This window comes from Tepidanaerobacter syntrophicus, from assembly GCF_001485475.2.
GTDB lineage: Bacteria > Bacillota > Thermosediminibacteria > Thermosediminibacterales > Tepidanaerobacteraceae > Tepidanaerobacter > Tepidanaerobacter syntrophicus.
Map to the genome: position 1 here is coordinate 1 of NZ_DF976995.1, position 57,671 is coordinate 57,671.

The 57,671-nt window shown below is 38.9% G+C and carries 59 protein-coding genes (1 of these 59 running past the window's edge); 57 read left to right on the plus strand and 2 right to left on the minus strand.

Annotated elements, in window-relative coordinates; all coding sequences use genetic code 11:
- Nucleotides 1-211: B12-binding domain-containing protein (locus TSYNT_RS00005; protein ID WP_174221059.1), on the minus strand; the 211-nt coding region annotated here is incomplete at its 3' end.
- A gap of 292 nt (nt 212-503) precedes the next feature.
- Nucleotides 504-1,295: an IclR family transcriptional regulator gene (locus TSYNT_RS00010; RefSeq protein WP_059031019.1), complete on the minus strand. Its 792-nt coding sequence runs from the start codon at nt 1,293-1,295 to the stop codon at nt 504-506.
- Nucleotides 1,296-1,589: 294 nt separating this feature from the next.
- On the opposite strand from TSYNT_RS00010, the gene kduD reads away from it, so the two are divergent.
- The 57 genes from kduD to flgF form a co-directional block, all read left to right on the plus strand.
- The gene (gene kduD / locus TSYNT_RS00015; protein WP_059031021.1) at nt 1,590-2,348 is read left to right on the plus strand and encodes a 2-dehydro-3-deoxy-D-gluconate 5-dehydrogenase KduD; all 759 of its coding nucleotides are present in this window, start codon (nt 1,590-1,592) and stop codon (nt 2,346-2,348) included.
- Between the two features lie 26 nt (nt 2,349-2,374).
- Nucleotides 2,375-3,208: a 5-dehydro-4-deoxy-D-glucuronate isomerase gene (gene kduI, locus TSYNT_RS00020; protein WP_059031024.1), complete on the plus strand. Its 834-nt coding sequence runs from the start codon at nt 2,375-2,377 to the stop codon at nt 3,206-3,208.
- 234 nt (nt 3,209-3,442) lie between these two features.
- Nucleotides 3,443-4,597: a glycerate kinase gene (locus TSYNT_RS00025; RefSeq protein ID WP_059031025.1), complete on the plus strand. Its 1,155-nt coding sequence runs from the start codon at nt 3,443-3,445 to the stop codon at nt 4,595-4,597.
- Nucleotides 4,598-4,727: 130 nt separating this feature from the next.
- Complete coding sequence (locus TSYNT_RS00030; protein WP_059031027.1) at nt 4,728-5,684, plus strand: D-2-hydroxyacid dehydrogenase; 957 nt, start codon at nt 4,728-4,730, stop codon at nt 5,682-5,684.
- Nucleotides 5,685-5,787: 103 nt separating this feature from the next.
- Nucleotides 5,788-6,975 (plus strand): CdaR family transcriptional regulator, encoded by a 1,188-nt coding sequence (locus TSYNT_RS00035; RefSeq protein WP_059031029.1) that lies wholly within the window; start codon nt 5,788-5,790, stop codon nt 6,973-6,975.
- A gap of 302 nt (nt 6,976-7,277) precedes the next feature.
- A complete protein-coding gene (locus TSYNT_RS00040) occupies nt 7,278-8,333 on the plus strand; it encodes a BMP family protein (protein WP_059031031.1) in 1,056 nt (351 codons plus the stop codon).
- A gap of 135 nt (nt 8,334-8,468) precedes the next feature.
- The gene (locus TSYNT_RS00045) at nt 8,469-9,977 is read left to right on the plus strand and encodes an ABC transporter ATP-binding protein (protein ID WP_059031034.1); all 1,509 of its coding nucleotides are present in this window, start codon (nt 8,469-8,471) and stop codon (nt 9,975-9,977) included.
- Nucleotides 9,970-11,070 (plus strand): ABC transporter permease, encoded by a 1,101-nt coding sequence (locus tag TSYNT_RS00050; protein ID WP_059031035.1) that lies wholly within the window; start codon nt 9,970-9,972, stop codon nt 11,068-11,070. The genes TSYNT_RS00045 and TSYNT_RS00050 overlap by 8 nt, the downstream gene beginning before the upstream one ends.
- 1 nt (nt 11,071) lies before the next feature.
- A complete protein-coding gene (locus tag TSYNT_RS00055; RefSeq protein ID WP_059031038.1) occupies nt 11,072-11,974 on the plus strand; it encodes an ABC transporter permease in 903 nt (300 codons plus the stop codon).
- A gap of 98 nt (nt 11,975-12,072) precedes the next feature.
- A complete protein-coding gene (locus TSYNT_RS00060) occupies nt 12,073-12,591 on the plus strand; it encodes an ECF transporter S component (RefSeq protein WP_059031040.1) in 519 nt (172 codons plus the stop codon).
- 4 nt (nt 12,592-12,595) lie between these two features.
- Nucleotides 12,596-13,372 (plus strand): type III pantothenate kinase, encoded by a 777-nt coding sequence (locus TSYNT_RS00065; RefSeq protein WP_059031042.1) that lies wholly within the window; start codon nt 12,596-12,598, stop codon nt 13,370-13,372.
- Nucleotides 13,373-13,503: 131 nt separating this feature from the next.
- Nucleotides 13,504-14,478, plus strand: a complete 975-nt coding sequence (dusB, locus tag TSYNT_RS00070; protein ID WP_059031044.1) for a tRNA dihydrouridine synthase DusB — start codon at nt 13,504-13,506, stop codon at nt 14,476-14,478.
- A gap of 110 nt (nt 14,479-14,588) precedes the next feature.
- The gene (locus tag TSYNT_RS00075) at nt 14,589-15,119 is read left to right on the plus strand and encodes a hypothetical protein (RefSeq protein ID WP_059031046.1); all 531 of its coding nucleotides are present in this window, start codon (nt 14,589-14,591) and stop codon (nt 15,117-15,119) included.
- Between the two features lies 1 nt (nt 15,120).
- On the plus strand, nt 15,121-16,029 hold the full coding sequence (locus TSYNT_RS00080) for a hypothetical protein (RefSeq protein ID WP_059031048.1): 909 nt from the start codon (nt 15,121-15,123) through the stop codon (nt 16,027-16,029).
- 23 nt (nt 16,030-16,052) lie between these two features.
- Nucleotides 16,053-17,135 (plus strand): saccharopine dehydrogenase NADP-binding domain-containing protein, encoded by a 1,083-nt coding sequence (locus tag TSYNT_RS00085; RefSeq protein ID WP_059031050.1) that lies wholly within the window; start codon nt 16,053-16,055, stop codon nt 17,133-17,135.
- A 127-nt stretch (nt 17,136-17,262) separates the two neighbouring features.
- Nucleotides 17,263-18,414, plus strand: coding sequence for an MFS transporter (locus tag TSYNT_RS00090; protein ID WP_059031052.1), 1,152 nt, complete (start codon nt 17,263-17,265; stop codon nt 18,412-18,414).
- A gap of 35 nt (nt 18,415-18,449) precedes the next feature.
- On the plus strand, nt 18,450-19,823 hold the full coding sequence (gene amrA, locus TSYNT_RS00095) for an AmmeMemoRadiSam system protein A (protein WP_059031054.1): 1,374 nt from the start codon (nt 18,450-18,452) through the stop codon (nt 19,821-19,823).
- 88 nt (nt 19,824-19,911) lie between these two features.
- Complete coding sequence (gene proB / locus TSYNT_RS00100; RefSeq protein ID WP_213997548.1) at nt 19,912-20,718, plus strand: glutamate 5-kinase; 807 nt, start codon at nt 19,912-19,914, stop codon at nt 20,716-20,718.
- Nucleotides 20,719-20,736: 18 nt separating this feature from the next.
- On the plus strand, nt 20,737-21,981 hold the full coding sequence (locus TSYNT_RS00105; RefSeq protein ID WP_059031059.1) for a glutamate-5-semialdehyde dehydrogenase: 1,245 nt from the start codon (nt 20,737-20,739) through the stop codon (nt 21,979-21,981).
- A gap of 190 nt (nt 21,982-22,171) precedes the next feature.
- Nucleotides 22,172-23,158, plus strand: coding sequence for an AmmeMemoRadiSam system radical SAM enzyme (amrS, locus tag TSYNT_RS00110; protein WP_059031273.1), 987 nt, complete (start codon nt 22,172-22,174; stop codon nt 23,156-23,158).
- A 126-nt stretch (nt 23,159-23,284) separates the two neighbouring features.
- Nucleotides 23,285-24,496: an MFS transporter gene (locus TSYNT_RS00115; protein ID WP_059031061.1), complete on the plus strand. Its 1,212-nt coding sequence runs from the start codon at nt 23,285-23,287 to the stop codon at nt 24,494-24,496.
- Nucleotides 24,497-24,599: 103 nt separating this feature from the next.
- A complete protein-coding gene (rpmE, locus tag TSYNT_RS00120; RefSeq protein WP_059031063.1) occupies nt 24,600-24,818 on the plus strand; it encodes a 50S ribosomal protein L31 in 219 nt (72 codons plus the stop codon).
- Nucleotides 24,819-24,888: 70 nt separating this feature from the next.
- Complete coding sequence (locus TSYNT_RS00125; protein WP_059031065.1) at nt 24,889-25,749, plus strand: DUF1385 domain-containing protein; 861 nt, start codon at nt 24,889-24,891, stop codon at nt 25,747-25,749.
- A 29-nt stretch (nt 25,750-25,778) separates the two neighbouring features.
- A complete protein-coding gene (gene prfA / locus TSYNT_RS00130; protein ID WP_059031067.1) occupies nt 25,779-26,846 on the plus strand; it encodes a peptide chain release factor 1 in 1,068 nt (355 codons plus the stop codon).
- A gap of 15 nt (nt 26,847-26,861) precedes the next feature.
- Nucleotides 26,862-27,716 carry a peptide chain release factor N(5)-glutamine methyltransferase gene (gene prmC / locus TSYNT_RS00135; protein ID WP_059031069.1) on the plus strand — a complete coding sequence of 285 codons (855 nt, stop codon included), beginning with the start codon at nt 26,862-26,864 and terminating at the stop codon, nt 27,714-27,716.
- Nucleotides 27,717-27,734: 18 nt separating this feature from the next.
- Nucleotides 27,735-28,775 carry an L-threonylcarbamoyladenylate synthase gene (locus TSYNT_RS00140; RefSeq protein WP_059031071.1) on the plus strand — a complete coding sequence of 347 codons (1,041 nt, stop codon included), beginning with the start codon at nt 27,735-27,737 and terminating at the stop codon, nt 28,773-28,775.
- A gap of 11 nt (nt 28,776-28,786) precedes the next feature.
- Nucleotides 28,787-29,230: a low molecular weight protein arginine phosphatase gene (locus tag TSYNT_RS00145; protein ID WP_059031073.1), complete on the plus strand. Its 444-nt coding sequence runs from the start codon at nt 28,787-28,789 to the stop codon at nt 29,228-29,230.
- A gap of 72 nt (nt 29,231-29,302) precedes the next feature.
- Nucleotides 29,303-29,746 (plus strand): ribose 5-phosphate isomerase B, encoded by a 444-nt coding sequence (gene rpiB, locus TSYNT_RS00150; protein ID WP_059031075.1) that lies wholly within the window; start codon nt 29,303-29,305, stop codon nt 29,744-29,746.
- A gap of 54 nt (nt 29,747-29,800) precedes the next feature.
- Nucleotides 29,801-31,039 carry a serine hydroxymethyltransferase gene (locus tag TSYNT_RS00155; RefSeq protein WP_059031078.1) on the plus strand — a complete coding sequence of 413 codons (1,239 nt, stop codon included), beginning with the start codon at nt 29,801-29,803 and terminating at the stop codon, nt 31,037-31,039.
- A gap of 19 nt (nt 31,040-31,058) precedes the next feature.
- Nucleotides 31,059-31,688 carry a uracil phosphoribosyltransferase gene (upp, locus tag TSYNT_RS00160; RefSeq protein WP_059031079.1) on the plus strand — a complete coding sequence of 210 codons (630 nt, stop codon included), beginning with the start codon at nt 31,059-31,061 and terminating at the stop codon, nt 31,686-31,688.
- A 180-nt stretch (nt 31,689-31,868) separates the two neighbouring features.
- A complete protein-coding gene (locus TSYNT_RS00165; protein ID WP_059031081.1) occupies nt 31,869-32,786 on the plus strand; it encodes a dihydrodipicolinate synthase family protein in 918 nt (305 codons plus the stop codon).
- A complete protein-coding gene (locus TSYNT_RS00170; protein ID WP_059031083.1) occupies nt 32,783-33,418 on the plus strand; it encodes an SGNH/GDSL hydrolase family protein in 636 nt (211 codons plus the stop codon). The genes TSYNT_RS00165 and TSYNT_RS00170 overlap by 4 nt, the downstream gene beginning before the upstream one ends.
- Before the next feature lie 162 nt (nt 33,419-33,580).
- Complete coding sequence (locus TSYNT_RS00175) at nt 33,581-34,987, plus strand: ABC transporter substrate-binding protein (protein WP_059031084.1); 1,407 nt, start codon at nt 33,581-33,583, stop codon at nt 34,985-34,987.
- 76 nt (nt 34,988-35,063) lie between these two features.
- A complete protein-coding gene (locus tag TSYNT_RS00180) occupies nt 35,064-35,945 on the plus strand; it encodes a carbohydrate ABC transporter permease (protein WP_059031086.1) in 882 nt (293 codons plus the stop codon).
- Entirely contained in the window at nt 35,942-36,775 is an 834-nt protein-coding gene (locus TSYNT_RS00185) for a carbohydrate ABC transporter permease (RefSeq protein ID WP_059031088.1), read from the plus strand. Before TSYNT_RS00180 ends, TSYNT_RS00185 begins: the two co-directional genes overlap by 4 nt.
- A gap of 33 nt (nt 36,776-36,808) precedes the next feature.
- Complete coding sequence (locus tag TSYNT_RS00190) at nt 36,809-37,531, plus strand: N-acetylmannosamine-6-phosphate 2-epimerase (RefSeq protein WP_059031090.1); 723 nt, start codon at nt 36,809-36,811, stop codon at nt 37,529-37,531.
- Nucleotides 37,532-37,557: 26 nt separating this feature from the next.
- Complete coding sequence (locus TSYNT_RS00195; protein WP_059031092.1) at nt 37,558-38,463, plus strand: ROK family protein; 906 nt, start codon at nt 37,558-37,560, stop codon at nt 38,461-38,463.
- Nucleotides 38,457-39,314, plus strand: a complete 858-nt coding sequence (locus tag TSYNT_RS00200; protein ID WP_059031093.1) for an SIS domain-containing protein — start codon at nt 38,457-38,459, stop codon at nt 39,312-39,314. Before TSYNT_RS00195 ends, TSYNT_RS00200 begins: the two co-directional genes overlap by 7 nt.
- Nucleotides 39,315-39,758: 444 nt before the next feature.
- Complete coding sequence (locus TSYNT_RS00205) at nt 39,759-41,171, plus strand: methyl-accepting chemotaxis protein (protein ID WP_059031096.1); 1,413 nt, start codon at nt 39,759-39,761, stop codon at nt 41,169-41,171.
- Between the two features lie 28 nt (nt 41,172-41,199).
- Entirely contained in the window at nt 41,200-41,625 is a 426-nt protein-coding gene (locus TSYNT_RS00210) for a deoxycytidylate deaminase (protein ID WP_059031098.1), read from the plus strand.
- An 88-nt stretch (nt 41,626-41,713) separates the two neighbouring features.
- The gene (locus TSYNT_RS00215) at nt 41,714-42,751 is read left to right on the plus strand and encodes a glycosyltransferase family 4 protein (protein WP_059031100.1); all 1,038 of its coding nucleotides are present in this window, start codon (nt 41,714-41,716) and stop codon (nt 42,749-42,751) included.
- Nucleotides 42,752-42,765: 14 nt separating this feature from the next.
- Nucleotides 42,766-43,920 (plus strand): non-hydrolyzing UDP-N-acetylglucosamine 2-epimerase, encoded by a 1,155-nt coding sequence (wecB, locus tag TSYNT_RS00220; protein ID WP_059031102.1) that lies wholly within the window; start codon nt 42,766-42,768, stop codon nt 43,918-43,920.
- A gap of 251 nt (nt 43,921-44,171) precedes the next feature.
- Nucleotides 44,172-44,405, plus strand: coding sequence for an AtpZ/AtpI family protein (locus TSYNT_RS00225; RefSeq protein ID WP_162780974.1), 234 nt, complete (start codon nt 44,172-44,174; stop codon nt 44,403-44,405).
- 203 nt (nt 44,406-44,608) lie between these two features.
- On the plus strand, nt 44,609-44,932 hold the full coding sequence (locus TSYNT_RS00230; RefSeq protein ID WP_059031107.1) for a hypothetical protein: 324 nt from the start codon (nt 44,609-44,611) through the stop codon (nt 44,930-44,932).
- Nucleotides 44,919-46,856, plus strand: coding sequence for a V-type ATP synthase subunit I (locus tag TSYNT_RS00235; protein ID WP_059031109.1), 1,938 nt, complete (start codon nt 44,919-44,921; stop codon nt 46,854-46,856). Before TSYNT_RS00230 ends, TSYNT_RS00235 begins: the two co-directional genes overlap by 14 nt.
- A gap of 63 nt (nt 46,857-46,919) precedes the next feature.
- On the plus strand, nt 46,920-47,399 hold the full coding sequence (locus TSYNT_RS00240) for a V-type ATP synthase subunit K (protein WP_059031111.1): 480 nt from the start codon (nt 46,920-46,922) through the stop codon (nt 47,397-47,399).
- Nucleotides 47,400-47,413: 14 nt separating this feature from the next.
- Complete coding sequence (locus TSYNT_RS00245) at nt 47,414-48,016, plus strand: V-type ATP synthase subunit E (protein ID WP_059031113.1); 603 nt, start codon at nt 47,414-47,416, stop codon at nt 48,014-48,016.
- A gap of 4 nt (nt 48,017-48,020) precedes the next feature.
- Nucleotides 48,021-49,025 (plus strand): V-type ATP synthase subunit C, encoded by a 1,005-nt coding sequence (locus TSYNT_RS00250; protein ID WP_059031115.1) that lies wholly within the window; start codon nt 48,021-48,023, stop codon nt 49,023-49,025.
- On the plus strand, nt 49,012-49,347 hold the full coding sequence (locus tag TSYNT_RS00255; protein WP_059031118.1) for a V-type ATP synthase subunit F: 336 nt from the start codon (nt 49,012-49,014) through the stop codon (nt 49,345-49,347). The genes TSYNT_RS00250 and TSYNT_RS00255 overlap by 14 nt, the downstream gene beginning before the upstream one ends.
- A complete protein-coding gene (locus tag TSYNT_RS00260; protein ID WP_059031119.1) occupies nt 49,344-51,113 on the plus strand; it encodes an ATP synthase subunit A in 1,770 nt (589 codons plus the stop codon). The genes TSYNT_RS00255 and TSYNT_RS00260 overlap by 4 nt, the downstream gene beginning before the upstream one ends.
- Nucleotides 51,110-52,498: a V-type ATP synthase subunit B gene (locus TSYNT_RS00265; protein WP_059031121.1), complete on the plus strand. Its 1,389-nt coding sequence runs from the start codon at nt 51,110-51,112 to the stop codon at nt 52,496-52,498. Before TSYNT_RS00260 ends, TSYNT_RS00265 begins: the two co-directional genes overlap by 4 nt.
- Nucleotides 52,495-53,115 carry a V-type ATP synthase subunit D gene (locus TSYNT_RS00270; RefSeq protein ID WP_059031123.1) on the plus strand — a complete coding sequence of 207 codons (621 nt, stop codon included), beginning with the start codon at nt 52,495-52,497 and terminating at the stop codon, nt 53,113-53,115. The genes TSYNT_RS00265 and TSYNT_RS00270 overlap by 4 nt, the downstream gene beginning before the upstream one ends.
- A 146-nt stretch (nt 53,116-53,261) precedes the next feature.
- Nucleotides 53,262-53,918 carry a glycosyltransferase family 2 protein gene (locus TSYNT_RS00275; RefSeq protein WP_059031126.1) on the plus strand — a complete coding sequence of 219 codons (657 nt, stop codon included), beginning with the start codon at nt 53,262-53,264 and terminating at the stop codon, nt 53,916-53,918.
- Between the two features lie 102 nt (nt 53,919-54,020).
- On the plus strand, nt 54,021-55,274 hold the full coding sequence (murA, locus tag TSYNT_RS00280; protein ID WP_059031128.1) for a UDP-N-acetylglucosamine 1-carboxyvinyltransferase: 1,254 nt from the start codon (nt 54,021-54,023) through the stop codon (nt 55,272-55,274).
- 21 nt (nt 55,275-55,295) lie between these two features.
- Entirely contained in the window at nt 55,296-56,234 is a 939-nt protein-coding gene (locus TSYNT_RS00285; RefSeq protein ID WP_059031274.1) for a S66 peptidase family protein, read from the plus strand.
- 84 nt (nt 56,235-56,318) lie between these two features.
- Nucleotides 56,319-57,323 (plus strand): rod shape-determining protein MreB, encoded by a 1,005-nt coding sequence (mreB, locus tag TSYNT_RS00290; RefSeq protein WP_059031129.1) that lies wholly within the window; start codon nt 56,319-56,321, stop codon nt 57,321-57,323.
- Between the two features lie 39 nt (nt 57,324-57,362).
- Nucleotides 57,363-57,671, plus strand: partial view of a flagellar basal-body rod protein FlgF gene (gene flgF, locus TSYNT_RS00295; protein WP_059031132.1) — the 5' end (the start) only. It continues 459 nt past the right edge of the window; only the first 309 of its 768 coding nucleotides appear in the window; its start codon is at nt 57,363-57,365; the stop codon falls past the right edge of the window.

Sequence of the window (57,671 nt, forward strand, 5' to 3'; positions counted from 1 at the left end):
CCATTATGCCTTTAAATATTTCTCCTCCCAAGAGAAGCTCTGAAAGAAAATACTCGCCTTTTTCAAACTTATCTCCTACAACAGCCATAGCATCTCTGCATACATCTAGAAGTTTTTGAGCATCTCCACCTTTTTCAAGATACTCTTTAGCAAGACTTACTGCACCTTCTTCATCCATATCTACTATTTTGTTGAAAAGTTCATCAAGCACTTTACCTTCCCCCTTTACAGTTTTTTTGGAACACCCCACAGTAATGAGAAAATTATTGATATTTTCTTCACACCATCCTTTCCTATGCCGATTTAAACCAGTTATAAAACTTTATACTTTCTGACACTAGTATATACGAGTATATCGAAATTGTCAACTGATTGTGAATTGAATTTCTTTACTTACTCTTTATAAATATTAGTTTTTTGGATATGATTCTATATCTAAAAAAATCTCCCTGTCAAAGATTTACAACCGGGAGATTTTTTTACTGTATTAATTTGTAAAGATGTTATTTTCTAATATATTTGCGAGGATCTAAACAACCTAATTCTCTAGAAATATCAGCTGCTGCTTTTAATATTAATTGTGAGTAATCTCGGTTTATTTTTTCTAAGTTTATCCGTGTAATCGGCCCTGATATACTCAAACTTGCCACTACATTGCCCGTATAATCAAATATTGGAGATGCCACACACATAACATCATCCTCTGACTCTCTATTGTCAATGGCATAACCAAGGGCTTTAACTTTATCTAATTGTTTTTTCAAAACATCTATGTCAGTTATAGTATTTTTTGTCTGCTTTGGCAGCCCCCATTTTTGGATAATATAATCAAACTCTTCCTCGGGCAGAAAGGCTGCTTGCGCTTTTCCTGATGCAGTACAATGGACAAAGTTTTTGTCACCAACCTTGTGGAATGTCTGAAGATTTTCCGTAAAGTTAACTTTGTCAATATATATTATCTGTCCCGCATCGATCATTGTAAGGTAGACTGTTTCACCGGTTTTCCTTGCAAGGTCCTCCATAAAAGGCCTGGCAACTGTCCTTATATCCATATTTGAGATAAGATTAAATCCTAAATTAAGTATTTTGAAACTAAGTTTGTACTTTCCGGTTTCAGGATTTTGGGTGACATACCCTTTGTGTTCCAATGTATCAAGAAAGCGATAAACCGTACTTTTATGAAGATTAGTATATTTGCCGATTTCAGTTACGCCAAGCTCTTTGCCGCAAGACAGCGCCTCGAGTATCTCTAAAGTGCGAAGACAAGACCTTAGCAGGTTTTTTTCTTTATCCACAATATCACATCCATAAAGTCTAATTTATTATTTATATGTTACTTGTTCATATAAATCGTGTCAACTTTTTGTCTAATTCAGTTCAATACACAAAAAAGCGCAAGATGTTCAATCGAATATTTATATTACAGGCAGGATTCCTGATGTTTGTGTAGAATAGTATAAGTAAAAGCAAAACATCGTTTTATTCAATAAAACAACATGAGAACATTTTTACTTACTGAAATATTCTATTTAAATAATAGAATAAAAATACAGTAAAGTCAAATGTTCCGCAAAGCAGGAGGCATTCAAATGATACTGGAAAAATTTGCTTTATCGGGAAAGACGGCCATAGTAACCGGCGCCAGGACGGGGTTAGGCAAAGGAATGGCTGTAGGACTTGCGGAAGCCGGAGCAGACCTGGTGATTGTAAACCGATCGCCGATGCTGGAGACCGAGGAAGAGATTAGAAAATTAGGCAGAAGATGCCTGCCTATTGAAGCTGATCTTTCGAATACAAATGTAATACCGGAAATAGTCAAAAGAACGTTGGATGAATTCGGCAAGATAGACATATTAGTGAATAATGCCGGCATAATACGTCGAGCTCCTTCTATTGAATTTACAGAAAAAGACTGGGACGATGTAATAAATGTGAATCTTAAGGCGGTTTTTTTCTTCAGTCAAGCCGTTGCAAGAGAAATGATAAAAAATAATGGAGGTAAGATAATCAACATTGCTTCAATGCTCTCATTTCAAGGGGGCATACTGGTGCCGTCTTATGCTGCCAGCAAAGGGGGAGTTGCTTCTTTGACAAAAACATTGGCAAATGAGTGGGCTAAATATAACATAAATGTAAATGCCATTGCACCGGGTTATATGGCCACCAACAATACTGAACCTCTTAGAAAAGATGATGAGAGAAATAAGTCTATTCTTGACAGAATACCGGAAGGAAGATGGGGACTTCCCGAAGATTTAAAAGGAGCTGTGGTTTACCTTGCCTCGGAAGCGTCAGACTACGTAACCGGACACATATTGTGTGTAGACGGAGGATGGCTGGCAAGATAATAAAATTATATTGGAGGTCTTATTAAATGTTTGATGTTAGATACGCTTCAAGTAACAAAGATGCAAGAAGTTATGATACTGCAAGGCTTAGAGAGGAGTATCATATTAGCGGGCTTTTTAAGAAAGATGAAATTAGATTAGTATATTCTCATTTTGACAGGATAATTGCAGGTTCAGTTTGTCCTGCCGAAAGAGAGTTAAAGCTAGAAGCAGGAAAAGAAATAGGAGCAGAATACTTTCTTGAAAGAAGAGAGCTTGGAGTCATTAATATTGGAGAAAAAGGTGTTGTTTCTCTTGATGGAAAAGATTATGAGATGGAACCGAGAGATGGACTTTATGTAGGCAAGGGAACAAAAGATATAGTTTTTAAGTCAATAGATAAAAATAAACCTGCAAAGTTCTATATAAATTCTGCGCCGGCACATAAAACATACCCAACAGTTAAAATAAATATTAGCAAGGCAAATCCAGTTACGCTAGGTTCGAAAGAGGAGCTAAACGAACGAACCATATATCAGTACATACATCCGAATGTGTGTAATTCCTGCCAGCTGTCTATGGGCATGACAATGCTTAAAGAGGGTAGCGTGTGGAATACAATGCCTTGCCATACACATGATCGCAGAATGGAAGTATACCTTTATTTTGATATGACCGATGATGCATTGGTATTTCATATGATGGGAGAACCTCATGAAACCAGACACATTATAATGAGAAATGAAGAAGCCGTAATTTCACCACCTTGGTCTATTCATTCAGGCGTCGGAACCCAAAAGTATACTTTCATATGGGGGATGGTAGGCGAAAATCAAGCTTTTGATGATATGGACCACATAGATAATAAAGATTTAATATAATATTCTGAGCTAAAATAAATGCATAAGAAATAGAAATTGGCACCCGTTTACAGGTTAAGCGGGTGCTTTTTTCGTAAAAGCATTTTCCTGTATTTATAGTAACTAATCATTTTGCTTAAAATAACGATAAGCTAATTATTAAACATGAGCATTTTGTCCATATGCAGTTGTTAGAAACTTTGATATTGTATTATTATACTTATACATAAAATACTAAAGAATGCAGGTGCTTTTATGAAAGTAATTATAGCTCCCGATTCATTCAAAGGAAGTCTAAGTTCCATACAAGCAGCTGAAGCAATAGAACGCGGAATAAAAAAGGCGGCTTTAGCCTACAGCGAGAATGTAGAAGTTGCAAAAGTGCCAATGGCAGATGGAGGAGAAGGCACGGTAGAAGCTATTATAAGTGCGGTAGGAGGTAAAATAATTCCTACAAAAGCCTTAGACCCTCTTGGAAGACCCATAGATTCTTTTTTTGGCGTATTACCTGATAATACAGCGGTTATTGAAATGGCAGCGGCATCAGGACTTAACTTTTTAAAAGAGGAAGAACGCAATCCTTTAAAAACTACAAGCTACGGCACCGGCCAATTGATAAAAGCGGCACTGGATATGGGCTGCGAAAATATAATAATTGGTATTGGAGGCAGCGCCACAAATGACGGCGGAGTAGGGATGGCTCAGGCCATTGGAGTAGAGTTCTTGGATAAAGAAGGCAAACAAATAGGTTTTGGAGGCGGAGAGCTATCTAAAATCTATAAAATTGATATTTCTAATCTGGATGGCAGGGTAAAGAATGCAAAATTCACTATTGCCTCAGATGTAAAAAACCCGTTATGCGGTCCTGAAGGAGCTTCTGCTATCTATGGCCCGCAAAAAGGCGCAACACCTGAAATGATAGAAATCCTTGACAAAAACCTCGATCATCTTGCAAAAATAATAAAAAGAGATCTTGGCAAGGATATAAAAGACTTGCCGGGAGCAGGAGCTGCAGGGGGCTTGGGAGCAGCTTTGATGGCGTTTTTAGATGCACAACTAAGACCCGGGATAGAAATTGTAATGGAGCTTTCAAATTTTAAGGAAAAAGTAAAAGATGCAAATATTATTTTTACAGGCGAAGGTTCTACCGACTATCAAACAAAATTTGGCAAAGTTCCCTTTGGAGTAGCGCAAGTGGCAAAAGAATATAATAAGCCGGTAATATGTGTTTCCGGCTCTCTCCTTGAAGGTTATGAGCAATTATATGAATATGGGATTTCAGCGATGTTCAGTATAGTGAACAAACCAATGGACCTTAAGGAAGCAATGGAAAGGGGGGAGGAATTACTGTATAAGACATCAGAGAATTTGTTCAGATTGTTATTTGTTGGGCTTGGGTTAGGACGATAGATACGAGATTAACTGTTTACAGAATTAGTTTATATCTATTTTATATAACTTCTCAAGATTTTGCATAGTCTGGTCTATATTAAATTTTCATTTAAGTTTACAGAACGATATATTATACGAGGAGGATAAGATGAAAATAGTAGTTTTAGATGGATATACGTTAAACCCTGGTGATTTATCATGGGAAGATCTTAAAAAGTTAGGTGACTTAACAGTATATGATCGGACACCCAACGATAAAATCATAGAAAGAATAGGTAATGCAGAAATAGTATTTACAAATAAAGTGCCGATAACAAGAGAAGTTTTAGAAAAAACAAATATTAAATATATTGGAGTTCTTGCTACAGGTTATGATGTAGTTGATATTAATGCCGCAAAAGAAAAAGGTATACCAGTTACTAATATACCAACATACGGGACAGCATCAGTAGCTCAGATGGTATTTGCACATATATTGGAGATATGTCACCATGTGGCCGCGCATAGCGAAGCTGTTAAAGCCGGAGAGTGGACCAATAATCCGGATTGGTGTTTTTGGAAATATCCCCTCATTGAACTAGCGGATAAAAACATGGGTGTAATTGGGTATGGAAGAATAGGGCAAGCGGTAGGAAAAATAGCTCAAGCATTTGGTATGAAAGTACTTGCGTATGATAAATATCAAAATAAAGATCTTGAGTCCGAAACCATGAAGTATGTTGACTTAGATGAACTTCTTAAAAATTCAGATGTAATAAGTTTACACTGTCCACTAACAGAAGAAAACAAAGGTATAATAAATAAGAGTACAATAGCCAAGATGAAAGACAGCGTGATTATAATAAACACAGCGAGAGGTCAGCTTATAGTTGAAGAAGATTTAGCAGAAGCATTAAATCAAGGCAAGGTATATGCTGCAGGGTTAGATGTTGTATCAAAAGAGCCTATCGAAGAAGATAATCCCCTGCTTAAAGCAAAGAATATATTTATCACGCCGCATATTGCTTGGGCGCCAAAAGAATCACGCCAGAGATTAATGGATATTGCAGTAGAGAACTTAAGAGCTTTCTTGGAAGGTCGGCCTGTTAATGTAGTAAATAAATAAGATGATTAAACGAAATAGGAAAACTTGAAATAAATAAAGAGGATAATTAAATGTAGGTAGAGAATAATATTAATAGAATAGTTGAGGCTGGGAGGGTATTATTTTGGAAATAACCCATGAATATGCCCAGAGCATAGTTGAAAAAACTAAAGATCTACTTGGTAAAAATATAAATATTATGAACAGTTTGGGCATAATTGTGGGAAGTGGAGATAAATCCCGAATAGATACCTACCATGAAGGCGCGGCAGAAGTTATAAAAACAGGGAAAAGTATGGAAATAACGTCTGAGCAAGCTGAAAAACTGGAAGGTGTAAAACCGGGCGTTAACCTTCCGGTTTACCTTAATGATAGAATCGTAGGAGTTGTTGGAATTACCGGGGAACCTGATGAAGTAAGGCCGTTTGGACAACTGCTAAAAATTTCAGTTGAAACAATGCTAAATCAAATATTTTTATCAGAACAGCTTCGTATGGAACAAAACGCAAAGGAACTTTACGTAAACGACATCATAAACGGCAACATTCAAGACATAAATGCGTTTTTGACTAAAGGACAAGTTTTCGGTTTTGACATGACTATTTATCGGATCGCACTTGCAGTAAAGATAAAAGAAAGCATTAATACAGGACACAAAAAGTTGGCATCTCAAGAAATACAAGAAAAAATACTTGCTTGCATAAAAAACGTTTTTAACAATCCCCAGCATATGGTAAGCCACAATGGCAGCAATAATTATATCGTCCTTTATGCGACTGATGAAACAGACCCTGAATTTATAAAGGAAGAGCTTAGTAAAACCGCAGAAATTTTAAAACGCAACCTTAGCAAATATTCGGCCACGTTTTCTATTGGAGTGGGCTCGTACTATCCGGGCCTTTCCGGAATACGTAAATCATATAAAGAGGCGGTGAAAGCACTTCAATTACAAGAAAAAATTTTAAAAGGTTCTCAAACGCTCCCGGAACTCATTTTTGCATCAGATATTGCCCTTGAAATGATGCTTTCAGCTGTGCCCGAAGAAATTATAGATACATATATTGACCAGGTAGTTTCTAAAGGCGAGGCTAAGACTTTTTTAAAAGATACGAAGTTGACTACGACTTTAAAAACCTATTTTTCATCTAATTTAAATATCTCTAAAACAGCTAAAACCCTCAATGTTACACGAAATACGGTAAGCTCAAGACTTGAAAAAATAAAAGAGCTTACCGGTCTTGACCCGTCTGATTTCAATGACGCTTTAAAGCTGGATGTCTTGCTTAGAGCGGTTTATATAAAAGAAATATAGCTTGAAGCAATTCTAAATCTTTTGTCCAAAATAACAAACCAGCTCCACTCAATATCTTTTGAGGCAGGGGCTGGTTTTTATTTTTTTAGCAAGAAGGATTTTTCGTTTTGAGGTTGAATTATTCAAGTGCAGGATACATTTTGTTGAGTCACAATTTATTACGGTGCCAAGTAAAATTATGCTGCCTAAAGTCAATTTCTACATTAAATGCAAAAACTAAGGAATTGTAGCAGTTGACAAGAAGAACTAATCAGATAAAGTTATAGTTATGAAGTGAATGAAAGTAAAAAAGGAGGGTCATTATGAAAAAAATTCTTGCTTTGTTGTTAACGATTGTTATGATGGTTGGTTTGCTGACCGGATGCGGCGGTGGAGGCGGCGGCACATCTGAAAGCAAAACACCTGCGGAGGACGAACAGGCTCCAAAGAAAAAGATAGCTCTTTTATGTGATGTGGCAGGTACTCAGGTTTTTGTTTTAAGCATGATAAATGGATTAAAGGATAGTGCTCAAGAATACGGATTTGAGCCTATTGTTACCGAATGCGCCGATGCTGCGGCATTTGAAGACAATGCACGCGCCTTAATTGAAGAAGGCGTGGATCTAATTATCGGCGGCGGCTGGCAGGCCGGGGATGCTATCAATAAGGTGGCTACGGAATTTCCGGATGCTGCAGACTATGCATTAATAGATGCTGAAGTAGAAGCAGAGAACGTCAAATGCATCTCTTATAGAGAGCAAGAAGGCGCATATCTTGTAGGCATGATTGCAGCTTATGTTACAGATGAGAATGACAAATTGTTCGGCTCGATACATGTTAACCAGGGAGCAGGTTCATGGAAGTGGCGCTATGGTTATATGGAAGGCGTAAAGGCCATTAAGCCCGATGCAAAATTTATCTTTAATTACACGGGAAACTTTAACGATCCGGCAAAAGCAAAGGAATTTGCTATTCAGCAGTATGAACAAGGCTGTAAGTTTATCAACGGAGCCTCGGCAGGCGGAGACAAGGGGATTTTTGAAGCGGCAAAAGAAAAGGGATTTTATACCTCGGGTCAAGATGTTGATTTAACAACCCCTGACAATCCCTATATCGTAACATCTCAGATAAAAGACACATATGCTACCGTAAAATATCTTGTGCAAAAATATATGACAGAAGAGTGGACAACAGACAATGAAACCTGGGGTGTAAAAGAAGGCACAATTGGAGCTGTCCATGTAACTCACGAAGGTAAGGGTCCTATACCTGAAAGCTTAACAGCTGAAGAGCTTAACAAAGTAAAACAGGCTGCTGAGGATATAAAAACAGGCAAGCTGGATTTGGCAAATATGCCTGCTGAAGAGGATTATAAGTAGATATGGTTTTATAGTATTAATTAATAGGGGCGGCTTGCCGCCTCTATTAAGAACTTTGGGCCGTTTTTGAAATAAACCTAGGATTGTTTTCAAAGACCTCCTTGGAAGTTTTATAGATTATAGGGGTGCATTGAGTTGCTTCTAAGAATGGAAAATATCACTAAGTTATATGGCTCTCTTTTAGCAAATGATAATGTGAGCTTAACGTTAGATAAAGGTGAAATTCTCGCAATTGTTGGCGAAAATGGAGCAGGTAAATCTACATTAATGAAGATTCTTTATGGACTTGAAATGCCAACCAGTGGAGAAATATACATAAATGATAAGCTTTGCGATTTCAAAAGCCCGATGGATGCTATACGACAAGGAATAGGGATGGTGCAGCAAAATTTTATGCTTTTTAATCCTTTTACTGTGGCTGAAAACATCGTGTACGGTAAAGAGCCGCGAAGCCACAGAATTTTTTTTGATAGGAGAAAAGCGGCTGAAATTGTAAGGGAATTGTGCAGAAAGTACGGCCTTGAAATAGACCCTGAACTTAAGGTGGAGGATTGCCCCGTAGGTCTTCAACAAAGAGTGGAGATTTTAAAGGTTTTATACAAAGATGCTGAAATCATTATTCTCGATGAGCCTTCAGCGGTATTAACCCCGCAAGAAGTAGACGAACTTTTAAAGACTATAAAAGGACTTGCAGCATTGGGCAAGAGCATAATACTAATAACACATAAACTTCAAGAGGTTATGGACGTTGCAGATAGAATTATGGTCATGAGAGAGGGCAAGCGCATCGCTGAGGTTAAAAAGACAGAAACGAGTATTGAAGAACTTTCGTATCTGATGGTGGGAAGAAGACTTGCTGCGAGAAAAGTTGAAAAACAAAAATCGGGTAAAAATGTTTTAAAAATAGAAAATCTTACATATGTAACTCCTGAGAAGAAAAATGTTTTAAAAGGGGTTAATATTCATGTAGACGAAGGCGAAATAGTGGGAATAGCCGGAGTATCCGGCAACGGGCAATCAGAGTTAATTCAGTGTATAACAGGTATGATCGCTCCTACCGGCGGTAAAATTTTGCTCGATGGCAAAGATATTACAGGCAGGCCTGTCTGGGAAGTAAGGTATTCGGGGCTATCGCATATACCTGAAGACAGGTATTACATGGGATGCGCTAAAGATGCCAATTTAGTAGAAGTTGCTATAATGGGCCATCATATCAAGCCTGCATACTCACAAAAAGGAATTTTGAAAACTACAGAGATTAGAAAATTTACACGGAATCTGCTTACAAAATATGATGTAAGGCACAGCAGCTTAACCCAAAAGGCAAAAGAATTATCAGGCGGGAATATTCAAAAGCTTATAGTTGCAAGAGAAATAGAGCATGGGAATAAATTTTTGGTTGCGGCAGAACCTACTCGCGGTGTGGATATAGGTGCTATGGAGTTTATACATGACAAAATACTGGAAGTAAGATCAAAAGGCGGCGCGGTGCTGCTTATTTCTTCAGAGCTTACAGAGATTTTATCACTTTCCGACAGAATATATGTTATGTACGGCGGCAATACAAACGGCGAATTTACTAGAGAAGAAGCAACTTCTGAAAAACTGGGGCTGTTAATGATGGGAGGCAAATTAAATGAATAACGATACTCAAAAGAGCTTTATAAAAATTTGCCTAAAAGCATGGAATGCCTTAAAACAGCCTATAATAGCAACGGTTTTTGGGCTACTAATCGGAGCAGTATTAATTTTGACAACAGGTGAAAACCCCATTAATATATATAATCAAATGTTTAGAAAATCATTTCTTGAGCCCTATTATTTAATGCAAACCTTGACACGAGCAACACCTGTAATAATTTGCGCTATAGCCACAGCAGCGGCATGGAGAGCGGGAAATATAAATATAGGGGTAGAAGGACAGATGATCATAGGTTCTTTTACAGCCACCGCATGCGCACTTTATTTATCAGGTCCTCCTATATTTGTGCTGACAGTTTCAATATTATTGGGAATGATAGCAGGGGCGCTTTATTCCACAATTGCAGCCGCCCTGAATTTAAGATTTGGCACATCGATTGTTATATGCACTCTTATGATGAATTATATCGCAAATTATATTGCCAGTTATTTTGTAAATTTTCCCCTAAAAGATCCCCATGGAGATCCTATTGCGGCTCAGACGGCGGTCATAGATAAAAGCCTTCATTTTCTTAAGCTTTCCAGCAGGAGCACTCTTAATATAGGATTTCTTATTGCTGTCGGAATTACGCTCTTATTTATTTTTATTTCCCAAAGGGCTGTATTCGGTTATGAATCGAAAATGACAGGATTAAACCCTATTTTTGCTCACTACGGAGGCGTAAACCAGAGACAAGTCACGCTCAAGACAATGGCGTTAAGCGGTGCTATTGCGGCAGTGGCTGGTATATGCGAGATTTTTGGAGTAAAGTATCGCTACATTGATTCTATGTTTGTAAGCGGAGGTTATGCATGGACAGGTCTTATGGCCGCGCTGATAGCAAATCTTGATCCTGTAGGCATGTTTTTTGCTTCTACATTTCTTGCAGGATTACAAGTGGGCGGTCAATCCATTCAGCGCACCTCTAATATCCCTTATCAAATGGCTACGGTTATCCAATCATGCATAACACTTTTTGTGTCAGTTAAGCTTACCTTTGATTTTATAAAATGGAAAAGGCACGCCAAAACAGGCGCCGACAAGGAGGCGGATTAGGGTGGACTCTAATTACATAGCAAGCCTTATAAATTCTACGCTCAGATCCACTACGCCTGTTTTACTTGTAGCACTGGGATCTGCAATATGTAGCCAGGTAGGTGTATTTAATATTGCTCTTGAAGGCCAGATGCTTATAGCTTCATTTACTTCAATAGTTGTAAATTATTTAACCGGTAGTGTCTTGCTTGCCATTATTGCAGGGATAATATCTGGTACAATTATCGGTGCTATCGTAGCTGTTGTTCAAGTTAAATACCAAGCTGCCGATATGGTAGTGGGTAACTCGCTTAATCTTTTAGTCGCAGGCCTTACAAGTATATTGCTTTTTGTGATTTTAGGAGTAAGAGGAAGCTTCAGTAGTCCGGATTTGATACCTCTAGGCAAGATGAATATATCTTTTATAAGAGCATTGCCTTTTATCGGCAGAGTTTTGGCAGATTTGACTGTTGTTGATTATATTTCTTATGTAATAGCGATATTGATGTATATTTTTCTTTTCAAAACAGTTGCCGGTTTTAGGGTTCATTCTATTGGAATCAATAAAGAAGCGGCAGAGAGCCTTGGAGTAAATACACTTAAAATCAGGATGGCGGCAGTTGCATTTTCCGGAGCATTATCAGGGCTTGGGGGCAGTGTGCTTAGCATGGGGCAAGTAACTCTCTTTACAGAAAACATGACAGCCGGCCGGGGCTTTATAGCAATGGCTGCTGCCGGAATGGGGCAAAACCATCCTTTGTATGTGATAGGCTCAAGCCTATTGTTTGGTGCTGCTCAAACCTTGAGTGTTTCCCTGCAAAATATAATTCCCAGCCAGCTGACGATGACAATTCCTTATATTATTACGATAATAGCCCTTTCTGTTTTTGGCTACAGGACAAGAAAGCAAAAATCCATGAAATAAATGTTGCTTTTTGCCTATAGGATTGATAAAATTAGGGTGCATTAAGTCAACTCAAAAACGTCCGGCATCCTAAAAGGAGCTGGAACGGAGGTGAAAACATGAAAACTGATTTTACAGTGAATCGCCGATACACGCGAACATTGACGGTATCAGGCTTGCTTGGAGCTTTATCGGTAGTGTTGGGCTTGACGCCCTTAGGCTTTATACCGGTTCCTACAGCGGCAGGCCATGCCACGATAATGCATGTACCGGCAATTTTAGGCGCTGTTTTGGAGGGACCAACAACGGGAGCCTTAACAGGCTTAATTTTTGGCCTTTACAGTCTTTTAAGGGCAAGCAGTCCGCTTTTTGCAGACCCTTTGATAGCCTTAGTGCCTAGAATCCTAATCGGCGTAGTGACATATCAGGTATATCGCCTTACCCATAGCGATGGATTGGCTGCAGCCTTCGGGAGCATGACCAACACCTTAGGCGTTATGGGCTTAGCTGTGCTAAGAGGCTATGTGCCTGCACCGGCAGCATGGATAGTGGTGCTGACTCATGGTATACCTGAGATGATCGTTGCCGTAGTTATTACTGTAATAATTTGTAAAGCTATGCGAAAAAGCAGAAGGTGAACTTATGATCCTTGCAATTGACGTAGGAAATACAAACCTGGTTTTTGGAATTTATCACAGCGGCAGTCTTTTGGTATCATACAGGATGGCTACACATCATGATTATACAGAAGATGAATACAGTCTTGTTTTTACTTCACTGCTGCATTTAAAAGATTTGGATCGCAACAGCATTGAGGGAGGAATCATTTCATCTGTTGTTCCGTCACTGACTGTTGTCTTGGAAAAAATGTGCAAAAAGTATTTTGAATTTGCACCCATAATAGTTGGCCCGGGAATTAGAAGCGGTATAAATATAAAATATGAAAACCCGAAAGAAGTAGGAGCCGACCGCATTGTCAATGCAGTAGCCGCTCTTTATAAATATGGCGGACCGGCTATAATTATAGATTTTGGCACTGCAACTACTTTTGATGCCTTGACAGCGGAAGGGGATTATCTTGGGGGCGCTATAGCTCCCGGAATAGGTATATCTTCTGAGGCGCTTTTTAAAAGCGCTGCGAAATTGTATAGGGTAGAAATAGCAAAACCCGAAAGAGTAATCGGAAAAAACACGGCATCCAGCATACAATCAGGAATATACAACGGATATGTGGGCCTAGTTGAAAATATTGTAGACAGGATGAAAGAAGAAATGGGCGGTGGTTCGATATGCACTATTGCCACAGGCGGCCTAGCCCCCTTGATATGCAGCAATGCAAGAAATATTGACAGAGTTGACATGATGCTTACCCTTGATGGATTAAACTTACTTTATGAAAAAAATACTGTTAAAAGTTAAGGGAAAACCCAGGTTTTCCCTTAACTTTTTGTAATTATAGGCTTTAGCACATCAAGCAAGCAAAACAATAAGCCATCCGTATAACGGGTGGTTATGATTAAAGGCAAGGTTAGATTTGGAGGTTTGAGATATTGCAGAAAGGTTATTTTGATGTACCGCTTTATTTAGCGCCTATGGCAGGCGTTACTGATTTGCCCTTTAGACTTATATGCAAAAAATTAGGTGCGGATGTTCTGATAACCGAGATGATTAGCACTCGGGGGATTGTTTATAATGATTTAAAAACAAAAAAACTATTTATAATAGACGAAGAAGAAAAGCCAATAGGGGTTCAGCTTTTTGGAAACAATCCGGAAGATTTTAAAATAGCAGTTAAAAAAATTGATCATATGTCTTTTGACTTTATAAATATAAATATGGGGTGTCCGACTCCAAAAATAGTTAAAAACGGTGATGGATGCGCCTTGATGAGAGATATTAAACTTGCGTCAAGCATAATAAAATCAACTGCCGAAGCCTCCACAAAACCTGTATCCGTTAAGATTAGAAAAGGATGGGACGAGGAGAGCGTAAATGCAGTTGAGTTTTCACAAATGGCGCAAGAAAGTGGTGCATCGATGATTATAGTTCATGGCAGAACAAGGGAAATGTTTTACTCAGGTAAGGCAGATTGGGATATAATAAAAAAAGTAAAGGACAAAGTGAGTATACCTGTCATAGGAAACGGAGATATATTTACTGCTGAAGATGCACTTTCCATGCTCTCTAAAACCGGTTGTGACGGAATAATGGTAGGGCGCGGCGCTTTAGGGAATCCATGGATTTTTAGAGATATCAAGCACTTTCTTGCAACAGGAGAAAAGCTTTCCCCTCCCACCTTAGACGAAAGGCTTCAGATAATGATGCTGCATTTAGACAAAGCCATATCATATCATGGCCTGAGACTTGGCATACTTGAAATGCGCAAACATCTGGCTTGGTATATAAAGGGTTTGCCTCATTCCGCTCCCATTAAAAATACTCTGCAAAAATGCAAAGATGTTACATCTATTAAAGAAATACTAAATAACTATTTTGCAAAATTAGCTCAACAAGGCTATCAATAAAGGTATTTGCTGGTAAATCAAGAGAAAGCCAAAATTATTTTCTCTTGATTTTTTTTGTGAGTTGATATAAAATGATGTGAGCACAAAAGTGTGCACAAGGAGGTGCCGCTGTGGATTTTATAAGGATTGGCGGTAAGCTTATTAGCATATCCCGAATAGAAAATACCATTCAAGAAATGCTGATTTTGCGACAGCAAGGAGTTTCTCAAGCGGATGTAGCTAAAAAGTTTAACACTGACAGGACCTTCTTATCTCGCTTGGAGAGCTTAGGAGAAATAAGAAAGGGGAAAACCATAGCAATAGTTGGATTTCCAATAAAAAACACAGAAGAACTTAAACAAATGGCAGCTCAGGAAGGCGTAGACTTTACATTGATTATGAATGATAAAGAACGCTGGGATTTTGTGTATGAAAAAAGCGGAATAGAGCTGCTAAATGAAGTTATGGGAATCATCTACCAGGTAAGACAATATGATGTAGTTATTTTATTCGGCTCAGATCAAAGGCTTCGACTTTTTAAAGCACTTTTAGACAAAGAAGTCATACCTGTAAATATCGGTAAATCACCTATAACAGAAGATGTTTATGTAGATCCTGAAAACCTAAAGGAAATTATAAAAACCATAAAGAAGGAAGATTAAAATGAAGCATGTTATGAGCGTGAGCATAGGTTCTTCCAAAAGAGATCATAAAGTGGAGACAGAAATTTTAGGAGAAAAATTCATAATAGAGCGTGTGGGAACTGACGGAAGCATAGAAAAAGCCATTGAAATCATAAAAGAAAACGATGGCAAAGTAAGCGCCTTCGGCATGGGTGGAATAGACCTTTATGTTTGCATCGGCAATAAGCGATTTACAATAAGAGACGCAGTGCCGATTGCTCAAGCGGCTAAAATATCTCCTATCGTGGACGGCTCGGGTTTAAAAAATACTCTTGAGCGCCGAGTAGTGAACTACCTTGCCGAAAACAAAATCGTGGATTTTGAAGGTAAGAAAGTACTCTTAGTCTGCGGCCTAGATAGGTTTGGCATGGCAGAGGCTTTAGATAAAACCGGGTGCAAACTGACATTTGGAGACCTTATTTTTACAGTAGGAGTGCCTATTCCGGTAAGATCCCTTAAAAGCTTGAATATTTTAGCGAGCATCTTAGCCCCTATTATATGCAAGCTTCCATTTAACATGCTGTATCCTACAGGAGAAAAACAAGAGAAAAAGGCCGGTTCCTCAAAATATGAGCGTTTTTATAATGAGGCAGATATTATTGCCGGTGACTTTCATTTTATAAAGCGCTATATGCCTGATAGGCTTGATGGCAAAATTATATTAACAAATACCGTAACATCGGACGATGTAAAGATGCTGACTCAAAGCGGTGTAAAAATGCTGATTACAACAACACCTGAACTAAATGGCAGATCTTTTGGGACAAATGTCATGGAAGCTGTTCTTGTGTCTCTTTCTGACAAACCTTATAAATCCTTAACTCCAGCAGACTATGAAGAACTTTTAGACAAAATCGGGCTTACCCCAAGAGTAGAGGTTTTAAACTAGAAAATAATTAAAGAGGTGCGATCATGGAAAAATTTGCCTTTATAATACATCCTATCGAAGTATCTGATGTATTTAGAAAATTGAAGTTCATGGAAAAACTGCCGCCAAACATGGTGGAGGCTATAATGAAATACGTGCCGCCTTTTACAATTTCTCACATTACGGGAGTAAAAAGCCCATACAATGAAGCCGAGGGCTGGTTTGTTACATGTCCACTGACAACACGACAAATGATTGAACTTCCGGAAGACTTTGTAATTAAAAAAATTATAAAGGCAGGGAAACTGGCGGAGAAACTAGGAGCTAAAATAGTCGGCCTTGGCGCCTTTACATCAGTAGTGGGAGATGCCGGAATTACTATTGCCAAAAACTTAAACATACCTGTTACCACGGGCAATAGCTATACCGTTGCTACTGCCATAGAAGGCACAAAAAAAGCTGCTGAAATTATGGGTAAAGACATAAAAGAAGCTCAGGTGTTGGTTATTGGAGCTGCCGGGTCTATCGGAAAGGTATGTGCTCAAATTCTTGCAAGAGACTGCAAACATCTGACGCTTGTTGGAAGGCATACAGAAAAACTTCAGGATGTAGCTGATAAAATACTAAAAGATACAGGGAATTCTGTGAAAATAACATCAGATACAAGAAGCGCCGTAAGAAATGCAGATGTTATTGTGACGGTTACCAGCAGTCTTGATACGATAATTGAAGCAGAGGATTTAAAGCCCGGTGCGGTAGTATGCGATGTATCCCGGCCAAGGGATGTTTCAAAGGAAGTTGCCGAAAAACGCGATGATGTCCTTATAATAGAGGGTGGCGTAGTAGAAGTTCCCGGCGACGTAAATTTCAATTTTAATTTTGGTTTTCCACCAAAAACTTCTTACGCCTGTATGGCTGAAACTATGATGCTGGCGTTAGAGGGCCGCTATGAGAGCTTTTCCTTGGGTAGAGATCTGACGGTAGAACAGGTAGAAGAGATAACAAGGATAGCCAACAAGCATGGATTTAAATTAGCCGGCTTTAGGAGTTTCGAACGGGAAGTAACGCAGGAGCAGATTGAAAACATTAAAAGGAACGCGAAGAAAAAACAAGAGCAGGCAAGCTGAAACCATAACCTCACCTGAAGTAACCGGGTGAGGTTATAATTTTAGTATATATCGGAACTTAATTTATTTTTGCTCTGTACTATGTTAAAATAACAATACAAGAGAATAAATTTTAGGGGGATAATGAATGGCAGAAAATAATAAGAGCAAAGATTTTATCATGGTTTTACTGGCGACAGTTGCCTTTGTTTCCACATATTACATAATGATGCCCGTTATCCCCGTATATATGCTAGAACTTGGCTTTGACAACTTGACGATAGGCACCACGATGGGTCTTTTTTCTATAAGTTCCATGCTTGCAAGACCCATTGGCGGCATTTGGATAAATACATACACAAGCAAAAAAGTTATGCTAATTTCTATAGCTTTATTTTTTCTTACACCACTGCTTTTAAAAACATTTCCTGCTTTAGCAGGTCTTTCGTTGACGCTTTTAATTTACGGATTTACAGTAGGCGCATTTTCTGTGGCATCAGCAAATTTTACGGCTGATATATCATCCTCTGAAAATCTCGTAAGATTTATGGGTTTTAATTCAGTAGCCGTAATGATTGCAAAAGGCTTGGCTCCTGCCGCCGGAGTAAAACTTATTAATAACTATAATTTTAATGTTGCAGTTTACTCGACAGTTGCTGCTGCGGTATTTGCCCTGATTTTATTGCTTTTCGTTTCCGATATAAAAGCAGATACAAAAAAAGAAGAAGATTCTAACTTCATAAGGGTGCTGCTTAACAAAAGCGTTTATCTGCCGACTATAGTGCTCTTTTGCGGTATGACCACATTTGGCGCAATTTCAGCAATGCTTCCTCTCTTTGCTGCTGCAAAAAATATTACGGGAACGGAATACTTTTTCGTAATAAATACTGCAGTAGTAGTTGCGACAAGGCTGCTGGTAGGAAGGTGGAGCAATAAGTATCTTGAACAGATTATAGCATTTGCTCTGCTTGACCTTACAGTATCACTTATTTTGATGAGTTTTGTAAATAGTTTTCAAGGATTAATCGTTGTTGCTATAATATACGGATTAGGTTTTGCACTGCTTTTCCCTTTTATGACATCGCTTTTAGTTCTTACAATTCGCGGTATATCAAGAAGCACGGCATTAGGCGCATTTACAGCGGCTTTTGATTTAGGAGTGGCCGCAGGTGTTACATTAGGCGGCTTTAGTGAATATATGGCATTTGAAAGATTGTATCTCTTTCTTGCGGCGATACCATTTATAGGCTATCTGATTTATCAATATATTTACAGACCTTATATAAGGCAGTTGGAATAATGATACTTATTTAAAATTTAAAGGAGGGTCTTGAAATGAGCGTTTTGTCAGGCTATTTAATGCCGCATCCCCCGATTATGGTAGAGGAAGTCGGTGGAAAAGAGGCCCAAAAAGTAATTTCTTCTATAAACGCTGCCAATACAGTAGGTAGGGAAATAGCAAAACTCTCTCCTGATACTATAGTTATAATATCCCCTCATGGTCCTATTTTTGCAGATGCCTTATGTATCTATGATTTTAATTTAAAAGGCAGTCTTGCATCCTTTGGCGCTCCTGAGGTAAAGATGAGTTTTGAACGCGACGCAGAGCTTGCAGATGAAGTGCGCGAAAGGGCGAACAGGCATGGCATTTCAACTGTTACAACCAGTGAAGTTGGGGTTTGGAAATACGGCTTCAAAGAGGAGCTGGATCATGGTGTAATTGTGCCTATGTATTTTATTGCCAAATATTCTTCGAATTTTAAATTAATGCCTTTATCTTTCGGTATGCTTCCATATGAGGACCTTTACGAATTTGGAAAACTGATACAAGAATCTGCAAAAGCGCTAAATAAAAAAATAGTAGTAATAGCAAGCGGAGATCTTTCTCACAGGCTTACAAAAGATGCACCTGCAGGTTATGACCCATACGGAAAAGTGTTTGAAGACCAATTGGTAGATGCATTGAGAAAATTTGATTTAAAAGCTCTTCGATCTATTGACCCGGTGGTTATCGAAAGAGCCGGAGAATGCGGCTTAAGATCAATTTGGATTATGGCAGGCACTCTTGACGGCTGCAAAGTGGAGCCTGAAGTGCTTTCACATGAAGGGCCTTTTGGCGTAGGTTACTGTATAGCAAGATTTAAGGTTGCCGAACAAAAAGAAGATTCAAGCGAAACGCCTGAAAAAGAAACAGAAGATCCTTATGTAAAACTTGCTCGCTACACCCTTGAAACCTATGTGAAAGAGGGCGTTATACCGCCGCTACCCGAAGATTTACCCGAAGAGATGCTCAAACAAAGGGCTGGGGTGTTTGTGTCGATAAAGAAGGGCGGACAACTTAGAGGGTGTATAGGAACATTTTTACCCACCCGCAAGAACATCGCAGAAGAGATTCAAAGAAATGCTATAAGTGCAGGGTGCGAGGATCCACGATTTTACCCGGTAGAAAAGGATGAACTTCCTGAACTTGAATATTCCGTAGATGTTCTTACAGAGCCTGTGCCGGTGTACAGTATTGACGAACTTGATCCTAAGAAGTACGGTATTTTAGTAAGAAAAGGCTATAAATCCGGTCTGCTGTTGCCTGATTTAGAAGGTGTGGATACAGTAGAGCAGCAGCTTAGAATAGCCCTTGCGAAAGCCGGGATAAGACTTGATGAGGACTATCAGATATATAAATTTGAAGTGGAAAGGCATGAAGAAAAATAATTTAGGGTTGATTTTTGAAATATACTTGTTATAATTATACAATATAATGCATAATTATAAGATACTTAATAAGCCTGAGGTGAAAGTTTTGAAAGAGGATTTATATAAGACAATAGTGGTTAAAGTCGGAACTACGACACTTGTAAATGAAAATGGTAAACTAAATATCGTAGGAATTGAAAAGCTGGTCAGGGTAATCTCTGCTATAAAAAACAGCGGTAAAAATGTTGTTCTCGTTACATCGGGAGCGGTAGGGGCGGGAGCTGGCAGGCTTGGCATAAAAGGCAAAGGCGATATTAGAATTAAGCAGGCTTTAGCAGCTGTGGGGCAGGGCGTTTTAATGCAATTTTATGAGAAACTTTTTTTGGAATATGGCGTGAATGTGGCACAAGTATTGCTCACAAGAGAAGATTTGGAGACTGATATAAGAAGGCAAAATGCCTTAAATACATTGACTACACTTTTTGAATTTGAAGTAGTGCCAATAGTAAATGAAAACGACACAGTGGCAGTAGAAGAAATTGTCTATGGAGATAATGATACTTTGGCGGCAGTTGTGGCAAAACTAATTGGGGCAGATTTGCTTGTTATTCTTTCAGACGTGGACGGTCTTTATACTATGCCTCCCCATGAGCCGGGAGCTGAAAAGATTCCTTATGTAAAGGAAATAACGCCGGAAATCGAGGCTCTGGCAGAAGGGTCCTATTCAAATCTTGGGACGGGTGGTATGCAAAGCAAAATTAAGGCTGCAAAAATTGCAACCGAAGCAGGAATAGCAATGGCAATTATCAGCGGCGAAAGTCCTACGGATATTTACAACATCTTAGATGGCAGTACTGCCTGCGGCACTTTCTTTGAACCCAAAAAAGCCGGGGAATGCGCTAAAGAAGCATAATTTAATGGGGTGATTTTATTGGACAGCGTTTTGGATATTGCAAAAAAGGCAAAGGAAGCATCATATAAAATTGCATTAAGTTCTACCACGGTTAAAAACGATGCGTTAACTTATATGGCACAAGCACTTGAAGATATGAAAGATGATATAATTTCGGCGAATCAAGAAGATGTATCAAATGCGCGCAAAAACGGACTTAAAGAGGCCCTTATCGAAAGACTTACATTGACCGAACAGCGAATTTCCGGGATGATAGAAGGCTTTTTGACTCTAGTGGATTTGCCTGACCCTGTAGGTGGTGGCACGATAATTAAAAGGCCTAATGGGCTTACATTGTTAAAAGAAAGGGTGCCATTAGGTGTAATTGGCATAATATATGAATCAAGGCCAAACGTTACCTCGGATGCGGCCGGGCTATGTATAAAATCCGGAAATGCCGTTATTCTTCGCGGCGGATCTGAAGCAATAAATTCAAACAAAGCTATCGTAAAGGCACTTTGCAGCGGACTCAAAAGATCTGGTCTTCCAGAAAGCTGTATACAATTGATAGAAGATACCGATCGGGAAAGGATTCAAGAACTTTTTAAGATGAGAGATTATGTGGATGTCATAATTCCCCGGGGAGGCGGAGCTCTTATTAAAAATGTTGTAGAAAATTCTAAGATACCGGTTATAGAAACCGGAGAAGGCAATTGCCATATTTATGTGGATGAATTTGCCGATTTGCCGATGGCAGAAAAGATATTGATAAACGCTAAAACCAGCAGACCTTCAGTATGCAATGCTGCGGAAAAATTGCTTGTCCATGAAAAAATTGCTAAAGATTTTTTGCCTGATGCCCTTTTGAAATTACAAAAACTAGGAGTTGAAATTCGCGGCTGTGAAAGGACTAGGAAGATTTATCCTAATGCTATCCCGATTAAAGATGAAGACTGGCCTATGGAGTATCTTGACTTTATAATAGGTGTAAAAGTTGTAGACAGCATAGATGAAGCCATTGAGCATATTAACCGTTTTGGAACACGGCATTCCGAAGCCATTGTTACCAAAGATTACGAAAGAGCGAATAAATTTCTTGCAGGTGTGGATGCAGCGTGCGTCTATGTTAATGCCTCTACCCGATTTACTGATGGCGGAGAGTTTGGAATGGGGGCAGAAATAGGAATAAGCACTCAGAAGCTTCATGCAAGAGGTCCTATGGGACTTGAAGAGCTGACGACAACAAAATATCTCATATTAGGTAATGGTCAGATTAGAGAGTAAATAATTTAACTAACCTAAATATAATAACCAATAAAGCATCTATCTTTTCGGCTGATGCTTTATTTTTTTACAGGTTTGCTTTATATGTTATAAGCTTGCAATAATATAAGATTTCCTAGTATAATTGAAAAAGGAAGTAACGGAGGGAGGGTAAAGACGGTTTTGACAAGCAAAGCCAGTCTTGATGCAAATGAAAGAAGCCATGTATTATCGAAAAAATGTCGATGGCAGCGTCGAGTGCGTCCTTTGCCCACATCACTGTATAATATCTGAGGGACACACAGGAATTTGCAGAGTAAGAAGAAATATAGGAGGCATACTGTATTCTGAAAACTATGCACAAGTTTCATCGTGGGGAATGGATCCTGTAGAGAAAAAGCCATTATATCATTTTTACCCTGGAAATGTGATATTTTCAGTAGGAAGCATAGGGTGCAACTTTAAATGTAAATTTTGCCAAAATTGGCAAATCGCTCAATCTACAGATGTTCCAACTCAAGAAGTAAATCCAGAAGATTTAGTTGCTATAGCTAAAGGACAGCGGAAAAATATAGGTATAGCCTATACCTATAACGAACCTACTATATGGTATGAATATGTGTTGGAATGCGCAAAACTTGCTCACGAGGAAGGCCTTAAAAATGTCTTGGTAACGAATGGCTTTATCGAAAAAGAACCGCTAAATCAAATCCTCCCATTTGTAGATGCCATGAACATAGACTTAAAAGCATTTCATGAAGATTTTTATAAGAAACTTTCATCAGGACGTCTTGCGCCTGTAATGGAAACAATAGAAATTTCTCAGAAAAAATGCCATGTTGAATTAACAACACTTATAATTCCCGGTATGAATGATAGCGCCGAAGAAATAGAAGCCCTTGCAAAGTGGGTTTCTTCTCTCAGAAAAGATATACCTATTCACTTTACTCGCTATTTTCCGTGCTACAAATTGGATATCCCGGCTACACCTTTTGAGACAATAAAGAAAGCTAGAGAAATAGCATTAAAATATTTGGATTATGTTTACACTGGCAATATGACAGATGAAACAGGCAGCAATACTTACTGCCCTTCATGCGGGAAAATGGTTATTCAAAGGACAGGCTACTTTGTGCAAATAGAAATGGAAGATAGCAAGTGTCCAAATTGCGGCAGAGATATTCTGGTAATAAGATAAAAATGTATGAAGCTTTAATAATGAAAAAAACGCGCCAGGAGAGGAGAAATTACTATAGACCAGAAACCGGCAAACAATATAATAGATTTATTTAGAATGCTCGACGGCAATGCTAGGACCTGTGTGATGTTCGAACCTATGTGGGGCATTCCTTATGTACTCTATAATTTTTATTTAAGCCTTTATATGAAAAGTCAGGGCATAACAGATAAACAAATAGGATTTCTGATATCTCTAGGGTTTATAACGGCAATAATATTTTCTCTTTTGGCAGGGCCCATAACCGATACATTGGGGAGGCGAAAAACTACATTTGTTTTTGACGTTATAGCATGGCCCCTTGCTGCGCTGATTTATGCTTTTGCAAGCAATTTTTGGATGTTTGCTCTGGGAATTATGATAAATAGTGCTCAGCGAGTTACAGCTGTCTCTTACAACTTAATGGTGATAGAAGACTCCAGTAATGAACAGCGCTTTGCTGCCTTTAATCTGATAAATATAATAAATATATCAGCAGGTATTTTAACACCGATTGCAGGAATTGCAGTAAAGATGTATGGTATAGTAAAGGCAGAAAGATTCTTTTTGATATTGGCAGTAGTTAGTATGACAGTAATGATGGCGCTTAGGTATTATTTTCATACCGAAACTTCCACAGGCAAGGTTATATTAGAAGAAAGATCTAAGCACAAAAAGAAAGCCGGCTACAATAAAAACATATACAAAGAAGTAATTGCTGAGCTTAAATACAAACCCTTAATCCTAATGATAATGAGTGTATTAATACTTTTTAATATGTATACCACAATCGGCACCCACCTTAGCCTTTATTTTGCTCCCTATATGTCAGAAGTTCTCAAAATAGAAAAATCTATGATATCACTGCTGGGAGTTGCAAATTCTGCTACTATGATTGCAACATTGGTTTTTATTAATCCGATTTTAAGCGGAAAAAACACTATAACCAATATGGTGACAGGATTGATTTTACAAGCATGTGGCCTCTTTATGCTAATTACAATTCCAACAAATAATCTTGTAATTACAATACTAGCTGTAATGGTCTTTGCCGCAGGCTTTGGTATATTCAGGCCATTTGCTGATGCTATGCTGGCAGAAGTTACGGAAGGCAATACCAGAGCTACAATTTATTCACTGCTGAATACCGGAATCTCCATTTTAAGTGCAACAATGGGACTTATTTCAGGTTACATCTATGATTTGAATCCACGGCTAATATACATAATTTCAATTTGCATTTTATTTATCTGTATGCTAGTTTTGCTTTCAATGAAAAAATCATTTAGCACCCAAAACAGTGATGGAGAGGCTTTGTAAAAACTCTTGTGCAAAATTAGAGCGTGTGCTATAATACTAAAGGTACTCTAAATTTGAGGCGAACCAACTTTATCTTATAAATTTATTCAAAGAGGTGAAAGGCATGAAGAAAGGCATACATCCTAAATATGTGAGAGCTACAGTCAAATGCGCCTGTGGAAATACATTTGAAACGGGATCGACAAAAGAGGAACTCCGCGTTGAAATATGCTCAAAGTGTCATCCTTTCTTTTCAGGCAAGCAGAAGCTGGTTGATACCGGAGGCCGTGTGGAAAGATTCAAGAAGAGGTACGGCTTACAAGAAGCAAAAGACGAGGAGTAGGTCAAGAAGGTTGGAGGTTGTCTCTAACCTTTTTTCTTAATCCCTTAAGCATTGCCAATAGGAGGAAAAAATGAAGGAAGTTAAACCTGCCATAGGGGGCCAAGCGGTAATTGAAGGCGTAATGATGCGCGGTCCCAAAAGCACAGCTATTGCTGTGAGAAAAGACAATGGTGAAATTGTCTTAAAAAAAGACGAAAACCACTCGATTTCTGAGCGCTATAAATTTCTTAAATTGCCTATATTAAGAGGAGTAGTTTCCCTAATTGAGATGATGATAATAGGAATTCAAACCCTGTCATATTCTGCTACAATGGCAGGCTACGAAGAGGAAGAAACCCTTACCACTAAGGACATAGCTATTGCGCTGGCCTCTGCGGTTCTATTTGCAGTTGTCCTGTTTGTAATTTTACCAACTGTTGCTGTCAAATTTATAAGCGCAAATATAAAGACACCGTTTTTGCTTAGCCTTGCTGAGGGATTTTTGCGAATAGCAATTTTTGTAGCGTATGTAGCAGTTATTTCTCTTATGAAAGATATTCGCAGAGTTTTTGAATACCACGGAGCAGAACACAAGGTCGTTCACTGTTATGAACATGGCGAAGATCTGACTCCGGAAAATGCTAAGAAATATTCTACTGTTCACCCCAGGTGCGGTACTAGTTTTATAATGATAGTAATGATAGTAAGCATACTTCTTTTTTCTATATTGGGATGGCCGGGGATAATAGCAAGAATTGTTTCGAGAATTTTGCTTCTGCCTGTAGTTGCAGGGATTTCATATGAACTTATTCAACTTGCAGGAAGAAGCAGCAGTCCGTTTTTAAAAATATTAAATACTCCGGGTATGTGGCTTCAGAAACTTACAACGAGAGAACCTGATGATTCTCAATTGGAAGTTGCGATAGCGGCGTTGAAGGCTGTAATAGATTAATTCTGTTCAAACCGCAGGAAGGTGATTTTATGATAGAAAAATTAGAAACAATTGAAAAGAAATATGATGAACTTACACAAAAAATATCTGATCCCCAGATAATAGCCCGTCAGGATGAATGGATAAAGCTTGCGAAGGAACACGCTTCATTAGAAGATACTGTAGCGTGTTTTAAAGAGTATAAAAAGGTTGCAAAAGAATTAGCAGAAAATTATGAACTTTTGAAGGAAAATAATGACCCTGAGATGGAACAGCTCATCAAAAGTGAAATAGAAATATTAGAAAAGAAAAAAGCTCAGCTGGAAGAAGAATTGCGAATAATGCTGCTTCCAAAAGATCCTAACGATGAAAGAAATGTCATAATGGAAATACGTGCAGGCACCGGAGGCGAAGAAGCGGCACTTTTTGCAGGTGATTTGTTTCGAATGTACAGCCGGTATGCCGAGAAAAAGGGATGGAAAGTCGAAATTATCGAATCAAATCCTACAGAGCTTGGAGGATTTAAAGAAATAATTTTTGAAATAAACGGTAAAGGTGCATACAGCCGATTAAAGTATGAATCAGGAGTTCATAGAGTGCAGAGAGTTCCAACAACAGAAGCAGGAGGCAGAATTCATACGTCGGCTGCGACTGTTGCAGTATTGCCTGAAGCTCAAGAAGTAGATGTAGAGATAAATCCGGATGATCTTCGCATAGATATATATAGAGCCTCCGGCCACGGCGGACAAGGCGTAAATACTACCGACTCGGCTGTAAGAATAACTCATATACCCACAGGCATAGTTGTTACCTGCCAGGATGAGCGCTCGCAGCTCAAGAATAAAGAAAAAGCAATGAAGGTACTCAGAGCTCGATTATTGGAAAAAATGCAAGAAGAACAGGATCGGGAAATAGCACAGAGCCGCAGGAGTCAAATCGGTTCAGGTGATCGCAGTGAGCGCATACGCACATATAATTTTCCCCAGGGAAGGGTAACGGATCATCGCATAAATCTCACAACACACCAACTTGCAAGCATATTAGAAGGCGAGCTTGACGAGATAATCGATGCCTTAATTGCTGAAGACCAAGCAAAAAAACTGGCCAGAGCCCAATAAAAAGAGGGAAGTTTTGTGAAAGTCAGAGAAGCTTTGACAGAAGGCACTAATATATTAGCCGCAAAGGAAATAGAAAATCCTGCTCTAGATTCGCAGATTATATTAGGATATGTGCTTAAAAAAGACAGGGTATATCTGCTTACACATGATGATATTATGCTCAGCAGCGAGCAAGCAGATGCATTTAATAAATTATTAAAACTGCGATGCCGCCACATTCCGATTGCATATATTGTGGGAGAAAAAGAATTCTACGGAATTAAATTGCATGTGAAACCCGGGGTTCTGATTCCGCGTCCCGAAACTGAATTTGCAGTTGAAGAAACTTTAAATGCTATTTTGGATATAAAAAAACCTAAAGTTGCCGATATATGCTGCGGCAGTGGTGCAATTTCGGTAGCTATTGCAGCAAACAACCAAAATGTAAGAATATATGCGTCGGACATATCGGATATTTCCTGCGAAATTACTAGAATCAATGTAAATTCCTATAATTTACAAGATCGGATATTTGTATTCAAAGGGGATTTGTTAGAGTCCTTCAAAGAAAATAACATAAGAGATTTCGATGTGATTGTTTCAAACCCCCCTTATATTCCTGAAAGTGAACTGGCAAATCTACCTCCGGATGTAAAAAACGAACCTGAATCAGCCCTAAACGGTGGCTTAGATGGCCTAATGTTCTATAGAAAAATAGCTTTCGAGGCTCCGAGATTTTTAAAGCCTCAAGGGAAAATTATTTTTGAAATTGGTTGGAATCAAGCAGAAGCAGTAAGAAAAATTTTACTGGCAAATGGCTTTACGGCAATTTCAGTTGTAAAAGATTACGCAGGTTTTGACAGAGTAATTTCAGGAAGCTTAAATTACTAAATCAAAGAAGGTTTTTAGTTGAATACACAGATTGTTTCTGTAGATAAAGATAAACCGGAAAAAGAAATAATCAAACAGGCGGCAAAGATAATTAAAGCCGGTGGTCTAGTGGCATTCCCAACTGAGACGGTTTACGGATTAGGCGGCAATGCACTGGATGCAGAAGTTGCAAAAAAGATATATGCAGCAAAAGGAAGGCCTCAAGACAATCCTTTAATTGTTCATATTTATTCTCTGATACAATTGGAAGAATTGGTAAAAGAAATACCAGCAAAAGCACATGCGCTAATGGAAAAGTTCTGGCCGGGGCCACTTACAATTATATTTTATAAAAAGGATATTGTACCTTACAGCACTACAGGCGGTTTGGATACCGTAGCAATTCGAATGCCTGCACATCCTGTAGCTTTAGAGCTTATTAAAGAATCCGGGGTCCCGATAGCGGCACCGAGTGCCAATATTTCCGGAAAACCAAGCCCCACATGTGCTCAGGATGTAGCAGAAGATCTTTCGGGAAAAATCGACATGATATTAGACGGCGGGCCGGCAGAAGTGGGAGTGGAGTCTACGGTACTGGACATTTCTGAAGAGATACCTATAATTTTAAGACCCGGCGGAGTTACAAAAGAAGAACTGGAAAAAGTCTTGGGAAAAGTAGAAGTGGACCCGGGCCTTGCGCCTGGCGAAAAGCCTCGATCACCCGGACAAAAATACCGACACTATGCCCCGAAAGCCCAAGTTACTGTTTTTGAAGGGACAGTAGAAAATCAGGTGAAAGCTATTTGCGCTTTAGCGGCAGAACTTGAAAGCCGTGGTCTCAAAGTTGGAATTATGGCAACAGCTCAGACAAGGCATTTTTATACAAAAGGATATGTTATTTCAGTAGGCGACAGGACGGCGCCTCTTACCATTTCGTCAAATCTTTTTTCTATTTTAAGAAAATTTGACAGACTTGGCGTAGATAAAATCCTTGCAGAAAGCATACCAAAAACAGGTATAGGTCTTGCGGTGATGAATAGATTATATAAGGCCGCCGGATATAATATTGTAGAAGTGTAGGAGGGTCTTTCTTGAAGAAAATAGTTTTTGTATGCACCGGAAATACCTGCCGCAGCAGCATGGCAGAAGCCCTGTTTAAGAAAATGTTAGATGACAAGGGTAGATCTAAGGAATTTAAAGTTTCATCCTGCGGCACCCATGCCATTTTCGGCCTGCCTGCTTCTGAAAATGCAATACAAGTTATGAAGGATGAAGGGATAGATTTAAGCGGCCATAGGTCGCGTCCCCTTACAGAAGATATCCTTGCAGCAGATCTTGTTTTAACAATGACCCTCTCTCAAAAAGAATATATACTCAGCATATTTCCCGAAATGCGCGGCAGGGTTTTTACCCTTGGCGAATATGCAGGTGACGGCAGAGAAATTCCGGATCCTATCGGCATGGATGCCAATTTTTATAGGATGGTTGCAAGGGAAATTAAAGCAAAATTACAAAAAATAATAACCAAGCTTTAGACAGTGGACAATAATCACAAATTAAGTATATAATTAACAAAAGTATTTTTTAATTAAAGGGGTGGTAATAAATTGACTATAGCTATAGCCAGTGATCATGGCGGTTACAAGCTAAAGAACGAAATTATAAGCTACTTTGATAAAAATAAGATTTCTTACAAAGATTTGGGGTGCTTTTCTGAAGAGCCGGTAGACTATCCGGACATAGCCATCAAATGTGCTGAGGCTGTTGCTCGGGGAGAATTTGAAAAAGGCATTATAATCTGCGGTACCGGCATAGGTGTATCAATTACTGCAAATAAAGTTAAAGGAATTCGTGCGGCACTGTGCCACGATACTTTTTCTGCTAGGATGTCAAGAGAGCATAATAATGCTAACGTTCTAACAATGGGCGGTAGGGTTATTGGGCCCGGCCTTGCGATAGATATTGTAAAAGAGTGGCTTGCAGCAGAGTTTGCAGGAGACCGGCATCAACGTAGGGTTGAAAAAATAATGGAATATGAAAATTCAAAATAAGTCTTTGAAGATAGGCCTTTAACTTTTCAAACAATACAAGAAGAGGTGTTCAAAGTGGATATACTTAAACTCGTAGATCCGGAAATAGCTGATGCCATTGAAAAAGAAACATATAGACAGCAGCATAAACTGGAAATGATTGCATCAGAAAATTTTACAAGCAAGGCAGTTATGGAAGCCCAAGGTTCTGTTCTGACTAATAAGTATGCAGAAGGCTACCCGGGAAAACGCTATTATGGCGGCTGTGAATATGTAGATATTGTAGAAAATATCGCGCGAGAGCGAGCGAAAAAGCTCTTTTCGGCAGAACATGCAAATGTTCAGCCTCATTCAGGCTCCCAAGCAAATATGGGCGTCTATTTTGCGTATCTTAATTATGGAGATAAAGTTCTTGGTATGAACTTAGCTCATGGCGGTCATCTTACTCATGGAAGTCCTGCAAGCATTTCGGGGAAATATTATAATTTTATACCTTATGGAGTTTCTAAAGAAACCGGATATATTGACTATGATAATATGGAAGCATTGGCCCATGAACACAAACCCAAGATGATAGTGGCAGGCGCCAGCGCATATCCAAGAATTATTGACTTTGAAAGAATTGTGCAGATTGCAAAAGATGTAGGGGCATATGTTATGGTGGATATGGCCCATATAGCAGGTCTTGTGGCAGCCGGTCTTCATCCGAACCCTGTTCCCATATGTGATTTTGTAACGACAACAACACATAAGACGCTTAGAGGTCCAAGAGGCGGCATTATATTTTGCAAACAAGAATATGCCAAAGCCATAGACAAAGCAATTTTTCCCGGAATTCAGGGCGGACCTTTAATGCATGTAATTGCAGCGAAAGCGGTTTGCCTAAAAGAAGCTTCAACTGACGAATTTGTAGAATACCAGAAACAAGTAGTAAAAAATGCTAAAACATTAGCCGGCGCCCTTTCGGATAAAGGCTATAATCTTGTTTCAGGCGGCACCGATAACCATCTGATATTGATAGATTTAAGAAATAAAAATCTTACCGGAAAAGAAGCAGAGCACCTTTTAGAAGAAGTAGGCATTACCGTAAATAAAAATGCCGTTCCCTTTGACACCGAAAGTCCTAATGTCACAAGTGGTATAAGGGTCGGAACACCTGCCCTTACCTCTAGAGGTATGAAGGAAGCGGAAATGGAAAAAATTGCCGAATTAATGGACGAAGCCTTAACTAAAGGACAGGATGAACTTGTCAAAATAAAAATATCAAAAGCAGTGGCTGCTCTTTGCGAACAATTTCCGCTTTATGCGAAATAAAAACTAGGAGGTTGCCTTAATGGAAAATGTTTTTGTATTAGATCATCCCCTAATTCAACATAAACTGGCTTTAATTAGGGATGAAAACACCGGCGCCAAGGAATTTCGCGAGCTGGTAGAAGAAGTGGCTGTTCTCATGGCTTATGAGGCAACCAGAAATATGCCGTTAGAGGAATCTGAGGTAAAAACCCCTATAGGACCTGCAAAGGTTAGAATGCTTTCGGGTAAAAAATTGGGTATTGTTCCTATCCTTCGAGCAGGCCTTGGCATGGTAGATGGCTTGCTTAAATTAATCCCTACAGCGAAAGTTGGCCATATTGGTCTATATAGAGATCCCGAAACACTCCTTCCGGTCGAATATTACTGCAAACTTCCCTCTGACGTAAGCGAAAGAGAACTTATAATACTAGATCCAATGCTGGCTACAGGAGGATCTGCCGCCAAAGCGGTAGAAATTCTCAAAGAAAAGGGAGCAACCAATATAAAACTCATGTGCTTGATTGCAGCTCCCGAAGGAATACATGGGGTTCATAAAGATCACCCAGATGTTCAGATATATACTGCTGCCATTGATGAAAAACTAAATTCCCATGGCTATATCGTGCCGGGTCTTGGCGATGCCGGCGACAGGCTGTTTGGAACGAAATAAAGATAAATCTCGAGGCTGTCCTATTTAGGACAGCCTTTTTAAACTTTATACACCAGATATGTGCATTTTATAAATAAAAATTTTTTCCAGAATTAAATATTATGAAAGAAACTATTTACAAAATGATTTTTCTATGATATATTTTATTTAAACAATTTAAAAAACGGGCGGGAGATAAAAGTGATACTTGAAAAATTTAAAGGTGTTTTCCCTGCTTTATATGCTTGTTATGATGATACAGGGGAAATATCAAGAGAAAGAACAATGAGTTTATGCAATTACCTTTATGAAAAAGGTGTAAAAGGCCTTTACGTAGGCGGAAGTTCAGGAGAGTGTATATATCAAAACCTAGAAGAAAGAAAAGCTACGTTAAAGTATGCATCCGAAGCAGTAAAAGGCAAGCTTACACTTATTGCACATGTAGGCGCGCCTTCTACAAGAGAAAGCAAGATACTTGCAAGATATGCTGCAGAATTAGGATACGATGGATTATCGGCAATTCCGCCAATATATTTTAAGTTGCCTGAAAGTTCTATATACAACTACTGGACGGAAATAATAGATTCGACAGACCTGCCATTTTTTATCTACAATATACCACAGACTACAGGATACAGTCTTTCATTAGATTTGTTCAAAAAGATGCTTGCGAATAAAAAGGTTAAAGGAGTAAAAAATTCTTCTATGCCGGTGCTTGACATTGAAAGATTCAAAAGAGCCGGAGGCGATGACATCATAGTATTTAACGGTCCTGACGAGCAGTATGTAGCAGGAAGATTAATGGGTGCTGATGGGGGAATAGGGGGCACCTATGGGGTAATGCCGGAACTATTCCTTAAAGCAGAAGAGTTTGTGACATCCGGCGGTTTTAAAAATGCCAGGGCAATCCAAGGCGATATTAATGACATTATCATAGCATTAACCTCACTTAACGGGTCAATGTATTCTGTGATAAAAGAAATTTTAAAGCTAAAAGGGATGAACCTCGGCAGTGTCAGAGCGCCGCTTGAAGGTGTATCAGGAGAAGATTTAAATAAAGTAAAAGATATAAAGGAACTTATTGATTCCACAATTTTGAAATGGAAGAAAGTAAAATGAAAAGGATAGTATGCTTTGGAGATTCAAATACTTGGGGCTATAATGCCGTTACCATGGAAAGATTTTCGGAGGACATCAGGTGGCCGTGCCTTCTAGGGAAACTTCTTGGAGATGAATTTCAGGTAATCGAGGAGGGGCTTTGCGGTAGAACAAGTGTGGCCGATGACCCCTTATTTGAAGGTTTAAATGGCTATACATATATTTATCCTTGCTTGATGAGCCATGCACCGTTGGAACTTGTAATAATTATGCTCGGTACTAATGATAGCAAAGAAAGGTTTAATTTGACATCTTATAATATAGCACAGGGTATAACAAGACTGGCTCTTAAAGCTAGTAGCGTTCCGGCAGGCAAGGGTGGCGGTTTTCCAAAGGTTTTGGTAGTTGCGCCACCTCCAATAGGCAGCGAATATTTTAACACGGAAATAGGAAAATCCATGGGGGCAAACTGCGATATTAAATCTTATGAACTTTCGCACCACCTGGAAGAACTTTTACAGCCTGAGGAGATAGAGTTTTTAGACACAAAAGGGATAGTTTCCATGAACAAAGTGGACTATATGCACCTTGATGAAAAAGGCCATAAAGTATTAGCAAATATAGTTTGTAAAAAGGTCTTAGAAATGTTATAGGATTTTTGACAGGAGGTGGAGGAAAGCCTGCGAAAAAAGTGAAATATTGTTATAAATAAAAAACCGTCACCCTGTTTATACTCAATATGTCATCCTGAGCGATGCGATAGCGAAGGATTTGTTAAAGGAACTATATTATTAATTTCAGGAGGGATTGTGTTTATGTTAAGGAAACGTTTAGTGGCTCTATTGATGGTATCAATACTTATGCTTACATTGGTTGCGGGCTGCGGTCAGAAAACCGAAAACAAGCCTGAGGCTGAAGGGGCGAAAGGCACAGGTAAAGAAAAAGTTGAGATATCACTTTGGCTTACACCTCAATGGAAAGGCGTTTTTGATGCTAGCGAAGAAGGTGCTGACTATGACAGCTTCTTCAAGTATGCTGCAAAGAGATTTTCCGAGGAATATGAAGATTATGATGTAACAGTAGATGTACAGGTGATTGCAGGAGACCAGCGTGATGAACTGTTAAATGTTAACTTAAATGGCGGAACACCACCGGATATTTTCTACGAAAGTGTATTTGCAATGGGAGATTATGCACATAGGGGTGCATTGGTTCCCTTAAACGATATTGTAGATGATACTGCCAAAAAAGACATAGCCCAAAATTTCTGGGATGTTGTAACATTTGGTGACGATATTTATTTCTATCCATTCTCCCACATGCCGGGCACATTAGTTTATAATGCCGATATGTTTAGAGCCGCAGGATTGGATGAGTATATAGGCGGGGAAAATGAAATTAAAACGTGGTCATTGGAAGAATTTGAAAAGATTTTAAACACATTGAAGACAAACCTTCCAAAGGATAAATATCCAAACGCTTATCCGATGGCTCTATTTGCCTTAAATAATCAAGGAGACACTTGGAATCTTGCTTACCTGAGGATGTTTGGAAATAAGTTCTTTGATGAAAACGGAAACATAATATTAAATGATGAAAAAGGAGTTAAAGCTGCACAGTGGCTTAAAAAAATTTATGATGCAGGCTTGACAAATCCGGGAGCAGAATCAGTTTCTTCAAATGATTGCAATGCCATGTTCCAAAATCAGCAGCTTGCAATCAGTTTTACAAATTCAGTTTTGTTCAATAATCTAAAAGCTGATATGGAAAGCGGCAAGGTAGCTAAATTCGATGCAAGGCTTGCTAATATTCCTTCAGAGAGCGGAGAGCCGCTGACCTTTACCTATGTAACAGGCAGCTGCGTATTTAATACCAATGATGAAACTAGAGTAAAAGTAAGCAAAGATTTCGTAAAGTTCTTCTCAACAGATCCGGAACTTGTAAAAGCCTCGAAAAATGGTGTTCCGGTAAGAACATCTGTAGTTGAAGAATTTAAATCCGAAAAACCGCTATTTGAAGCATATGATAAAAATTCTAAGTATCTGTTTAACTTTACGGGAAATGTGCCTGGTTATAGTGAGTTAAGACAGGTGTTGTATCCTGAACTGCAGGCATTATATACCGGTGAAAAGACACCGGAACAAGTCGTCAAAGATTACCAAACAAAGGGCAATGAAGTGATACAAAACGCAAAAAAGAATTCTGTAATTTATAATAAGTAGCATCTTTGTTAAAAAAGAAGGTTTGTCTTAAGCCCAAAAAGGGCTTAAGACAAACCATAGAGAGGTAAAAGTATTGATGAAAATCAATGAAAAATCTTTAAAACAAAACCTTACAGGATATTTGTTCATAATGCCGCAGCTTTTGCTTTTCTTAATATTTATGGTGTATCCTATATTCGAAGGAATAAGGCTAAGCTTGTATAAAATCGATTATAAAACGGAAACCTTCGTTGGATTACAAAATTATATTACACTGTTTAAAGATCCCGTATTTACTCAAGCGACAATAAATACTATTATTTTTGTTGTATGCATAGTTGCTCTGACGGTGGTTTTTGCACTATTTGTAGCATCTGCTGTTTTTGATAAAGATGCCAGATATGTATCTTTTATACGAGGATCTTATTATATTCCGGTAATGGTTTCGATGGTAGTTATGAGCATGATCTGGAGCTTTCTGCTTAATCCGGCTAATGGACTTATACCTTATTTGGCAAGACAAGCAGGATTGCCGGTGGTAAATTTTTTAGGCAACAGGGCTTTGGTGAAACCGGTAATAATATTTATAACTTTTACAACTAACGTGGGACAGGCAATAATTTTATATATAGCCGCCATGATTGGTGTGCCCAAAGAAATTTTTGAAGCTGCGGAAGTGGATGGAGCAAATAGACTTGAAGTCATATTCAAAATACTTATTCCATTGGTAAGACCTACCACTATCTATATAACAATAATCAATATTATTGCGGTTTTGAAGATATTTGTAGTTATCCAACTGCTAACCGGCGGCGGACCTAACAATGCTTCTACGACTTTGATGTACTACCTATACAATAATGCCTTTAAATACAACCGCCTGGGAATTGCTTCGGCTGTGGGCGTAATCATGTTTATAATCACACTAATTCTGTCGGTGCCGCAATTAAAAGCCATGCTTAGGGGGCAGGAGCAATGAAGAAGAAAATTAAAAGAGAGCCTGTCGATATAGCAGCTAACATAATAGTTACCTTTTTTGCCATACTAAATCTATTTCCTCTCTACTGGCTTTTTACAAGTTCACTAAAGAATAGTGCAGATGTTGTAAAAATGCCGCCTGACTGGATTCCGAAGTCGCCTACTTTTTCAAATTATATAGATGTATTTCAGAACCAGCCTGCTTTAAGATGGGCATTTAACAGCATAGTTGTTTCACTTGTTGCGACGATAGGAGTAATTATAGTAAGTTCCCTAGCTGCTTATGCATTTTCAAAACTTGAATTTAAAGGCAAAAATATAATCTTTCTAATGCTTATTTCCAGTTTGATGATACCTAAAGAAGTTATGATAGTTCCCCTCTACAGGATTATACAAAATTTTAATATGGCAAACAAACTCAGTGGAATGATATGGCCTAATGTAGCTACTGCTTTCGGTGTATTTATGTTAAAAGGGTTTTTTGATACTATTCATAATTCATTAAGAGAAGCAGCTATAATTGACGGTGCCAGTGAATTTCAGATTTTTTACAAGATAATGCTTCCGGTTGTAAAACCCGGCATTGGAGCACTGTTTATTCTAAACTTTGTTCAGGTATGGAATGATTATCTATGGCAGTTAGTAGTTGGTCAGGAAAAGAGTGCTAAGACTTTAATGGTTGGTATAGCCACACTAATGCAGGATCTAAATCCCAACTTTGCTTATAAGATGGCGGGAGCTACTGTAGCTGCAATTCCTATGCTGCTTATGTTTATCTTTTTTCAACAGTATTTTACAAGGGGCATTACAATCGGTTCAGTAAAAGAATAGTTTTAAATAATCTTAGCATATGGAGACATAAAGATGACAGATAAAAAGGACAAGATATTTAAGCAAATAAAAAACAAACTTATCGTATCTTGCCAGGCACTGCCCGATGAACCGCTTCACAGTTCCTTTATAATGGGTAAGATGGCTTATGCGGCATATTTAGGCGGAGCCGGTGGGATAAGAGCCAACAGCATTGAAGATATAAGGGAGATAAAAAAGAACGTAAAACTTCCAATAATTGGTATAATAAAAAAAGTTTATGAAGGCTCAGAGGTATTTATCACACCTACCGAAAATGAAGTCGAATTGCTGTACAATGAAGGCGTTGACATTATCGCAACAGACGCTACCAAGAGAATAAGGCCGGACGGCACTACAATCAGTGAAATGTTTCCGAGGCTTAGAGAAAAATATCCCGATCAAATATTTATGGCAGACTGTTCAACATACGAAGAGGCAAAAGAGGCTTATGAATTGGGATTTGACTGCCTTGGCACTACCTTATGCGGATATACAGAATATACAAGGGATAGAAAACTGCCGGATTTGGAACTGATAGGAAGGCTTACTAAAGATTTCGACATTCCTGTTATAGCCGAAGGGGGTATATGGGCTCCTGAAGATATAAAAAAAGTATTTAGCTTAGGCGTCCATGCAGCCGTCGTTGGCAGCGCAATAACAAGACCTATGGAAATAACCAAGAGGTTTGTAAATGCAATCGGTGAAGTAGTGGATTCTGGCACGTGTGTTAAATAGATGGATTTTATAAAGGATGATTATTAATGAAGATACTTGCTGCGGATATTGGAGGAACATCCATAAAGCTTGGTATATCTGATGAAAAAGGTAATCTGGACGTTTTCAAGGAATATCCATCTGAAGCTAAAAAAGGCGGAAAGTTTCTTGTAGAAAAGCTGATAAGCATAATAAGCGAATATAGGGAATTCGAAGCTATCGGTATCAGTACCGCGGGACAGGTGGATTGTGAAAAAGGCTCGATTATATATGCCAATGAAAATATACCAAATTATACAGGAACAAAGTTGAAGGATATTTTAGAAAGCAGGTTTTGCGTGCCGGTAAAAGTAGAAAATGATGTTAATGCAGCAGCACTTGGCGAGAAATATTTTGGAGCAGGCAGAGGGTTTAGTGATTTTCTTTGCCTAACATATGGCACGGGTATTGGTGGGGCAATTATCATCGACTCCAGGCTTTACAAAGGTCATAATGGGATTGCAGCTGAGTTTGGCCATATTATAACACATCCCCTGGGCAAAAAATGCAGCTGCGGCAGTTTAGGCTGTTATGAGGCTTACGCTTCTACCAAAGCTTTAGTAGAAAAGGCCGAAAAACTGCTTAAAACCCCCTTGGACGGAAAAAAGATTTTTGATAGAATGAAACAAGGCGATACCCAAATACAGGATATCGTAAATGAATGGGCCTTTGAGATAGCGCTAGGGCTTACTTCTTTAATCCACATATTTAATCCTGTAGCCGTTATCTTGGGCGGAGGGGTCATGGAGCAGGATGTTCTTGTAAATATGATTTATGATAAAGTAAATGGAATGATTATGGAAAGCTTTAGGGACGTTAAAATTATCAAAGCATCTCTCGGAAATAAAGCCGGAATCCTCGGAGCAGTATCCCTTCATTTAAAAGAGGCGGCAGAAAGAAGTGATGCATCATAAAATCAGATATATTTTCACAAATTCGGTCAAGATATAACTTATTTACTAATACTGAAAAGAAAATTGCCGATTATATCCTTGAACATGCAAATGACGTGATTTACATGTCAATTACCGACTTAGCCGATGCGTGCGGCGTGGCAGACTCGAGTATATTTAGATTCTGTAAGACTTTAGATTTTAAGGGCTATCAAGAGTTTAAAATAGCACTGGCTCACAGCATTTCACCTGATGACGAGGGAACTTTCCATCTGACAAGTCAAATCACCATGGAAGATACCATAAAAGAAATATCTTCAAAGCTGCTTGCAACAAATATCAGCGCCTTAAATGAAACCTATAATCTGGTAAAAGAGGAAGATGTCAAAAAAGCAGTTGACTTCCTTATAAATGCCAACAGGATTCACTTTTTTGGCGTTGGAGCATCCCTCATAACAGCTTTAGAAGCTAAAAACAAGTTTATGAGAATAACAAATAAAACCGAATGCTCTATAGATGCGCACTTGCAAATTATGTCAGCAGCTCTGATGGATGAAAATGATGCAGCGGTTTTAATTTCCTATTCAGGTTCGACTAAGGATACAATAGAGATTGCAAAGCTTGCAAAGGAAAGAGGCGCCAAAACTATTTGCATTACCAGATTTGCTAAATCACCTCTTACTGCGTATTCTGATGTTATTCTTCTGTGCGGTGTAAACGAAGGTCCCCTTCAAAGCGCCAGCTTGTCTGCAAAAATTTCACAGCTTTTCTTGCTGGATATCCTCTATGCCGAGTACTTTAAAAGAACTCGCAAAGAATCCATAGCAAATAAAGAAAACACATCTAAGGCAGTTGTCGAAAAGCTGCTTTAAAAATGAAATCGGTCCTGCAACTTTAAAAAAAGTAAGCAGGGCTTTTTTGTATTGCAAGATAGTGTAAAATATTTCTAGGGTTTTTGCAGGAAAAATTCATTCGAACGCAGAATAAAGGCCTTACCATCCTTGCATAATGTTTAATAGAAAATATAGTAATTCATGCTATAATGGTCATAGACAGGAGCAAGGGTGATGAATATGGCGGAAAAGAAAATTAATGCCGGAGGCGCAGGAAACGATGGACAAAATACAAAAGGACCTGCCGAGCCGAAAATATACAAATCCGGGTAGACGAAAGGTTTGACAAAAGACTTAAGGTTACTTGACACTATCTCTATTTCAAAATTAAATTGAATTTCCATGGTAACATATGGTAATATATTAACTATGGGCAGATATAAATAATTGATCATATAAGTTCTACACGGGGAGGGGACCGAAATGTTTTTTGAAAATACAAATAAAATTCTAGATGCCATCATCGAAGGAAAATCAGTTTCTACCAATGATCCTAGAGTTGCAAATGCCGCAGAAAAAATTAATAAGCTTAAGACCATTAAAGAAGACGCGAGAAATATGCTGCTTAAAACAATCTCGCTAAGTTCTTCGCTGGGAAGCATAGAAGTAAATATTAAGTTTCTTATGGATGAAATAGAGTCTATTATGAATGAACTTAACCTACAGTCAGAAAATAATGCGGCTTTTGTCCAAGAGACAACCGCATCAATGGAAGAAATAGATAATGCCGTTGATGATAACGTAAAGATGATGGATCAAATCTTAAATAATATTGCGCAAATTGTTGAAAATAATGACAAGAATATGGAAAGCGTAAACTTGATGGGGCAAGTATGCGAAAAAGTTACTGAAAGCAATAATGCAGTAAACGAGACGCTGACAAAGCTTTTAAATAATTTAAATGAAATAGGAAATATTATTGCTGTAATAGAGCAAATTGCAGATCAGACAAATTTACTTGCGCTAAACGCTCGGATAGAGGCGGCACGGGCAGGTGAAGCCGGCAGAGGATTTGCAGTTGTGTCGGAAGAAATAAGAAAACTTGCAGATAATACCAAACAAAGTCTTGATGAATTTAAAGGCTTTACTCAAGAAATTCAGAAAGACTCGGCAAGAAGCTTGGAAAGTATGAAAACGACAAATGAGGTAATGAGGCAGATTCCGATAGTTACAAAAACCATTAAAGATACAGTGGAGGGCAACTTCAGCGCAATAGACAATATAAAGAAAGAGATGGAGGGATTTGCAGCGTCCTTTGAACAAATTAGCGCCGCAGTAAATGAAATAACTACTGCTATGAATAGCCTATCACAAAAGACAGAAGAAATCACAAGCATAATATACAGGCTCGACGGCGATATTAAAAATCTGGATTCCATAAAGCACAGTATAAACGAAATTGATAATTCATTTATAGAACAAAATAAGAAATACTATCAAAGATTCATGGAAAGCGACAATGAAATTACAGCCCAGGAGCTTGTAGAAATTTTACAAAATGCCATCAAACAGCATGACTTATGGATGCAGACGTTGGAGGAAGCAATAAATTCCAATAAGTTAATGCCTCTTCAAACTGACGGCGATAAGTGCTCCTTTGGCCACTTCTACAATGCTATAGTAATAAATGATAATGACATAAAGGACTTATGGCGAAATGTTGACGAATATCATCACAAGTTACACCAAGCAGGGCAGAGCGCACTTATGGCAATAAAAAACAAAGAAATAGAAGCGGCAAAGAAATATTACCAAATTGCTAAGGAGAATTCTCAAAAAGTTCATCAGATGATAGATAAAATGATCAGCAATTTAAAAAATAAGACATCAGCTTAAATTCCTCGATTTTGGAAGGCGATTATTTATGCGAAAAGATTGGGATACATATTTTTTAGAAATAGCATTTAAAGTAAGAGAAAGGTCAACATGTCCCAGACTTCAAGTAGGTGCTGTTGTAGTAAAAGACAATAGAATCAAGGGAACCGGATACAATGGAAGCCCTTCCGGCCTTGTTCATTGTGATGATGCGGGCTGTATGATGAGAGGCAACCATTGTGTGCGCACTATCCATGCCGAAGTAAACGCTCTCCTAGAATGCTCTCCCGAGGAACGTAAGGATGCCACGCTTTACGTAACTGCACGCCCTTGTGCCGAATGTTCAAAACTAATTATAAACTCAGGCATAAAGCGAGTAGTATATGCTATGGAATATCCTCCGGATTATGATTGGTTCAAGGACGCTCCGTGGATAGAGTTGGTTTACATGCCTATTACTCAAGGCGAGTCTTAGCAAAACATCTGCCTTTTATCATTGACAAACAATTTTGTTTGAAATAAAATAAAAAGAAGAGTATGTAAATACAAAGGGAGCGATTTCATTGCCGCATTACATATACGGTTTTTTAATGTCAATGGTTTTGGCATATTTAACTACACCGTTTGTAATGAAACTTGCTTGGAAAATCGGAGCAATAGATGTCCCGAAAGATGCCCGGCGAGTTCATAAAAAACCGATGCCGAGGCTGGGCGGACTTGCGATTTATATTTCGTTTATGGTAACAGGCTTGCTTATATTGCCGCTGGAACTTCCTTATGTCCGTGGAATATTTTTGGGAGGAAGCATCATTGTAATACTTGGAATTTTAGATGATATTTACAATCTTCCAGCAAAAGTAAAGTTGCTGGGCCAACTTGCGGCAGCAGGAGTTTTGGTGCTTTTTGGCGTTAAAGTTGAGATACTGACAAATCCTCTAGGCGGTATGATCATCTTAGGGAAATTAGCAATACCAGCGACTCTGTTTTGGGTGGTAGGTATTACGAATACTTTAAACTTTATTGACGGATTGGACGGTCTTGCAGCAGGGATAGCAGCAATTGCAGCTTTTACGATGATGCTGGTAAATTTGAGCCTAGAACAAGCGAATGGCGCTTTGGTGATGGCCCTTCTTGCAGGTGCTGCGATTGGTTTTTTGCCGTATAATTTTAATCCTGCAAAGATTTTTATGGGAGATACCGGGTCGATGTTTTTAGGATTTATCCTGGCTGCCCAAGCTATGGAAGGCATGGTAAAAAGCGCTACTGTTATAGCTTTGATTGTGCCGATACTTGCGCTAGGACTGCCTATTTTTGATACTGTTTACGCAATTTTGCGCAGATTTGTCCATGGAAAGCCTATTATGCAAGCTGATAAGGGACACGTGCATCACAGACTTATAGCAATAGGCCTGTCTCAAAAACAAGCTGTGCTTTTCATGTATGTTATAAGTATATCTCTTGGAATATGCTCGGTAATCCTAGCTATGTTAGGCGTTAGGCAGGCACTGATAGCTTTTGCGCTACTCGCCTTTATGCTTTTGCTTTCTGCAAGACATATAAATACAACCTTGGAAGCTAAAAAAACAACTCATGGGATGTAAAGGAGAAAAAGCCATTGAACAAGATAAAGATTCTGATTATTTTTGGAACAAGACCTGAAGCCATAAAAATGGCACCATTGGTCCAGGAACTTAAAAAGAGAAACAATTTTTTTGACTGCACAATAGCAGTTACAGCTCAACACCGAGAGATGTTGGATCAGGTGCTGAGTCTTTTTAATATAAGAGCTGACCATGATTTGAATATAATGACGGACAAACAAACGCTGTTTGGCATTACAACTACTGCGCTTTTGGGTTTGGGACAGGTGCTTGATAAGGTGAAACCTGACATGGTAATAGTGCACGGCGATACTACTACCACTTTTGCAGGAGCACTGGCGGCTTTCTACTATAAGGTGAAAGTAGGACATGTGGAAGCAGGACTTCGCACTCATAATAAATGGCTTCCATTCCCTGAAGAAATGAACAGAAAGCTAACCGGTTCATTAGCCGACATACATTTTTCCCCGACTGAAACCGCAAAAAAGAATTTACTTAAAGAAGGAGTTAATCCGGAAAATATCATAGTTACAGGCAACACAGTAATAGATGCGCTGCAAACTACCGTTAAGAAGAATTTTGTTTTTTCAACAGCAGCCTTGAATGATATAGACTATACTAAAGAAAAGGTTGTTTTAGTTACAGCCCATCGCAGAGAAAATTTAGGAAAGCCTCTAGATGACATATGTCATGGGCTTAAAAAACTAGCAGATGATTTTGACGACATTAAAATAGTGTACCCTGTACATTTGAACCCTGCTGTGCAAAACACAGTTTTTGATGTTTTAGATAATCACGAACGTATACTGCTTCTAAATCCCTTAGATACTGATGAGATGCACAACTTAATGGCCAGGAGCTATATGGTAATTACTGACTCCGGGGGCTTACAAGAAGAGGCTCCATCTCTGGGCAAGCCGGTTCTTGTTTTAAGAAATGAAACCGAAAGGCCTGAAGCAGTAGATGCAGGGACCGTCAAAGTAATCGGAACAGAAATTAATACTATATACAAAGAAGCAGCGAGGCTCTTGACAGATAAAGACGAATACGGAAAAATGGCAAACTCAGTAAATCCATACGGAGATGGCTGTGCATCTAGAAGAATTGCGGATTTTTTACTCTATTATTTCGGAATTACTAAAAGCAAACCTGAAGAATTTAGATCTTGAATAATATGACTTATATAGTATAATGGTGTTTATTAGGGAACTTTTTAAAGTTCCATATTTTTTATAAGTTCTCTCTAATATTTAGAAACAGGGGAAAATGTTACCTGTCAATGTGATAAAATTCACATATAATATTTTACAAAATTAAGAGGCATGATGGATATTTGGAAAGATCAATAATAAATAAAAGTCTCGCTAAACACTGCTTATCTGGTTTGAATTTAACATGCTCATGTTGTATAATTTATACCATGAAAGATTTTAAAAAAGGCGTCAAATATCTAGCGATCGCAATGCAAATAGGGATAGATATTGCTCTACCTATAGCAAGCGGCATATACATCGGAGCTTATTTAGACCAAAGATTTTCTACTGGTAGCGCATTTTTAATTTGCGGTTTTCTTCTAGGTTTAGGTTCGAGCATAGCAGTAGTTTACAGACTAATATCTTACCAGCTTGACAAGAAAGATGACGATAAAAAATAGCTTTCACTTCCTAAATAAAGCAAGAGGTGAGGTGAATCGTCAAATATTCTAAAATTTGCTATATATAACTGTATTATGATAGTTATATATAGCAGTTGACTGAAATGCGGTGAACATCTTAACAAAGAACTTAAGATGTTGATAATGCCAGATATTACCAAATTTGCCGCAATAATCATTCTATACAAGGAGGTGGGTAACTATTGAAAGAAGTATTAGAGGATATAAAAGCTGCGGAAGAAAAGGCGAGACAGATGATAGAAGAAGCCGAAAAAGAAGCAAAGGCAATCCTTGCTAAAGCAACCGAAAAAGGTGAGTCAATGTTGGAAGATGCTAAGAAGCAAGGCGAAGAGCAGAGACAAAAACTTATGCAGGATGCAGAAACTGAGGCGTCAAAGGTTGTTGAAGACCTCAAAAGAGAACATGAGCAGCAAATCAAGCATTTAAAAGAGACTGCCGCTAAAAAGGCAGACAAAGCGGCAGATATGATCGTAGAGAGGATTGTGAAGTTCCATGGCAATAGTTAAAATGGAAAAAATGCATCTTTTGGCCCTGAAAAGCGAACAAAGCAAATTAATGCAGACTCTTCAAAAAACAGGCATTGTAGAAGTGATTGATATTACAGAAGATGGAAACGAAGAAAAACAGGGACATAAAGAAGATAGAATCCGAGACGAAATTGCAAAAGAATTAGCGGAATTGGAAGCTAAGCTTAGCGATTTAAAGTTTGGTATTGATTTTTTAAAGCCCTATTCAAAATCTCCGAATCCTCTTATATATGGCAAGCCTGATGTAAAAAAAGATGAGCTGTCAGAGATTCTATCAGCTGAATCTAAAATTAAAAAAAGTCTTCAAGTGGTCTTTGATTTAGACAAAAAAATCGTGCACCTAAAATCTGAAGAATCAAAGATATTAAACCAAATAGATTTTCTTATGCCCTGGCAAGGCCTTGATATTCCCTTAGAGCAATTGGGCTATACGGATAAAGCTGCTTTTATGGCAGGCGTTATTCCACGCAAATCAAAGGATAAGCTGGAAGAAAAAATAGAAGAAAACTCTTTGTTGGCAGATATAAAAGTTATCGGCGAAAGGCGAGATGACTTGTATGTGCTTATCATATATCATATAAGCGGCAAAGAAGAAATCCAAAACCTTTTCAAAGAGTTTTCGGTCACTATACAAGATTTTATGGGACTTCAAGGAGCTCCTTCTGAAATAATAGAACAGAGTAAAAAAAGACTGGATGAGATACAAAAAGAGCGCGAAGCCATTAAGACTCAGGCTCAAGGCATGACTCAAGAGCTATTTAATTTTGAAGTTCTATATGACTATTATATGATTGAAAAAGATAGAAAGACAAATACATTGAAGCTCTTTGACACCGATAAATCCTTTTATTTACAGGCTTGGATACCTAAGGAGCGCAAAACTTACATAACAGAGATTATATCTAAAATTACAGACATGGTTTATGTAGAATTTACAGAACCGGAAGAAAATGATGATATACCAGTTCTTCTTTCAAACTCAAAGCTGGTTGAACCATTTGAAGTAATTACCGAACTTTATAGCCTGCCGGATCCTCGCGGAATCGATCCGAACCCTTATATGGCTCCATTCTACTGGATATTTTTTGGGATGATGCTAAGCGATGCAGGATACGGCATTATATTAAGCTTACTTACGGCTGTAGCGTTATTAAAGTTTAAGCTCGAAGGCTCAGGTAAGAAGTTTATAAAGATGTTTTTCCTCTGCGGAATATCCACAACTATCTGGGGCGCGATTTTCGGCGGTTGGTTTGGGGATCTTATCAAGATAAAGCCATTGTGGATAAATCCTTTAGACAATCCTATGGCTGTTTTAATAGTTTCATTTGCATTAGGCGTAATTCAAATATATACAGGGATAATATTAGAGGGATATAAAAACATTAGAGATGGTCATGTATTAGATGCCATAATGGATCAGGGATTCTGGCTTTTGCTTCTTACCGGTATTTTAATGTTTGTATTCCAGCCGCTTGCGGGAATAGCAAAGTATTTAGCTATTATTGGGGTAGTTGGTCTTGTATTAACTCAAGGAAGAGCGCAAAAAAACGTTCTAATGAAATTTGCTTCCGGTGTTTTAAGTTTATATAATATAACAGGTTATTTAAGCGATTTACTATCTTACTCCAGACTATTGGCCTTAGGCCTTACTACTGGTGTTATAGCTAGTGTTATAAATACAATGGCAAAGACGATAAGTGGAAGCATTATAGGGTTCATAATTATGATTTTAGTATTATTAGGCGGACACGTATTTAATATAGTAATCAATGCATTAGGTGCATATGTTCACAGCAGCCGTTTGCAGTATATTGAATTCTTCAGTAAGTTTTATGAAAGTGGCGGACGGGCGTTTGACCCCTTAAGAATTAAAACAACTTATGTTAAGTTGGAAGATTTATAATACTAACTTATTAAATACTAATTTGTATTATGATTTATAATAAATTTTGAGGAGGAATTGTAAATGTCGTTAACTTTTGGACAAGTAATAGCACTTATAGGAGCAGCTTTGGCTGTAGCCCTGCCTGGAATTGGTTCTGCAAGAGGAGTGGGCCTTGTAGGTGAGAGTGCCTCAGGACTTATTACAGAAGACCCAAGTAAATTCGGGCAATCACTTATACTTCAAGCCCTTCCCGGAACACAGGGAATCTATGGCTTTCTTGCGGGATTCTTAACAATCCAAAAGATTGGTTTGCTATCCGGGACATTGTTAGATATTACACCATTTCAAGGATGGCTGATATTCGCATCCTGTATGCCGATTGCCATAGTTGGCCTCATGTCTGCCATATACCAGGGACGTGTAGCCGCAGCTGCAATCGGTATAATATCTAAACGACCTGAAGAAGTAGCCAAAGGAATAACTTTTGCCGCTATGGTTGAGACGTACGCCGTGCTTTCGCTACTTGCAACCATACTAATGCTCTTTGGCATTAGTATATAAGGGAGTGTCTTGCCGTGGAGGGTATTGCAAGAATAAAAGAGACTATATTAGAAGAAGCAAAACAAGAAAAAGAAAAAATTATTAATGAGGCGAAAACGCAAGCAAAAGAAATAGAGGCAAGGTATAAAAGCCAAGTCGATCAAATACTTGGCAGCATATTAGAAAAGGCAAAAAAAGCGGCAGAAGAGAAAAAACGCAGAATAATTTCCATGGCTGAACTAGAAAATAGAAAAGGCCTGCTTAAAGCAAAACAGGAAATTATTGATGAGGTTTTTGAAAAGGCGAAGAAAAAATTAAAAGCTCTGCCGGATGAACAGTATCGAAATCTTATAGCCGATATGCTTATAAAAAGCACAATTACAGGAAATGAAGAAGTTATAATATCCGAAAGTGACAGACAGAGGATAACACCGGAATTTATCAAAGAAATTAATGAAAAACTTAAAGATATGTGCAAGCAGGGAAATTTGAGAATTTCCAAAACTTCAGAAGATATGATAGGCGGTTTTATCTTAAAGTCTGAAGATGTAGAAATCAACAGCACATTTGATTCCCTTATAAAAATGGAAAGGGAAGAATTGGAAACAGAAATAGCCAAAATACTTTTCGAGGAGTGATTAAATGGCTAAAGATACAGATTTCTTATACGTTTCGGCTAGAATAAAGTTTTTAGAAACTAAGCTCCTCGGAAAAAGCGCCATCGACAGGCTTCTTGATGCTCCCGGTATAGATGATGCCCTAAAAGCGCTGAGTGATACAGAGTATGGCAGCGATATTGCTGAAATGGAAAATATATATGATTTTGAAAAGGTTTTAGAGCACAGTATGTTAAGGACCATTGATACGCTCAAAGAATCCTTCAAGAATCATGAGCTGATAAGATTTTTTAACCTTAAAAATGATTATCACAATCTTAAAGTGATTTTAAAGGGCAATATCCTGGGCACAGAAGTCAAGGAGTACTTTTCACATCTAGGTGAAGTTTCGCCTGAAGAAATGCAAAAATATGCCCAGGGCGAAAACAGCGCAGCTGTACCGGATAATTTCAAAGAGGCATATGACAAAGCCTTAGAAATTTACGATGCGACAAAAGACCCGCAAAAAATCGATCTGTTTTTAGACCAAGCCTTATTTAAAGAGATGGAAAAAATTACAGAGCAATCAAAAATTCCTTTTTTAAAAGTATACTTAGCCGCACTTTCCGATATTACAAATATAAAAACAATGTTGAGGCTTAAAAAAGCAGATTCAGACATACGAACGTTAGAAAGCGCGTTGGTCGTTGGCGGCAGTTTAAAGAGCGATTTTTTTAAGGAGATTTTTACAGGCAGCACTCAGAGCATAATAGAGGCCTTTAGTTCAACGCCTTATTATGAGATAGTTGAAGAAGGTCTTACGGCCTGGGAGTCTACAGGCAGTCCTCTAGTGCTTGAAAAAATGGCCGATAATTACTTAATGGCTCTTGCGAGAAAAGGCTTGTATACACCTTTTGGCCCGGAAACAGTAGTAGGATATATGGCAGCAAGAGACAATGAGCTAAAGCTTCTAAGAATTATCCTAGTTGGAAAGATTAATGGCATATCCTCGGATATGATAAGGGAGCGATTAAGAGATGTCTACATATAAAATGGCTGTGGTAGGAGATAAAGACACAGTTCTTGCTTTCAAATCTCTGGGTGTTGATATATTCCCCGTGCTGGACGGCAAAGAAGCAAGCTTTACAATGACGAGGCTTGCAAAAGATAATTATGCTGTAATTTTTGTAACAGAGCAAATAGCTAAAGAAATCCCGGAGAAAATAGATCAATTTAGAAATCAGATGCTCCCGGCAATTACCTTGATTCCAAGTAACCAAGGGAGTTTAGGGATAGGTATGGGAGAAGTCAAGAAATCCGTGGAAAAAGCCATTGGAGTAGATATCATTTTTGGAAAAGAGGGAGAGGAATGACAGGTGGCAAGATAGTTAAAGTTTCCGGTCCCCTCGTAGTGGCTACAGGGCTGCCTGAAGCCAAGATGTTCGACGTGGTCAAAGTTGGAGAGCAAGGCCTGGTTGGCGAGGTTATAGAGGTTCATGGAGAGAGAATTTCTATTCAAGTCTATGAAGAAACCTCCGGCTTGGGCCCCGGGGACCCGGTGGTTTCTACAGGGCTCCCCCTTAGCGTTGAATTGGGACCCGGACTACTGGAAGGAATATTCGACGGCATTCAGCGTCCACTTGATGTTATAGAATCATCAGTTGGAAGCTATATAACAAGAGGTATTGATATTCCCGCATTAGACAGAAAAAGGAAATGGGCATTTACGCCTATTGCAAAAAAAGGACAAAAGGTTATGGGAGGAGATTTCCTGGGAACAGTTCAAGAAACTGTTATCGTGGAACATAAAGTAATGGTGCCTCCCGGTATTGCCGGCGAAATTGTTGAAATATATGAAGGCGAATTTACAGTTACAGACGTGATTGCAAAAATAAAAACCGAAAAAGGCGATATAGTCGATGTTACTATGATGCAAAAATGGCCTGTTCGAATGATACGGCCATATAAAGAAAAACTTCCTCCAAAAGAGCCGATGGCTACAGGACAGCGAGTTATTGACACCTTTTTCCCTGTAGCAAAAGGTGGTTCTGCATGTATCCCGGGACCTTTCGGTAGCGGAAAGACCGTTGTGCAGCACCAGCTGGCAAAGTGGGCAGATGCTGAGATTGTCGTATATATTGGCTGCGGCGAGCGCGGCAACGAGATGACCGATGTGCTAATGGAATTCCCTGAACTGCGCGATCCTAAAACCGGTGAACCGCTAATGAAAAGGACCGTCCTTATAGCAAATACATCTAATATGCCTGTGGCAGCTCGAGAAGCATCCATATATACAGGCATAACAATAGCAGAATATTTTCGGGATATGGGCTACAGTGTAGCATTAATGGCCGACTCTACATCCCGCTGGGCAGAAGCCTTAAGAGAAATGTCGGGACGATTGGAAGAAATGCCTGGCGACGAAGGCTATCCTGCATATCTTGCAAGAAGAATAGCTGAGTTTTATGAAAGGGCAGGAAGGGTTATTACCCTTGGCAGTGATGAAAGGGAAGGGGCGCTAACTGCAGTTGGAGCAGTTTCACCTCCCGGCGGCGATCTTTCAGAACCGGTAACTCAGGCCACTCTTCGAGTTGTAAAAGTGTTCTGGGCACTAGATGCATCCCTTGCATATGCAAGACATTTCCCTGCCATAAATTGGCTTACAAGTTATTCCCTGTATTCCGATACAGTTGAAGAATATATGAATCAAAATGTAGCCAGTGATTGGAAGGAATTAAGGGCAGAAGCCATGAGACTTTTACAGGAAGAGGCAAACTTGCAGGAAATTGTAAGGTTGGTAGGTATCGATGCGCTTTCCATAAAAGACCGACTTATATTGGAAGTGGCCAGATCGATTAGAGAAGATTTTCTGCATCAGAATGCCTTTCATGAAATTGATACTTATACTTCTCTTGCTAAGCAGTATAAAATGCTAAAACTTATTTTGACATTTTATGAAGAATCGAAGAAAGCCCTGGATGCAGGAGTTGTATTTTCAGAAATAGAAAATCTGCCGGTGCGTGAAAGAATAGGTAGAATGAAATACGCAGATGAGAAAGACGAAAAAATATTCGATGAGATTGAAGCGGAGCTAAAAGCACAGCTTGCGGCCTTGATGGAAGGGGGAAAAGCTGAATGATTAAAGAATACAGGACAGCTAGAGAGATTGCAGGCCCCTTGATGATGGTTGAAAATGTGGAAGGCGTAAAATACAATGAGCTTGTTGAAATAGAAACAGCATCAGGCGAAATACGACGAGGCCAGGTACTCGAAATTGATGGAGATAAAGCACTGGTTCAGCTTTTCGAAGGCTCAACAGGACTGAATATAAATGACTGCAAAATTAGATTTTTAGGCAAAAGCATTCAGCTTGGCGTCTCAGCCGATATGCTAGGAAGAGTATTTGACGGATCGGGAAGGCCAAAAGATAACGGTCCGAAGATTATCGCGGAAAAACGGCTTGATATTGACGGCAGCCCTATAAATCCGGCTGCTAGAGACTACCCCTCAGAGTTCATCCAGACCGGTATCTCGGCAATTGACGGATTAAATACCCTTGTCAGAGGCCAGAAACTGCCGATATTTTCAGGTTCAGGTCTGCCCCATGCCCAGCTTGCAGCTCAGATAGCAAGACAGGCTAAGGTGCTTGGTGCAGAAAGCAAATTCGCTGTTGTATTTGCAGCAATGGGCATTACCTTTGAAGAAGCAAATTACTTCATATCTGACTTTAGAAAAACAGGCGCCATAGATAGATCTGTACTTTTTATAAATCTTGCAAACGATCCGGCAATCGAACGTATATCTACTCCTCGTATGGCGCTTACATGCGCAGAGTTTCTTGCCTTCGAAAAAGACATGCATGTTTTGGTTATACTAACCGATATGACTAATTATTGTGAGGCCCTTCGAGAGGTCTCTGCGGCACGAAAAGAGGTTCCCGGACGCAGAGGCTATCCCGGCTACTTATACACTGACCTTTCATCAATATATGAAAGAGCCGGACGATTAAAGGGAAAGAAAGGTTCAATTACCCAAATACCGATTTTAACAATGCCAGAAGATGACAAGACTCACCCTATACCTGACCTAACCGGTTATATAACCGAAGGCCAGATAATCTTGAGCCGAGAACTGTTTACAAAAGGAATAACCCCTCCGATTGATGTTTTGCCTTCCTTGTCAAGACTTAAAGATAAAGGAATCGGTAAAGGCAAAACCAGAGAAGACCACGCAGATACCATGAACCAGCTTTTTGCTGCATATGCTCGCGGTAAAGAAGCTAAGGAACTTGCGGTAATTTTGGGAGAAGCGGCTCTTAGTGATGCGGATAAACTTTTTGCAAAGTTTGCCGATGAGTTTGAAAAACGCTATGTTTCTCAGGGAGAAAATGAGGACAGAAGTATCGAAGAAACCCTCAATCTTGGATGGGAGCTGTTGACAATCCTGCCTAAAGCGGAACTAAAGAGGGTAAGAGATGAGTATATCGAAAAATATCTGCCTGACAAGGGAGAAGATCAACAATGAATACTCGAGTAAACCCAACTCGTATGGAACTTACTCGCCTAAAAAGGCAGATAGTTGTGGCAAGGCGCGGACATAAGCTCCTTAAAGACAAACAAGACGAGCTCATAAAGCGGTTTATTGATTTAATTAAAGAAAATAAGCGATTAAGAGAAGAAGTTGAGCATGATCTGGAAATAGCTTTAAAGAGTTTTATAATGGCGCGAAGCCAGATGCCTCAAGAAGTTTTGGAAGAAAGTCTTATGATTCCAACAGCGCGAGTAAGTATCGAAATAGGCAAACAGAACATCATGAGTGTAAACGTTCCAAAGATAAATATTCATCAAGAAGAAGGCGGAAATATTTATTCCTACGGCCTTGCGAACACGTCTGCAGAGCTAGACAGTGCCATAAGCATACTTGCCGGTATGCTTCCGAAGATGCTAAAGCTTTCAGAAATAGAAAAAACCTGCCAATTGATGGCTGACGAAATCGAAAAGACAAGGCGCAGAGTCAATGCTCTAGAATATGTTATGATACCTTCCATGGAAGAAACCATAAAATATATAACCATGAAACTTGATGAAAATGAACGCTCAACAATAACAAGACTCATGAAAATCAAAGAGATGGTTATGTAAATCAAAAACCCTTACCACTGCTTATGTGTGTAAGGGTTTTAACATATATTAAACCTGAAAAGAGGATTTCCAAAAAATAAAGAGAATTATCATATTACAGGATAATTGTATAGGATAATTCGGAAGTGAAGGGATTGACTTACTAAATGAAGTCTGTTGCAATTATTATTCCTGCATATAATGAAGCACCCAGAATAGGAGCGGTTCTTAACGTGGTATGCAGTTATCCGCGAGAGAAACGCATCGTTGTAGTTGATGACGGTTCGAAAGATGCAACTTATGAAGCTGCAAAAAATTACGATGTAGAAAAAATAATAAGACATGATAGAAACTTAGGGAAGGGCGCAGCTCTTCAAACCGGAATAGATTACATTAAAGATTCTCCTTTGTGGCTTTTTATTGATGCAGATTTGATAAACCTTGACCATCACCATTTAGATCAGCTGCTTTTTCCGCTTGAAGAAGATTCAAGAGTTGGTATGACAATCGGGATGCTTGTCAGTAAAAGCAAGAAAAACGTCAATCTTGCACAAAAGTATTTTTCAATTTTAAATGGCCAGCGAGGACTTGCCAATTTTTTTGTAAAAAGCCTGCCTTCCCTTGCCTGGGCAAGATTTGGAGTAGAAGTTTTTCTAAGCAATATAGCAAAGATGAATAATGTTTCGGTTGTAGAGCCTATATTAAATAATGTAACTCATTATACTAAGGAAGAAAAATACGGCTTTATTTATGGGTTTCCATACAGACTTAGAATGTATAAAGAATGCCTGTATGCCTACTTTAATTGGAAAAAATATATTTAAATCATTTTTATGCTCTTGTAACAGGAATGTATTTAATGTAAACTTAAAAGGGTGTAATTTAACCAACTTTGACAGTTAAATAAACTATCGGAGGGAAAACCATTGTCAAGTATTGTTGTTGAAGGGGGAAAACCTCTTAAAGGAACGGTAAGAATAAGTAGTGCGAAAAATGCGGTTTTACCTGTAATGGCAGCGGCTTTACTTACTGAGGCCGAATGTGCAATTGAAGACGCTCCCGAACTTGAGGATGTAAAAGTAATGCGAGAAGTATTAAGGGCTATGGGAGCCGATGTCTGCCGCCAGGGAGACTGTATAAAAATAAGTGCTAAAACAGTAAGCTCGTTTGAGGCTCCCTATGACTTGGTAAGAAAAATGAGGGCTTCTTTTCTGGTGATGGGGCCTACTCTTGCCAGAAAAGGAAGAGCGCGTATTTCTATGCCGGGAGGATGTGCAATAGGTTCTAGACCAATAGACCTGCATTTAAAAGGATTTGCCGCCTTAGGTGCTGATATTGAACTAGGACATGGATTTGTTGAGGCTAAATGCGATAAGCTTATAGGAGCTCCGATTTATCTAGACTTTCCCAGTGTAGGAGCTACAGAGAATATAATGATGGCAGCGTCTTTGGCCGAAGGCCAGACAACTATTGAAAATGCAGCTAAAGAACCTGAAATAATTGATTTGGCAAATTTTCTAAATAGTATGGGAGCAAAGATTCGCGGCGCAGGCACTGATATAATAAAAATCGAAGGCGTAAAAGAACTTGCAGGAATTTCATATACAGTGATTCCCGACAGAATTGAAACAGGCACCTTTCTTGTAGCAGGAGCGATAACGGGAGGCAATATACTTTTAGAAAACGTTGTTCCTGAGCACTTAAAACCTGTAATAGCAAAACTTATAGAATGCGGTGCAAAAGTTGCAGAAGAGCCTGAGGGTCTTAGAGTAATCGGTGATGGCAGGCCTCGCCCTTCGGATATCAAGACTCTGCCGTATCCCGGATTCCCAACAGACATGCAGGCTCAGATGATGGCTTATCTTAGCATTGCAGACGGAACAAGCATGGTTACCGAAACGGTTTTTGAAAATCGATTTATGCATGTAGAAGAGCTAAAACGCATGGGTGCAAAGATAAAAATCGAAGGAAGAAGTGCAATAATCGAGGGAGTTGAAAAGCTTTCAGGAGCGCCGGTTAAGGCTACTGATCTTAGAGCAGGGGCTGCTTTGATTTTAGCAGGCCTTGCCGCGGAAGGTTTGACACAGGTTATGAATACTCATCATATTTACCGCGGTTATGTAGATATTGTTGGAAAACTTAGAAGTTTAGGAGCTACCATAACAGAAAGCGAACAATAATATATGAAAGCAGGCGTAAATGTGGTAAAACCAAAGGCCCTGAAAAAGGGCGACACCATCGGGGTTGTGGCCCCAAGTGGTTTTTCCGAAGAAAGCAATTTAAATAAGGCAAAAGCTATTCTTGAAAATGAAGGCTATATAGTAAAATGTGGAAAATCATGCTATGAAAAATATGGCTATCTTGCAGGACATGATGAAATAAGAGCCGAAGACATAAATCTGATGTTTCAAAACCCTGAAATCGATGCGGTTTTTTGCATGAAAGGCGGCTATGGAGCGCCTAGAATATTAGACCGGATAGACTACGAAAGCATTTCAAAAAACCCAAAAATATTTATCGGATACAGTGATATTACAGCACTGCACATACCATTTGTACAAAAATCCGGCTTAGTTACATTTCACGGCCCCATGCTCACATCTGATTTTTTGTCAAAGGAATTTTTCGAGCAAGCATTTCGGGATATGCTGCGGGCGCTGACAACTCCAGAGCCTCTTGGGAAAATAAAAGCTCCGCCAATGTGTCCGAAAGAAGAGATGCTCGTTGCCGGATCAGCAGAAGGCACTACTATTGGCGGCAACTTGTCACTTATAGCAGCATCTCTAGGAACTCCTTATGAGATTGATACAAAACAAAAACTCCTACTGCTTGAAGACGTTGACGAGGAACCTTACAGCATAGACAGAATGCTTACTCAACTAAGACTTGCAGGTAAATTGGAAGAAGCTTCAGGAATTGTTCTAGGCCAGTTTACAAATTGTAATCCGAAAGAACCTGAAAACAGTCTGACCCTCGATGAGGTTTTCCTCGATATACTTGTCCCTTTAGGAAAACCGATAATAAAAAATGTTTGCTTTGGTCACGGACCTTATAAATATACCCTGCCGCTGGGTGTAAAAGCCAGGATAGACCAAGAAGAAACTGCTTTTATAGTGGAGGAAAGCGCACTTCACTTATAAATTTAAAATAAAAAAGGATTTTGGAAAAAAATGTAGAATTAAAATTTAAATGCGCTAAATTAAATAGGAGGTAAAGAATTTTTTATGGATATAGGTATTGATTTAGGAACTGCTTCAGTTCTCGTATATGTTAAAGGCAAGGGAATTGTCCTACAGGAACCTTCTGTAGTTGCTATGGATAAATCAACCGGCAAGATGCTGGCTGTTGGAGAAGCGGCTCGCAAGATGATTGGGCGCACCCCGGGAAATATAGTGGCTATCCGCCCGCTAAAGGAAGGGGTTATTGCCGATTATTCTACTACAGAAATAATGCTCAAATATTTCATGAGTAAAATAGGGGCAAGCAGGATTTTCAGACCTCGAATAATGATATGTGTGCCAACTGTGGTTACGACAGTTGAAAAAAGAGCTGTCATTGAAGCTGCCGCCGCGGCAGGGGCAAGGCAAACATATCTGATAGAGGAGCCGATAGCTGCTGCCATAGGTGCAGGCATAGATATTTCAAAACCTTTTGGAAGTATGGTAGTTGATATTGGCGGAGGAACCACTGATATAGCTGTCATGTCATTAGGTGGCATTGTCTGCGGTGAGTCTCTTAGAGTAGCAGGAGATAAGTTTGACGATTCAATTGTAAGATTTGTAAAAAAAGAATTTAACCTTATGATAGGCGAACGCACTGCTGAAGAAGTAAAGATAAATATAGCCAATGTTTTCCCTGAAAGCGAAGAAGATAGAGCTGTTTCTATGGAGGTAAGAGGACGCAGCTTAATAAGTGGTCTTCCGCAAAATATTACAATTAATGCGGGACAAACATGCGAAGCGCTCCAAGAGCCTGTAGAACAGATCGTAAATGCGATATATGGTGTTTTAGAAAAGACACCGCCTGAACTTGCGTCTGATATAAGCGAAAGAGGAATTGTAATGACAGGTGGCGGCTCACTGTTAAAAGGAATGGACAAGATAATTTCTACTCGCACAGGCATTCCCGTCATAATTGCAGAAAATGCCATTTCAGCTGTTGCTATAGGGGCAGGAAAAGCTCTTGAAAATCTCGATATGCTGGGACCACACGCGATTTACACAAAATAGCTTTAAATAATATAATTTGAAATGAGGGGAGGTGGTTTTTTGATACGAGGTCTTTATACAGGGGCTTCAGGAATGATTTCTGAAATGAATAAAACAGATGTTATATCAAACAATCTTGCCAATGCAAGCACTACAGGTTTTAAGAAAGACAGGGCGGTTTTTAAGGCGTTTCCAGAAATGGATATTCATCGGATAAACGATCCGATAAGATCCGGCATAAATAGGTTGGTTGACCCAAGACCTTTTATCGGTTCTATGGGCACAGGCGCTATAACAGACGAAGTAAGCACAGATTTTTCTCAAGGTCCCATAAAAACTACATCAAATCCGCTGGATATAGCATTAAGC

Bases quoted from the DNA above. Each gene is read 5' to 3' on its own strand.
- kduD (WP_059031021.1), top strand. From the start codon at position 1,590: ATGATACTGGAAAAATTTGCTTTATCGGGAAAGACGGCCATAGTAACC.
- kduI (WP_059031024.1), top strand. From the start codon at position 2,375: ATGTTTGATGTTAGATACGCTTCAAGTAACAAAGATGCAAGAAGTTAT.
- TSYNT_RS00025 (WP_059031025.1), top strand. From the start codon at position 3,443: ATGAAAGTAATTATAGCTCCCGATTCATTCAAAGGAAGTCTAAGTTCC.
- TSYNT_RS00030 (WP_059031027.1), top strand. From the start codon at position 4,728: ATGAAAATAGTAGTTTTAGATGGATATACGTTAAACCCTGGTGATTTA.
- TSYNT_RS00040 (WP_059031031.1), top strand. From the start codon at position 7,278: ATGAAAAAAATTCTTGCTTTGTTGTTAACGATTGTTATGATGGTTGGT.
- TSYNT_RS00050 (WP_059031035.1), top strand. From the start codon at position 9,970: ATGAATAACGATACTCAAAAGAGCTTTATAAAAATTTGCCTAAAAGCA.
- TSYNT_RS00060 (WP_059031040.1), top strand. From the start codon at position 12,073: ATGAAAACTGATTTTACAGTGAATCGCCGATACACGCGAACATTGACG.
- TSYNT_RS00065 (WP_059031042.1), top strand. From the start codon at position 12,596: ATGATCCTTGCAATTGACGTAGGAAATACAAACCTGGTTTTTGGAATT.
- TSYNT_RS00080 (WP_059031048.1), top strand. From the start codon at position 15,121: ATGAAGCATGTTATGAGCGTGAGCATAGGTTCTTCCAAAAGAGATCAT.
- TSYNT_RS00085 (WP_059031050.1), top strand. From the start codon at position 16,053: ATGGAAAAATTTGCCTTTATAATACATCCTATCGAAGTATCTGATGTA.
- TSYNT_RS00090 (WP_059031052.1), top strand. From the start codon at position 17,263: ATGGCAGAAAATAATAAGAGCAAAGATTTTATCATGGTTTTACTGGCG.
- amrA (WP_059031054.1), top strand. From the start codon at position 18,450: ATGAGCGTTTTGTCAGGCTATTTAATGCCGCATCCCCCGATTATGGTA.
- amrS (WP_059031273.1), top strand. From the start codon at position 22,172: ATGAAAGAAGCCATGTATTATCGAAAAAATGTCGATGGCAGCGTCGAG.
- TSYNT_RS00115 (WP_059031061.1), top strand. From the start codon at position 23,285: ATGTTCGAACCTATGTGGGGCATTCCTTATGTACTCTATAATTTTTAT.
- rpmE (WP_059031063.1), top strand. From the start codon at position 24,600: ATGAAGAAAGGCATACATCCTAAATATGTGAGAGCTACAGTCAAATGC.
- TSYNT_RS00125 (WP_059031065.1), top strand. From the start codon at position 24,889: ATGAAGGAAGTTAAACCTGCCATAGGGGGCCAAGCGGTAATTGAAGGC.
- prfA (WP_059031067.1), top strand. From the start codon at position 25,779: ATGATAGAAAAATTAGAAACAATTGAAAAGAAATATGATGAACTTACA.
- upp (WP_059031079.1), top strand. From the start codon at position 31,059: ATGGAAAATGTTTTTGTATTAGATCATCCCCTAATTCAACATAAACTG.
- TSYNT_RS00170 (WP_059031083.1), top strand. From the start codon at position 32,783: ATGAAAAGGATAGTATGCTTTGGAGATTCAAATACTTGGGGCTATAAT.
- TSYNT_RS00175 (WP_059031084.1), top strand. From the start codon at position 33,581: ATGTTAAGGAAACGTTTAGTGGCTCTATTGATGGTATCAATACTTATG.
- TSYNT_RS00180 (WP_059031086.1), top strand. From the start codon at position 35,064: ATGAAAATCAATGAAAAATCTTTAAAACAAAACCTTACAGGATATTTG.
- TSYNT_RS00185 (WP_059031088.1), top strand. From the start codon at position 35,942: ATGAAGAAGAAAATTAAAAGAGAGCCTGTCGATATAGCAGCTAACATA.
- TSYNT_RS00190 (WP_059031090.1), top strand. From the start codon at position 36,809: ATGACAGATAAAAAGGACAAGATATTTAAGCAAATAAAAAACAAACTT.
- TSYNT_RS00195 (WP_059031092.1), top strand. From the start codon at position 37,558: ATGAAGATACTTGCTGCGGATATTGGAGGAACATCCATAAAGCTTGGT.
- TSYNT_RS00205 (WP_059031096.1), top strand. From the start codon at position 39,759: ATGTTTTTTGAAAATACAAATAAAATTCTAGATGCCATCATCGAAGGA.
- TSYNT_RS00210 (WP_059031098.1), top strand. From the start codon at position 41,200: ATGCGAAAAGATTGGGATACATATTTTTTAGAAATAGCATTTAAAGTA.
- TSYNT_RS00225 (WP_162780974.1), top strand. From the start codon at position 44,172: ATGAAAGATTTTAAAAAAGGCGTCAAATATCTAGCGATCGCAATGCAA.
- TSYNT_RS00235 (WP_059031109.1), top strand. From the start codon at position 44,919: ATGGCAATAGTTAAAATGGAAAAAATGCATCTTTTGGCCCTGAAAAGC.
- TSYNT_RS00240 (WP_059031111.1), top strand. From the start codon at position 46,920: ATGTCGTTAACTTTTGGACAAGTAATAGCACTTATAGGAGCAGCTTTG.
- TSYNT_RS00250 (WP_059031115.1), top strand. From the start codon at position 48,021: ATGGCTAAAGATACAGATTTCTTATACGTTTCGGCTAGAATAAAGTTT.
- TSYNT_RS00255 (WP_059031118.1), top strand. From the start codon at position 49,012: ATGTCTACATATAAAATGGCTGTGGTAGGAGATAAAGACACAGTTCTT.
- TSYNT_RS00260 (WP_059031119.1), top strand. From the start codon at position 49,344: ATGACAGGTGGCAAGATAGTTAAAGTTTCCGGTCCCCTCGTAGTGGCT.
- TSYNT_RS00265 (WP_059031121.1), top strand. From the start codon at position 51,110: ATGATTAAAGAATACAGGACAGCTAGAGAGATTGCAGGCCCCTTGATG.
- TSYNT_RS00270 (WP_059031123.1), top strand. From the start codon at position 52,495: ATGAATACTCGAGTAAACCCAACTCGTATGGAACTTACTCGCCTAAAA.
- TSYNT_RS00275 (WP_059031126.1), top strand. From the start codon at position 53,262: ATGAAGTCTGTTGCAATTATTATTCCTGCATATAATGAAGCACCCAGA.
- mreB (WP_059031129.1), top strand. From the start codon at position 56,319: ATGGATATAGGTATTGATTTAGGAACTGCTTCAGTTCTCGTATATGTT.